The sequence below is a fragment of the Mycobacterium sp. IDUB_24 genome, from assembly GCF_055419385.1.
Genome location: NZ_JBVAXO010000002.1, coordinates 453,675 through 511,345, shown reverse-complemented (window position 1 = coordinate 511,345; position 57,671 = coordinate 453,675). Strand labels below are relative to the sequence as shown.

General features: G+C 65.8%; 53 protein-coding genes (2 of these 53 cut by a window edge). 21 read left to right on the top strand and 32 right to left on the bottom strand.

The features are described 5' to 3' along the window. Together ACZYZF_RS10060 and ACZYZF_RS10055 are read left to right on the top strand one after the other, a co-directional pair. Positions 1 to 335, top strand: the 3' portion of a protein-coding gene (locus tag ACZYZF_RS10060) for an RNA polymerase sigma factor (RefSeq protein WP_463835535.1). The gene continues 181 nt to the left of window position 1, outside the view; 335 of the gene's 516 nt are visible here — the last part of the coding sequence; its start codon lies off the left edge, out of view; its stop codon occupies positions 333 to 335. Continuing rightward, complete coding sequence (locus tag ACZYZF_RS10055; RefSeq protein ID WP_463835534.1) at positions 332 to 1,654, top strand: VOC family protein; 1,323 nt, start codon at positions 332 to 334, stop codon at positions 1,652 to 1,654. Before ACZYZF_RS10060 ends, ACZYZF_RS10055 begins: the two co-directional genes overlap by 4 nt. Positions 1,655 to 1,716: 62 nt before the next feature. On the opposite strand, the gene ACZYZF_RS10050 is transcribed toward ACZYZF_RS10055, so the two are convergent. Together ACZYZF_RS10050 and ACZYZF_RS10045 are read right to left on the bottom strand one after the other, a co-directional pair. After that, the gene (locus ACZYZF_RS10050; protein ID WP_463835532.1) at positions 1,717 to 2,904 is read right to left on the bottom strand and encodes an NAD(P)/FAD-dependent oxidoreductase; all 1,188 of its coding nucleotides are present in this window, start codon (positions 2,902 to 2,904) and stop codon (positions 1,717 to 1,719) included. Positions 2,905 to 2,974: 70 nt separating this feature from the next. Further along, complete coding sequence (locus tag ACZYZF_RS10045) at positions 2,975 to 3,421, bottom strand: Lrp/AsnC family transcriptional regulator (RefSeq protein ID WP_463835871.1); 447 nt, start codon at positions 3,419 to 3,421, stop codon at positions 2,975 to 2,977. Positions 3,422 to 3,648: 227 nt separating this feature from the next. Here ACZYZF_RS10045 and ddaH point away from each other — a divergent pair, with 227 nt between their 5' ends. Genes ddaH through ACZYZF_RS10025 form a run of 4 tightly spaced genes read left to right on the top strand, consistent with a single transcriptional unit; the run spans position 3,649 to position 8,083 of the window. Beyond that, positions 3,649 to 4,422, top strand: coding sequence for a dimethylargininase (gene ddaH / locus ACZYZF_RS10040; RefSeq protein ID WP_463835869.1), 774 nt, complete (start codon positions 3,649 to 3,651; stop codon positions 4,420 to 4,422). Beyond that, on the top strand, positions 4,419 to 5,669 hold the full coding sequence (gene rocD / locus ACZYZF_RS10035) for an ornithine--oxo-acid transaminase (protein ID WP_463835530.1): 1,251 nt from the start codon (positions 4,419 to 4,421) through the stop codon (positions 5,667 to 5,669). Before ddaH ends, rocD begins: the two co-directional genes overlap by 4 nt. A gap of 27 nt (positions 5,670 to 5,696) precedes the next feature. Next, a complete protein-coding gene (locus ACZYZF_RS10030) occupies positions 5,697 to 7,205 on the top strand; it encodes an amino acid permease (RefSeq protein WP_463835528.1) in 1,509 nt (502 codons plus the stop codon). Beyond that, on the top strand, positions 7,202 to 8,083 hold the full coding sequence (locus ACZYZF_RS10025; protein WP_463835527.1) for a universal stress protein: 882 nt from the start codon (positions 7,202 to 7,204) through the stop codon (positions 8,081 to 8,083). Before ACZYZF_RS10030 ends, ACZYZF_RS10025 begins: the two co-directional genes overlap by 4 nt. A gap of 15 nt (positions 8,084 to 8,098) precedes the next feature. Here the strand turns inward: ACZYZF_RS10025 and ACZYZF_RS10020 are convergent, their stop codons facing one another. From ACZYZF_RS10020 to ACZYZF_RS09975, 10 genes are all read right to left on the bottom strand, one after another. Further along, positions 8,099 to 8,953 (bottom strand): mycofactocin-coupled SDR family oxidoreductase, encoded by an 855-nt coding sequence (locus ACZYZF_RS10020; RefSeq protein WP_463745029.1) that lies wholly within the window; start codon positions 8,951 to 8,953, stop codon positions 8,099 to 8,101. 135 nt (positions 8,954 to 9,088) lie between these two features. Further along, positions 9,089 to 9,931, bottom strand: coding sequence for an SHOCT domain-containing protein (locus tag ACZYZF_RS10015; protein ID WP_463835525.1), 843 nt, complete (start codon positions 9,929 to 9,931; stop codon positions 9,089 to 9,091). A 56-nt stretch (positions 9,932 to 9,987) separates the two neighbouring features. Beyond that, positions 9,988 to 10,827 (bottom strand): cutinase family protein, encoded by an 840-nt coding sequence (locus ACZYZF_RS10010; RefSeq protein ID WP_463835523.1) that lies wholly within the window; start codon positions 10,825 to 10,827, stop codon positions 9,988 to 9,990. 151 nt (positions 10,828 to 10,978) lie between these two features. After that, on the bottom strand, positions 10,979 to 12,169 hold the full coding sequence (gene tuf / locus ACZYZF_RS10005) for an elongation factor Tu (RefSeq protein WP_463745032.1): 1,191 nt from the start codon (positions 12,167 to 12,169) through the stop codon (positions 10,979 to 10,981). A gap of 87 nt (positions 12,170 to 12,256) precedes the next feature. Next, positions 12,257 to 14,359, bottom strand: coding sequence for an elongation factor G (fusA, locus tag ACZYZF_RS10000; protein ID WP_463745033.1), 2,103 nt, complete (start codon positions 14,357 to 14,359; stop codon positions 12,257 to 12,259). An 86-nt stretch (positions 14,360 to 14,445) separates the two neighbouring features. Next, on the bottom strand, positions 14,446 to 14,916 hold the full coding sequence (rpsG, locus tag ACZYZF_RS09995) for a 30S ribosomal protein S7 (RefSeq protein ID WP_003881868.1): 471 nt from the start codon (positions 14,914 to 14,916) through the stop codon (positions 14,446 to 14,448). Continuing rightward, positions 14,916 to 15,290 (bottom strand): 30S ribosomal protein S12, encoded by a 375-nt coding sequence (gene rpsL, locus ACZYZF_RS09990; RefSeq protein ID WP_003881867.1) that lies wholly within the window; start codon positions 15,288 to 15,290, stop codon positions 14,916 to 14,918. The genes rpsG and rpsL overlap by 1 nt, the downstream gene beginning before the upstream one ends. A gap of 270 nt (positions 15,291 to 15,560) precedes the next feature. Then, positions 15,561 to 16,184, bottom strand: a complete 624-nt coding sequence (locus ACZYZF_RS09985; RefSeq protein ID WP_463745034.1) for a TetR/AcrR family transcriptional regulator — start codon at positions 16,182 to 16,184, stop codon at positions 15,561 to 15,563. 80 nt (positions 16,185 to 16,264) lie between these two features. Next, the gene (locus tag ACZYZF_RS09980; protein ID WP_463745035.1) at positions 16,265 to 16,795 is read right to left on the bottom strand and encodes a DUF3558 domain-containing protein; all 531 of its coding nucleotides are present in this window, start codon (positions 16,793 to 16,795) and stop codon (positions 16,265 to 16,267) included. 2 nt (positions 16,796 to 16,797) lie between these two features. Continuing rightward, positions 16,798 to 17,376 carry a DUF3558 domain-containing protein gene (locus ACZYZF_RS09975; RefSeq protein ID WP_463745036.1) on the bottom strand — a complete coding sequence of 193 codons (579 nt, stop codon included), beginning with the start codon at positions 17,374 to 17,376 and terminating at the stop codon, positions 16,798 to 16,800. Between the two features lie 176 nt (positions 17,377 to 17,552). On the opposite strand from ACZYZF_RS09975, the gene ACZYZF_RS09970 reads away from it, so the two are divergent. The 4 genes from ACZYZF_RS09970 to ACZYZF_RS09955 all read left to right on the top strand — a co-directional run bounded on the left by ACZYZF_RS09970 (position 17,553) and on the right by ACZYZF_RS09955 (position 20,797). Next, positions 17,553 to 17,885: a DUF3060 domain-containing protein gene (locus tag ACZYZF_RS09970; protein ID WP_463745304.1), complete on the top strand. Its 333-nt coding sequence runs from the start codon at positions 17,553 to 17,555 to the stop codon at positions 17,883 to 17,885. A gap of 32 nt (positions 17,886 to 17,917) precedes the next feature. Next, a complete protein-coding gene (locus ACZYZF_RS09965) occupies positions 17,918 to 18,334 on the top strand; it encodes a DUF3060 domain-containing protein (RefSeq protein ID WP_463745037.1) in 417 nt (138 codons plus the stop codon). Positions 18,335 to 18,464: 130 nt separating this feature from the next. Continuing rightward, positions 18,465 to 18,941, top strand: a complete 477-nt coding sequence (locus ACZYZF_RS09960; RefSeq protein ID WP_463745038.1) for a MarR family winged helix-turn-helix transcriptional regulator — start codon at positions 18,465 to 18,467, stop codon at positions 18,939 to 18,941. Positions 18,942 to 19,321: 380 nt separating this feature from the next. Beyond that, positions 19,322 to 20,797: a hypothetical protein gene (locus ACZYZF_RS09955; protein ID WP_463835521.1), complete on the top strand. Its 1,476-nt coding sequence runs from the start codon at positions 19,322 to 19,324 to the stop codon at positions 20,795 to 20,797. Positions 20,798 to 20,874: 77 nt separating this feature from the next. Here the strand turns inward: ACZYZF_RS09955 and ACZYZF_RS09950 are convergent, their stop codons facing one another. The 14 genes from ACZYZF_RS09950 to ACZYZF_RS09885 all read right to left on the bottom strand — a co-directional run bounded on the left by ACZYZF_RS09950 (position 20,875) and on the right by ACZYZF_RS09885 (position 40,259). After that, entirely contained in the window at positions 20,875 to 21,639 is a 765-nt protein-coding gene (locus tag ACZYZF_RS09950) for a crotonase/enoyl-CoA hydratase family protein (RefSeq protein WP_463745040.1), read from the bottom strand. Further along, the gene (locus ACZYZF_RS09945; protein ID WP_463835520.1) at positions 21,636 to 22,448 is read right to left on the bottom strand and encodes a PaaX family transcriptional regulator C-terminal domain-containing protein; all 813 of its coding nucleotides are present in this window, start codon (positions 22,446 to 22,448) and stop codon (positions 21,636 to 21,638) included. Before ACZYZF_RS09945 ends, ACZYZF_RS09950 begins: the two co-directional genes overlap by 4 nt. A 1-nt stretch (position 22,449) precedes the next feature. Further along, positions 22,450 to 23,364, bottom strand: a complete 915-nt coding sequence (locus ACZYZF_RS09940; protein WP_463835519.1) for a crotonase/enoyl-CoA hydratase family protein — start codon at positions 23,362 to 23,364, stop codon at positions 22,450 to 22,452. 85 nt (positions 23,365 to 23,449) lie between these two features. Further along, positions 23,450 to 25,078: an acyl-CoA dehydrogenase family protein gene (locus tag ACZYZF_RS09935; RefSeq protein ID WP_463835518.1), complete on the bottom strand. Its 1,629-nt coding sequence runs from the start codon at positions 25,076 to 25,078 to the stop codon at positions 23,450 to 23,452. Between the two features lie 65 nt (positions 25,079 to 25,143). Further along, the gene (locus ACZYZF_RS09930; RefSeq protein WP_463835517.1) at positions 25,144 to 26,268 is read right to left on the bottom strand and encodes a phosphatase PAP2 family protein; all 1,125 of its coding nucleotides are present in this window, start codon (positions 26,266 to 26,268) and stop codon (positions 25,144 to 25,146) included. Positions 26,269 to 26,333: 65 nt separating this feature from the next. Next, positions 26,334 to 27,086 (bottom strand): deoxyribonuclease IV, encoded by a 753-nt coding sequence (locus ACZYZF_RS09925; protein WP_463835515.1) that lies wholly within the window; start codon positions 27,084 to 27,086, stop codon positions 26,334 to 26,336. A gap of 94 nt (positions 27,087 to 27,180) precedes the next feature. After that, on the bottom strand, positions 27,181 to 28,005 hold the full coding sequence (locus ACZYZF_RS09920; RefSeq protein WP_463835868.1) for a hypothetical protein: 825 nt from the start codon (positions 28,003 to 28,005) through the stop codon (positions 27,181 to 27,183). Between the two features lie 199 nt (positions 28,006 to 28,204). Further along, positions 28,205 to 32,158, bottom strand: coding sequence for a DNA-directed RNA polymerase subunit beta' (locus ACZYZF_RS09915; protein WP_463835514.1), 3,954 nt, complete (start codon positions 32,156 to 32,158; stop codon positions 28,205 to 28,207). Between the two features lie 36 nt (positions 32,159 to 32,194). Further along, the gene (gene rpoB / locus ACZYZF_RS09910; RefSeq protein ID WP_463745046.1) at positions 32,195 to 35,713 is read right to left on the bottom strand and encodes a DNA-directed RNA polymerase subunit beta; all 3,519 of its coding nucleotides are present in this window, start codon (positions 35,711 to 35,713) and stop codon (positions 32,195 to 32,197) included. A gap of 369 nt (positions 35,714 to 36,082) precedes the next feature. Then, complete coding sequence (locus ACZYZF_RS09905; RefSeq protein ID WP_463835513.1) at positions 36,083 to 37,183, bottom strand: hypothetical protein; 1,101 nt, start codon at positions 37,181 to 37,183, stop codon at positions 36,083 to 36,085. A gap of 67 nt (positions 37,184 to 37,250) precedes the next feature. Further along, complete coding sequence (locus ACZYZF_RS09900) at positions 37,251 to 38,336, bottom strand: ABC transporter ATP-binding protein (protein WP_454788638.1); 1,086 nt, start codon at positions 38,334 to 38,336, stop codon at positions 37,251 to 37,253. A gap of 203 nt (positions 38,337 to 38,539) precedes the next feature. Continuing rightward, positions 38,540 to 38,926 (bottom strand): 50S ribosomal protein L7/L12, encoded by a 387-nt coding sequence (rplL, locus tag ACZYZF_RS09895; protein WP_463745048.1) that lies wholly within the window; start codon positions 38,924 to 38,926, stop codon positions 38,540 to 38,542. A 78-nt stretch (positions 38,927 to 39,004) separates the two neighbouring features. Continuing rightward, on the bottom strand, positions 39,005 to 39,532 hold the full coding sequence (gene rplJ, locus ACZYZF_RS09890; RefSeq protein ID WP_463745049.1) for a 50S ribosomal protein L10: 528 nt from the start codon (positions 39,530 to 39,532) through the stop codon (positions 39,005 to 39,007). Positions 39,533 to 39,806: 274 nt separating this feature from the next. Continuing rightward, complete coding sequence (locus ACZYZF_RS09885; protein WP_463835512.1) at positions 39,807 to 40,259, bottom strand: anthrone oxygenase family protein; 453 nt, start codon at positions 40,257 to 40,259, stop codon at positions 39,807 to 39,809. Between the two features lie 72 nt (positions 40,260 to 40,331). Between ACZYZF_RS09885 and ACZYZF_RS09880 the strand changes: the two genes are divergently transcribed. Next, the gene (locus ACZYZF_RS09880) at positions 40,332 to 40,766 is read left to right on the top strand and encodes a winged helix-turn-helix transcriptional regulator (RefSeq protein ID WP_463745051.1); all 435 of its coding nucleotides are present in this window, start codon (positions 40,332 to 40,334) and stop codon (positions 40,764 to 40,766) included. Here the strand turns inward: ACZYZF_RS09880 and ACZYZF_RS09875 are convergent. From ACZYZF_RS09875 to ACZYZF_RS09860, 4 genes are read right to left on the bottom strand one after another with little or no spacing between them, the layout of a single operon-like run. Next, entirely contained in the window at positions 40,667 to 41,557 is an 891-nt protein-coding gene (locus ACZYZF_RS09875; protein ID WP_463835867.1) for an ROK family protein, read from the bottom strand. The two genes, ACZYZF_RS09880 and ACZYZF_RS09875, sit on opposite strands and share 100 nt — an antisense overlap. 28 nt (positions 41,558 to 41,585) lie before the next feature. Further along, entirely contained in the window at positions 41,586 to 42,203 is a 618-nt protein-coding gene (locus ACZYZF_RS09870; RefSeq protein WP_463835511.1) for a DUF7158 domain-containing protein, read from the bottom strand. Next, on the bottom strand, positions 42,200 to 46,390 hold the full coding sequence (locus ACZYZF_RS09865; protein ID WP_463835509.1) for a glycoside hydrolase family 38 N-terminal domain-containing protein: 4,191 nt from the start codon (positions 46,388 to 46,390) through the stop codon (positions 42,200 to 42,202). The genes ACZYZF_RS09870 and ACZYZF_RS09865 overlap by 4 nt, the downstream gene beginning before the upstream one ends. Before the next feature lie 18 nt (positions 46,391 to 46,408). Then, on the bottom strand, positions 46,409 to 47,161 hold the full coding sequence (locus ACZYZF_RS09860) for an endonuclease/exonuclease/phosphatase family protein (RefSeq protein WP_463745054.1): 753 nt from the start codon (positions 47,159 to 47,161) through the stop codon (positions 46,409 to 46,411). 64 nt (positions 47,162 to 47,225) lie between these two features. On the opposite strand from ACZYZF_RS09860, the gene ACZYZF_RS09855 reads away from it, so the two are divergent. After that, positions 47,226 to 47,774, top strand: coding sequence for a nucleotidyltransferase family protein (locus tag ACZYZF_RS09855; RefSeq protein WP_463745055.1), 549 nt, complete (start codon positions 47,226 to 47,228; stop codon positions 47,772 to 47,774). Here ACZYZF_RS09855 and ACZYZF_RS09850 read toward each other — a convergent pair. Continuing rightward, positions 47,767 to 48,738, bottom strand: coding sequence for a helix-turn-helix transcriptional regulator (locus tag ACZYZF_RS09850; protein ID WP_463745056.1), 972 nt, complete (start codon positions 48,736 to 48,738; stop codon positions 47,767 to 47,769). The two genes, ACZYZF_RS09855 and ACZYZF_RS09850, sit on opposite strands and share 8 nt — an antisense overlap. Before the next feature lie 61 nt (positions 48,739 to 48,799). On the opposite strand from ACZYZF_RS09850, the gene ACZYZF_RS09845 reads away from it, so the two are divergent. Both ACZYZF_RS09845 and ACZYZF_RS09840 read left to right on the top strand, forming a co-directional pair. Further along, positions 48,800 to 49,324, top strand: a complete 525-nt coding sequence (locus ACZYZF_RS09845) for a DinB family protein (protein WP_463835507.1) — start codon at positions 48,800 to 48,802, stop codon at positions 49,322 to 49,324. 3 nt (positions 49,325 to 49,327) lie between these two features. Further along, positions 49,328 to 49,921 (top strand): DinB family protein, encoded by a 594-nt coding sequence (locus ACZYZF_RS09840; RefSeq protein WP_463745058.1) that lies wholly within the window; start codon positions 49,328 to 49,330, stop codon positions 49,919 to 49,921. 22 nt (positions 49,922 to 49,943) lie between these two features. Here ACZYZF_RS09840 and ACZYZF_RS09835 read toward each other — a convergent pair whose 3' ends face one another. Then, a complete protein-coding gene (locus ACZYZF_RS09835; RefSeq protein ID WP_463745059.1) occupies positions 49,944 to 50,555 on the bottom strand; it encodes a TetR/AcrR family transcriptional regulator in 612 nt (203 codons plus the stop codon). Positions 50,556 to 50,631: 76 nt separating this feature from the next. On the opposite strand from ACZYZF_RS09835, the gene ACZYZF_RS09830 reads away from it, so the two are divergent. The 7 genes from ACZYZF_RS09830 to ACZYZF_RS09800 all read left to right on the top strand — a co-directional run. Continuing rightward, positions 50,632 to 51,639, top strand: a complete 1,008-nt coding sequence (locus tag ACZYZF_RS09830) for an oxygenase MpaB family protein (protein ID WP_463745060.1) — start codon at positions 50,632 to 50,634, stop codon at positions 51,637 to 51,639. A 52-nt stretch (positions 51,640 to 51,691) separates the two neighbouring features. Then, entirely contained in the window at positions 51,692 to 53,065 is a 1,374-nt protein-coding gene (locus ACZYZF_RS09825) for an ABC1 kinase family protein (protein ID WP_463835505.1), read from the top strand. A 9-nt stretch (positions 53,066 to 53,074) separates the two neighbouring features. Next, positions 53,075 to 53,992: an alpha/beta fold hydrolase gene (locus ACZYZF_RS09820; protein ID WP_463835504.1), complete on the top strand. Its 918-nt coding sequence runs from the start codon at positions 53,075 to 53,077 to the stop codon at positions 53,990 to 53,992. A gap of 170 nt (positions 53,993 to 54,162) precedes the next feature. Beyond that, positions 54,163 to 55,041, top strand: coding sequence for a cyclopropane mycolic acid synthase family methyltransferase (locus ACZYZF_RS09815; protein ID WP_463835502.1), 879 nt, complete (start codon positions 54,163 to 54,165; stop codon positions 55,039 to 55,041). Between the two features lie 186 nt (positions 55,042 to 55,227). Further along, complete coding sequence (locus ACZYZF_RS09810; protein WP_463835500.1) at positions 55,228 to 56,088, top strand: cyclopropane mycolic acid synthase family methyltransferase; 861 nt, start codon at positions 55,228 to 55,230, stop codon at positions 56,086 to 56,088. Between the two features lie 105 nt (positions 56,089 to 56,193). Then, positions 56,194 to 56,889: a YciI family protein gene (locus ACZYZF_RS09805; RefSeq protein WP_463835498.1), complete on the top strand. Its 696-nt coding sequence runs from the start codon at positions 56,194 to 56,196 to the stop codon at positions 56,887 to 56,889. 6 nt (positions 56,890 to 56,895) lie between these two features. Next, positions 56,896 to 57,671, top strand: the 5' portion of a protein-coding gene (locus ACZYZF_RS09800) for an RNA polymerase sigma factor (protein WP_463835496.1). 448 nt of this gene lie beyond the right edge of the window; the window shows 776 of its 1,224 coding nt (coding positions 1–776); it begins with the start codon at positions 56,896 to 56,898; its stop codon lies beyond the right edge, outside the window.

Sequence of the window (57,671 nt, the reverse complement as noted above, 5' to 3'; positions counted from 1 at the left end):
TGCCCTGGTTGATCGGCGTGGCCAAGCACAAGCTGGCCGACCACTACCGGCGCCGGCACGACCGCTTCACCGTGCCGGTGGCCGAGTTGCCCGAACCGGTGGAGCCGACCGACGACTGGGACGCCGAGCTGGATCGCATTGTGGCCGAATCAGTTTTGTCCCGGCTACCCGAGCACCACCGCACCGTGCTCGTCCTGCGCTACGTCGATGACCGCACGGTCAGCGAATGCGCTGAGCTGATCGGCCGCACGGTGCACGCCACCGAGGCGCTGCTGGTGCGGGCCCGCCGCGCCTTCAGAGCCCAGTACCCGACACCGGAGGGAGGGACGTCGTGATCAACAACCACGATCCGCTGACGGTGCTGAGCGGCGACGACCAGCCGGTCTCCCCCGATCCGGCATTCGCGGCCAGGCTGCGCGCCCGGCTGGAATCGGCCCTCACCCTGCCCACCCACGCCCAAGGAGTTGACATGAGCGGAACCGACACTGCCATCGCCGAACTGAACCAGCCCGCGGCCACGCCGGCTCCCCCACGATCCGCTGTTGTGGCCTACCTGGCCGCGCCCGACGCCCGTGCCGCCATTGCCTGGTACCGCGACGCGCTCGGTGCCGTTCCGGCCGGCGAGCCGATCGTGATGGACGACGGCCGCATCGGGCATGCCGAGCTCGAGCTGGCCGGCGGCATCTTCTACCTGGCCGACGAGTTTCCCGAATTGGGCTTGAAAGCACCAGCGCCACAGTCCGTTTCAGTGAGCCTGATGCTGAATGTGCCCGACACCGACGCCGTCCTGGAGCGAGCCAGGACCCTGGGTGCGCAAGTGCAGCGCGAACCTTACGAGAACTACGGCACCCGCAACGCCGTGATCATCGACCCCTCGGGCCACCGGTGGATGCTCACGGGTCCGGTCGCGGTACCGGATTCGCGGCCCGCCGCGGTGTCAGATTCGCGGCCCGCCGCGGTCGTTCCCATCCAGCACGGCGACGTCGGCTACGTCTCGGTCTGGGCTCCCGACGCCCAACGTGCCGCCCGGTTCTACGGCCACGTACTGGGCTGGACCTATGACCCGAACACCCATGAGGTCACCAATACCCGACAACGCATCGGCATCTACAGTGTCGCCTCACCGCAGGGCATGCTGTGCTGCTACGCCGTTGCCGACCTCGCCGACGCCCGGCAGGCGATCATCGACGGCGGCGGGCACGTCGGCGAGACGCTGGAGTTCGAGTTCGGCACGGTGCTGGATGCCACCGATCCACTGGGCACGTCGATCGCAGTGTTCCAGCCCGCCCCGGGAACCCCTCGTCCGGAGCTCAACGGCGCTGGGCCGGGCGAACTTTCGTACATCACCTACGAAGTGCCGGACTCGACGGCGTTCCAGGGCTTCTACAGCCGAGTGCTGTCGTGGACCTTCGAGCCCGGCCGGATCGACGACGGCTGGGGGGTTCAGGGTAGCCAGCCGATGTCGGGCATGGCCGGGGGCGCCCCGCGGGCAGTGACGGTGCCTATGTGGACGGTCGCCGATATCGACGCCGCGGTCGCCCGAGTCGTCGAGGCCGGCGGAACCGTGCTGCAGCAGCCGTCACGACAGCCCTACGGATTGATGGCCGAGTGCACCGACGACCAGGGCAGCCGGTTCTACCTCGGCCAGTTCTAGAGCGATTTGGGTGCATCCGGTAACGCTGAGCGTTACCGGATGCACCCAAATCACCGGGAAAGTCAGCCGAGGACGTCGGAGATGGGGGCGCCGGCGGCGATCTTGCCGCGGGCCTTCATCACTTTGCCGGGCATGCCGCCGCCGACCACACCGACCACGACACCGTCACGCTCGTAGTAGGCCAGGAACTTGCGGCCGTCGTCCTCCACCACGTGCACGACATCGTCGGCCTCAGGCTCACCCAGGCACTGGATCTTGACGTCGTACTGATCGCTCCAGAAGTAGGGCACCGATACGACCGGAGAGGCCTCCTGGCCCAGGATCGCCGGCACCATGGCCCGCGCCTGGTCGGCAACGTTGCTCCAATGCTCAACGCGCGCTTGGTCACCCACGTGATCACGCCACGACGCGACATCACCGATGGCCCACACGCCCGCGGCGCTGGACCGGCCGACCTCGTCGCACACCACGCCGTTGTCGAGCTCGATACCGCTGCCCTCGAGCCACTCGACCGCCGGGTGCGAGCCGATACCGACCACCACCAGATCGGCGTCGAGTTCGGTGCCGTCACCGAGCACCACCTGCTCGACCTTGTCGGCGCCGCGCACCTCGCTGACCCCGACACCGCAACGCACGTCGACCCCTTCGGCCTGGTGCAGCCGGGTCACCAGGGCCCCGATCTTCTCGCCGAGAACCGAGGCCAGCGGCGTGGGCTGCGGCTCCACGAGTACCACCTCCACGCCCAGCTTGCGCAGGCTGGCGGCGACCTCGCAGCCGATGAAGCCGGCACCGACCACCACGGCGCGCTGCGCCTTTCCGGCGTGCTCGCGCAGGGCCATGCTCTCGTCGTAGGACCGCAGCACGTGAATACCCGCCAGATCGCCGAATGACCGGATCCGCCTCGGCACCAGCCCGGTGGCGATGACGAGCTCGTCATAGGCCACGTCGCTACCGTCGGCGAGCTTCAACGTCTTGGCGGCGGTGTCCACCGATTGCGCCGCGGAACCGAGCCGCAGCGTGATGTCGTTCTCGGCGTAGAACTCGGCCGGCTTGAGCGTGACGTCATCCGTCTCCGCACGCAGCACTTCCTTGGACAGCGGCGGCCGATCGTAGGGCAGATGGTCCTCGTCGCTGACGATCGTGATGGGCCCGGCGTACTCCGAACGGCGCAGCTGTTCGGCCGTCCGGGCCGCAGCCAAGCCGCCGCCGACGATGACAATGCCCGCCGCTGATCCCGTTGAAGTAGTCACGTGGGGTTTTTACACGATCGGGCTTGAGCGTTGTGCGCCACCCTACGTTCGCAGGTGTCGATGACCCGCGTCACGACCGGCCCCGGTCGATGATGTTCGACAACACCACGATGCTCTCACTGCGCTCGATGCGAGCCGTTGAGCGGATGCGCTCCAGGGCTTCCTCAAGGTGACGCATATCGCGGGCGAGCACATGCAGGATGGCGTCGGCGGTACCGGTGACCGTTGCCGCGCTGACCACTTCGGGGATGTCGATCCAGGCCGCGCGCAACTGATCTGGCGCGATGGTGCCCTGACAGAACACCTGCACGTACGCCTCGGTGCTCCAGCCCAGGACATTGCGGTCGATCACCGTGGTGAAGCCCCGGATCACCCCGTCGGCGACCATGCGGTCCACCCGCCGCTTCACCGCGGGCGCCGACAGATTCACCCGTTGCCCGATCTCGGCGAATGTCGCCCTGGCGTGCTCGGTGAGTTCGGCCAGAATCCGCTCGTCGGTGTCGTCCAGACGTTCCACATCCACCTCCACGCAACAAACCTTCGCACATCCGTGTTTCATGCAATATATCGCTGCATATCACGCAACAGGCGGTAATTGATTGCGCCGCGGAACCTCCTTATCGTCGATTCATGACGATTTTCGACGAAGTCGTGCCTGGCACGGTGCCCCAAGCAGTCGGCGCCGTGTCACCCGCGCGGAGCGCCGTGTCACCCGCGCGGAGCGCGACGAACCGCCGATACGCCATGACCGCCCCGGAACACTTCACCGTCGAATACGCCATCAACCCGTGGATGGACATCTCCACGCCCGTGGACACCGCGCTCGCGCTGGCCCAGTGGGACACGCTGCGACGGGTGTACGCCGATCTGGGCCACACCGTCGACCTGGTGACGCCGCGCCGCGGCCTGCCCGACATGGTCTACGCCGCCAACGGGGGCTTCCTGATCGGGGACATCGCGGTGGTGGCGCGCTTCGCCTACCCGCAACGCGCCGGTGAGGCCGGCGCCTACTCCGAGTGGATGGCCGCGGCCGGCTACCGGACGGTGTGCACCGACCATGTCAACGAGGGCCAGGGCGATCTGCTACTCGTGGGGTCAACCTTGTTGGCCGGATACGGTTTTCGCACCGATCGACGCGCCCACGACGAGATCGCGGCCGCTACCGGCCTCGACGTGATCAGCCTGGAACTCGTCGACCCGCGCTTCTACCACCTCGACACCGCGGTGGCAGTGCTCGACGACACGACGATCGCCTACTATCCCCCGGCCTTCAGTGACGACGCCCGCCGGCGGATTGCCGAGCTGTTCGGCGACGCCATCGAAGTGGGCTCGGCCGACGCCTACGTCCTCGGCCTCAACGTGGTGTCCGACGGCCGGCACGTGGTGATGCCCGCCGCTGCCACCGGATTCGCCGACCAACTGCGCCGGGCCGGGTTCGAGCCGATCGGCGTCGATTTGTCCGAACTCCTCAAAGGCGGGGGATCCGTCAAATGCTGCACCCTGGAGCGTCATCCATGACCATGCTGGACAGTGTGGACAACCAGGCCACCCCGGATCCGGCGACCGCCGCCGCGATCGCGCTCGACGATCGCTACGTAGCCCACAACTACTCACCGCTGCCGGTGGTCGCGGAAAGCGCCGAGGGGGCCTGGATCACGGACGTGACCGGCCGGCGCTACCTCGATTGCCTCGCCGCCTATTCGGCGGTCAACTTCGGCCACCGCAATCCCGAGATCATCGCCGCCGCACACACTCAACTGGACCGGCTGACCCTGGTGAGCCGAGCCTTTCACTCCGACCGGCTCGGCCCGTTCGCCGAGGCACTGGCCCAATTGTGCGGCAAGGACATGGTGCTTCCGATGAACAGCGGTGCCGAGGCCGTGGAGAGCGGCATCAAAGTGGCCCGCAAATGGGCCACCGATGTCAAGGGCGTACCTGCGGACAAGTCGAACATCATCGTGGCGCACAACAACTTCCACGGCCGCACCACCACGATCATCAGCTTTTCCGACGACGACACCGCACGCCGCGGCTTCGGTCCGTACACGCCCGGATTCCGGACGGCGCCCTTCGGCGACCATCGCGCGCTCGAGGCGGCGATCGACGAGAACACCGCCGCGGTGCTGATCGAGCCCATCCAGGGCGAGGCCGGCATCATCGTCCCGCCCCACGACTACCTGCCGCAGGTCCGCGACATCTGTACCCGCAACAACGTGCTGATGATCGCCGATGAGATCCAGTCCGGCCTGGCCCGCACCGGCCGGACCTTCGCGTGCGAACACTGGGATGTGGTTCCCGACGTATATCTGCTCGGCAAGGCGCTGGGTGGTGGCGTGGTGCCGCTGTCCGCGGTGGTGGCCGACCGCGACGTGCTCGGCGTGCTGCATCCTGGCGAACACGGCTCCACCTTCGGCGGCAACCCGCTGGCCGCGGCGATCGGCACGACCGTGGTCGGCATGCTGCGCCGGGGCGAATTCCAGCTCCGTTCAACCGAACTCGGACAACACCTGCACGACGGGCTGACCAGGTTGATGGGGCACGGCGTGACGGCCGTGCGAGGCATGGGCCTGTGGGCCGGCGTGGACATCGACCCTGACCTGGGCACCGGCAAGCAGCTCGGCCTCGCGTTGGCCGAACGTGGCGTGCTGGTGAAGGACACCCACGGATCGACCCTGCGGTTCGCGCCGCCGCTGGTGGTGACCGCCCACGAGCTCGACTGGGCCATCGACCGATTCGCCGACACCCTGGCCGAGGCGCGCCGATAATCGGTTGACCGGCAGCAAGGAGGCACCATGTCCGCCCCAGCCAACAACCTGACCAGCCAGATGTTGCGGCGCAGGCCCGTCTTCGGAGCACCGGTGGCTCACGGCGCGTCCGACCATCTCCGGCGAAGTATCGGCACGTTCCAGCTGACGCTGTTCGGTGTCGGCGCCACGGTCGGCACCGGCATCTTCATCGTGCTGCAGCAGGCAGTCCCCAAAGCCGGTCCCGCAGTGCTGGTGTCATTCATGGTGGCCGGTGTCGCCGCCGGCCTGTCTGCGATCTGCTACGCGGAAATGGCTGCGGCAGTGCCAGTTTCAGGATCAACGTACTCCTACGCCTACACCACCATGGGCGAGTTCATCGCGATGGGCGTCGCAGCCTGTCTACTGCTCGAATACGGTGTCTCCATGTCGGCCACCGCTGTCGGCTGGAGCGGCTATCTCAACCAACTGCTGGACAACCTGTTCGGCTGGCGGTTGCCACACGCATTGTCCGCCGCCCCGTGGGGCGATGACCCCGGCGTGATCAACCTGCCCGCCACAACCCTGATCGTCATGTGCGCTCTGCTGCTGATCCGCGGTGCCAGCGAGTCCGCCGCGGTCAACACCGTCATGGTGCTCCTGAAACTGTGCGTGCTCGGCATGTTCGTGGCCATCGCGTTCACCGCGTTCACCACCGATCACTTCGCCGGGTTCTGGGACAAGGGATTCACCGGCATCACCGCCGCGGCCGGCACCATCTTCTTCACGTTCATCGGCCTGGACGCGGTGTCCACCGCGGGCGACGAGGTGAAGAACCCGCAGAAGACCATGCCCCGGGCGATTCTCGGCGCACTGATCGTCGTCACGAGCATCTATATCTTGGTCGCGTTCGCCGGCCTGGGCACCCAATCCGCCGATGAGTTCGGTTCCGACGCACAATCCGAGGCCGGACTGTCGGTGATGCTCACCAACATCCTGCACGGCCAGACCTGGGCCAGCACCGTCCTGGCCATGGGCGCGGTCATCTCGATCTTCTCGGTCACCCTCGTGGTGATGTACGGCCAGACCCGCATTCTGTTCGCGATGGGACGCGATGGCCTGCTGCCCCCGATGTTCGCAAAGGTGAACCCGCGCACCATGACTCCGGTGAACAACACCATCGTCGTGGCCGCGGTGACCGGCACCCTCGCCGGGTTGGTGCCGCTCGACTATCTGTGGGATCTGGTGTCGATCGGAACCCTGGTGGCATTCATCGTGGTGTCCGTCGGCGTGATCATCCTGCGGGTGCGTGAGCCGGACCTCCCGCGAGCGTTCAAGGTTCCCGGTTACCCGGTGACACCGGTCCTTTCAGTGCTGGCCTGCCTGTTCGTCCTCTATGGCCTGCCGCCCATCACCTGGCTGTGGTTCAGCATCTGGGTTGCCCTCGTCCTGGCGTTCTATCTCCTGTGGAGCCGACATCACAGCGCCCTCAACGACGGTGGCGACGGCTACATACCGGGCGTGGCAGCGGGCGAGGACGACGTGATGATCACCCCCGGAGCCGAGGAAACCCGATGACCGTCGTCGTCGGATACCTGGCCGGCAAAGGCGGGGTGTCCGCGCTGCACCTCGGGGTCGGTGCAGCCCGGACCCTGAACACCTCGCTGTCGGTGGCCACCGTCGTGCCGCGTCCGTGGCTGAACCCGTCACCGGCCCGCGTCGATGCCGAATACGCCGAGTACGCCGCACAATTGGCGGCGTCCTCGGCCGAGCAGGCAAGGCAGCACGTGACCGCGCTCGACGACGGCCTCCACGTCAGCTTCCACAAGTTCGCGCACCGCTCCGTCTCGGGCGGCCTGCTCGAGGCCATCGGCGCTCTCGACGCCGAACTACTCGTCCTCGGCTCCGCATCGGAGGGCCAACTGGGCCAGGTGGTGGTGGGCTCGACCGCCGATCGGCTGCTGCACTGCTGTCCGGTTCCGCTGGCGATCAGCCCGCGCGGCTACCGACGGCCGAAATCCGGTGTACTGGCGCGTATCACATGCGCCTATCCCGGATCTCCCGAAGCGGTGGCGGTGGTTGAACAGGTCGCCGACCTGAGCCGACGTCTGGGCACGCCGATGCGGATGGTCACGTTCGCAGTGCGGGGACGCAACATGTACCCGCCGACTGTCGGACTGCACGCCGAGGACGCGATCCTGCAGGAGTGGGCGAAACAAGCGCAGCAGGCGCTGATCCGCTTGAAGGACGACAAAGTCATCGGCGACGACGTTGATCTGCAGGTCGCCACCGGCAACGACTGGAGCGACGCGATCGATGCCATCGACTGGCTCGAGGGCGAGATCCTGGCGATCGGGACCTCGCCCGGCGGCGCGGTCGCCCGGGTTTTCCTGGGCTCACACGGTTCAAAAATTCTGCGGCACAGCCCGGTTCCGGTTCTCGTCCTCCCGGGCTGATTCCCGCGAGAAAAGTCAGTACTTGAGCACGCCCCGGTCGACGGCAATCTGGCTGCCCGACAGCGTGGCCGAGTTGTCGCCGGCCAGCCAGGCGACCACATCGGCAACTTCCTCGGGCGCCATGAACGCCGCGAGTCCCTCGTTCTTGCCGTCGGTCACCTTGTGATACGGCATCGGGGCGAAACTGTGCAGGAAGCTCGGGAACTTGGAGAAGATCTCGGCCATTGCCTCCGGTTCGATCATCGGAGTGTCGATCGAGTACGGATGGATCGAGTTGACCCGGATGCCGTACTCGCCCACCTCGAGAGCCAGTGTGTTGGTCAGTGCCACCAGACCGTGTTTGGAGGCCGAGTAGTGACCGTTGCCCGGGGTGGCTTTCACACCGGCCGAGGAGCTGACGATGATGATCGACCCGCCATTGCCGGCCTCGATCATCGCGGGCACCGCGGCCCGGATGGTCCGCCAGGTGCCGTTGAGGTTGACGTCGACGACGGTGTCGAACTGCTCGGGGCTCAACTCCCACAACCGGCCCCAGCTGAGCACCCCGGCATTGGCGACCACGATGTCGAGCCGGCCGAACTGCTCGACGCCGTCGGCGACCACCTGCTGCTGGGCCGCCAGATCACGGATGTCGACCTCACGCGCGAGCACCTTGCGGCCCGCGGCCTCCACGGCGGCGACAGTTTCGGCCAGATCCTCCGGTGTCGCAGCCGGGTACGTGATCGTGTCGGCGACCGGACGGCACACGTCGACGGCGATGATGTCGGCGCCTTCGTTGGCCAACCGCACCGCGTGCGCGCGCCCTTGTCCGCGTGCAGCACCGGTGACAAACGCCACCCGGCCTTCCAGTGTTGCGTTACCTGCCGCCATCCCAGGGTCCTTTCACGTGAGCCTGGCCACAGGCTAACAGCAGAAGTAGAACGTGTTCCTGCCCGATACCGATCAATGGGATGCCCGATGATCGGGCAGGTCATGCGCCACCCGGCGGGTGCATCCAAGATCGGATCAGAGATCGGCGATGATCTGCTGTCGTTTGACCGTATACTCGCCTTCGCTGATGGCCCCCGTCGCGCGCAGTGTTTCCAGTTCCTGAAGACGTTGCGCGGTCGAGGGCGCCGGAGGCGCCAGGAAGGGGGCCGACGGTGCAGCTGCAGCAGCCGGCACCGGCCCAGCCGACGCCTCCTGTTGTGCGGTCGCGCGCCGCACCACGGCCTGGACCTGCTCACGCACCGCGGGATTGCCCCGCAGGTCGACCATGTTGTTGATGCCGATGCCGTTGGCCTTGAGGATCTGCAGGATCTCCATCAGCGGGCCGGACTGACCGGTCAGGTCGTAGGACTTGTTCTCCTCGGCGAGCGTGAACGTGGCCGGCATCAGACCGCTGACCAGACTGCTTCTCTCCCAATCGATCCGGTACTCGTTAGTCGTCGGGTCGACGAGTGCGACCAATTTCCGGTTGGTGATCATCGGCAGCCGAGACACCGAAGCGAGCACCCGGTCCTGACTGGCGAACGGCGCGATGCCGGGTCCCGAGATCTGCAGATCCAACTTCACCAGCGGCTGCTCGTTGATGCGGGTGCCGGTCTCGTGGATACCGGTGACCTGGGCCAGCGCCAGTACGCCCACCTGCTCGAGTTTCTCGTTCTGCGCCGCCGACTTCGACCCGGCGGCCGTGATCCCGAGCGCGATCAAGATGTCGATGGCTGTGATCATCAGGCCCATCCAGAACATCCACTTCATCATCGGATCGGCTCCGGAGACGAAGTAGATGACCAGGAAGATCGGGCCGACGATGCCGCACATCAACACGAACGCCTGAATGCGCAGGTACCGCCAGAATGTGGCCATCGCAGGCTCCTGTCGTCGGTTGGGCGCCATCAGATTAGCGCCCAGACCGGCCCAGGTCAGGAGTGGACGACACCATCCGGCGAGCCGCTCGGTGGCACGGTCTGCTGCTGCATCGGCGAGGGGCCCAGCATCCGGTACAACGGCCAGGTCCACCGATACCCACCACTGTTCGAGCGGGCGTAGCTGGTGTGCACGGCGATAGCGGTTGCGGTCACCTCATCGGCATCCGGGTCGGAGTCGCAGACCGCGTCCCCGCGATCACACACGCTGATCGTGCGACTGCCGACTGACGGCAACAGCGGCGCGGGGGCGTGAGCCAGGACCGGCCAGTCCTGCGCGACACCCTTCCTGGTGCTGCTGACCGCCGTGGCCGTACCCAGGTTGACGGTGGGATCGGCAGGCAGGCGGTCACCGTCGGCGACCAACAGTGCGGCAGCTAGATTCGGGCTGCCCGCCAAGGTGGCCAGATTGCGGTGGACCACCATCGCGCCCTGCGAATAGCCGGCCAGCACGACCTCGCTGGACGGGCACTGCTGGGTGAATGCCGCGTACTGACTCCCCAGCGCCGCCACCCCGGCGTCGACACTGCTCATGAAGCCACCCCAGCCCAGCAGATCACCGTCCTCGGGCACCGGTGCAGCCGGGTAGGCCACCGACTCAGCCGTCATCGTCCGACCGTCCTGCTGCACCCACACAGACAAGTCGCGCAAGGAGTTGTAGACCACCCGGCCCATGCCGGCATCTACGGTCGGATCGTCACGCTCACCCGAACCGGCAACGCCGATCCAGTGGATGTCCGGGCATCCCGGCGCCGCCTCTGCCGAGCCTGCCGAAAATCCGACCGCCGTGGCGGCCAGCACGGCCGCCGAAGCCAATGCCCATATCGGTCGCATCATGTTTGTCCCCAACCCGTGTAGCTCACCTATGCAATAAAGATCGGCTCAGCTATCACAGGCGTTACACCAGCAACCCACCAGAAGACGCAAAAGTCCCCCAAACCGAGTGGCTTGGGGGACCTTCGCGTCTGTTCGCGGGGAACTAGATCAATTACTTGTTGATCTTGGTAACCCGGCCGGCGCCGACCGTACGGCCGCCTTCGCGGATCGCGAAGCGCAGGCCCTCGTCCATGGCGACGGGCTGGATCAGCTTGACGGAGATGTCGGTGTTGTCACCGGGCATCACCATCTCGGTGCCCTCGGGCAGGGTCACCACGCCGGTCACGTCCGTGGTACGGAAGTAGAACTGCGGACGGTAGTTGTTGAAGAACGGCGTGTGGCGGCCGCCCTCGTCCTTGGACAGGATGTAGACGCTGCCCTCGAACTCGGTGTGCGGGGTGGTGGTGCCGGGCTTGACCACAACCTGGCCACGCTCGACGTCCTCGCGCTTGATGCCACGAACCAGCAGACCGACGTTGTCGCCCGCCTGACCCTGGTCGAGCAGCTTGCGGAACATCTCCACACCGGTGACGGTGGTCTTGGTCGTGGTCGGCTTGATGCCGACGATCTCGACCTCTTCGTTGACGTTGATCACGCCACGCTCGACGCGACCGGTCACCACGGTGCCACGACCGGTGATGGTGAAGACGTCCTCGACGGGCATCAGGAACGGCTTGTCGGTCTCACGAACCGGATCCGGGATCGACTCGTCGACCGCGTCCATCAGGTCCTCGACCGACTTGACCCACTTCGGGTCACCCTCGAGCGCCTTCAGGGCGGAGACCCGGATAACCGGGGCGTCCTCGTCGAACTCCTGGGCGGCCAGCAGTTCGCGGACCTCCATCTCGACGAGCTCGATGAGCTCCTCGTCGTCCACGGCGTCCGACTTGTTCAGCGCCACCAGGATGTAGGGCACACCCACCTGGCGGGCCAGCAGCACATGCTCGCGAGTCTGCGGCATCGGGCCGTCAGTCGCGGCGACCACCAGGATCGCGCCGTCCATCTGGGCGGCACCGGTGATCATGTTCTTGATGTAGTCGGCGTGACCGGGGGCGTCCACGTGGGCGTAGTGCCGCTTCTCGGTCTGGTACTCCACATGGGAGATGTTGATCGTGATGCCGCGCTGACGCTCTTCAGGCGCATTGTCGATCTGGTCGAATGCGCGCGACTCGTTCAACTCCGGGTACTTGTCGTGCAGAACCTTGGTGATTGCTGCAGTAAGCGTCGTCTTGCCGTGGTCAACGTGACCGATGGTCCCGATGTTGACGTGCGGCTTCGTCCGCTCGAACTTCGCCTTCGCCACTGTGGTGTCCTCCTGGACTTGTTGGTGCTTTTGTTAAAGCAATGATGATGTGTTCAGTTGTGTACCGCGGCAGTTGCCGCGACGAGATTACTGACCCGTCGCCTTCGCGATGATCTCCTTCGCCACGTTCGCCGGAACTTCGGCGTACGAGTCGAACACCATGGAGTAGTTCGCCCGGCCCTGAGTCTTCGACCGAAGGTCGCCGACGTAGCCGAACATCTCCGACAGCGGCACCTGCGCCTTGACGACGCGCGCACCGCTGCGCTCCTCCATGGCCTGGATCTGACCACGGCGGGAGTTCAGGTCGCCGATCACGTCACCCATGTAATCCTCGGGTGTCGTGACCTCGACGGCCATGATGGGCTCCAGGATGACCGGCTGAGCCGCCTGGGCGGCCTTCTTCAGCACCTGCGAACCCGCCACCTTGAACGCCATTTCCGAGGAGTCGACCTCGTGGTAGGCGCCATCGAGCAGCGTCACCTTGATGTTCACCAGCGGGTAGCCGGCCAACACGCCGTACTGCATGGCGTCCTGCGCACCGGCATCCACCGACGGGATGTACTCGCGCGGGATGCGGCCACCGGTGACCTTGTTCGCGAACTCGTAGGTGGCACCGTCCTCGCCGGTGAACGGCTCGAGGTCGATGAGCACCTTCGCGAACTGGCCGGAACCACCCGTCTGCTTCTTGTGGGTGAACTCGACCTTCTCCACCTTGCGGCGGATGGTCTCGCGGTAGGCCACCTGGGGCTTACCGACGTTGGCCTCAACCTTGAATTCGCGACGCATGCGGTCCACCAGGATGTCCAGGTGCAGCTCGCCCATACCGCCGATGACGGTCTGGCCGGTCTCCTGGTCCAGGTGCACCTTGAAGGTCGGGTCCTCTTCGGCGAGCTTCTGGATCGCGGTGCCCAGCTTCTCCTGGTCACTCTTGGTCTTGGGCTCGATGGCCACCTCGATCACCGGATCGGGGAAGGTCATTGACTCAAGCACGACCTGGTTCTGCGGATCGCAAAGGGTGTCACCGGTGGTGGTGTCCTTCAGACCGATCACGGCGTAGATGTGACCGGCGGAGGCCGACTCGACCGGGTTCTCCTTGTTGGCGTGCATCTGGAACAGCTTGCCCAGCCGCTCCTTCTTGCCCTTGGTGGCGTTGATGACCTGCGCACCGGACTCAACCTTGCCCGAGTACACCCGGACGTAGGTGAGCTTGCCGAAGAAGGGGTGCACGGCAATCTTGAACGCCAGCGCTGCGAACGGCTCGTCGGTCGACGGCTTGCGCAGGATCTCTTCGTCCTCCTTGCCGGGGACGTGGCCCTTGACGGACTCGACATCCAGCGGCGAGGGGAGGTAGTCGATCACGGCGTCCAGCATCGGCTGCACACCCTTGTTCTTGAACGCGCTGCCACACAGCACCGGGTACAGCTCGCTGTTGACGGTCAGCTTGCGGATCGCGCCCTTGATCTCCTCGATGGTGAGATCCTCGCCGCCGAAGTACTTCTCCAGAAGCGCCTCGTCGGTCTCGGCGACAGTGTCCATCAGCTCGCTGCGGTACTGCGCAGCCTTCTCGGCCAGATCGGCCGGAATCTCGACGGTCTCGTAGCTCTCACCGAGCTTGGTCTCGCCGCGCCACACCTTGGCGTTCATCTCGACCAGGTCGATGATGCCCTCGAAATCGTTCTCGGCACCGATCGGCAGCTGGATCACCAGCGGCTTGGCACCGAGGCGGTCCTTGATGGTCTGCACGGTGAAGTAGAAGTCCGCGCCGAGCTTGTCCATCTTGTTGACGAAGCAGATCCGGGGCACGTCGTACTTGTCGGCCTGACGCCACACCTGCTCGGACTGGGGCTCAACACCCTCCTTGCCGTCGAAGACGGCAACGGCGCCATCGAGCACACGCAGGCTGCGCTCCACCTCAACGGTGAAGTCGACGTGCCCGGGGGTGTCGATGATGTTGATCTGGTTGTTGTTCCAGAAGCAGGTGACGGCTGCGGAGGTGATGGTGATACCACGCTCCTGCTCCTGCTCCATCCAGTCGGTGGTGGAGGCACCGTCGTGCGTCTCACCGATCTTGTAGTTGACGCCGGTGTAATAGAGGATGCGCTCTGTCGTCGTCGTCTTGCCGGCGTCGATGTGCGCCATGATGCCGATGTTGCGGACCTTGTTCAGGTCAGTCAGCACGTCCTGTGCCACGGAAGTCTTCCCAACTTTTCGCTTGCTTGATTAGGTGTTCGATTGCGCGCGTACCGGCACCCGACGCTGGATGCCGGGCGCGGGTATCACCAGCGGTAGTGCGCGAAAGCCCGGTTCGCTTCGGCCATCTTGTGAGTGTCCTCGCGACGCTTCACAGCGGCGCCCAGGCCGTTGCTCGCATCCAGGATCTCGTTGGCGAGGCGCTCGATCATGGTCTTCTCACGACGGGCCTTGGAGAAGCTGACCAGCCAACGCAGGGCCAGGGTGGTGGAGCGATCGGGGCGAACCTCGACCGGAACCTGGTAGGTGGCACCACCGACGCGGCGGCTACGCACCTCGAGGGCGGGCTTGACGTTGTCGAGCGCGCGCTTGAGAGTGACGACCGGATCGGTGCCGGTCTTGTCGCGAGCCTGCTCCAGCGCACCGTAGACAATGCGCTCGGCCAGTGACTTCTTGCCGTCCAGCAGAACCTTGTTGACCAGCTGGGTGACCAGCTGCGAGCCGTAGACCGGATCGTTGACCAACGGACGCTTCGGCGCGGGACCCTTGCGCGGCATCAGCTCTTCTCCTTCTTGGCGCCGTAGCGGCTACGGGCCTGCTTGCGGTTCTTGACGCCCTGGGTGTCCAGCGACCCGCGGATGATCTTGTAACGAACACCCGGAAGGTCCTTCACACGACCGCCACGCACCAGCACCATCGAGTGCTCCTGCAGGTTGTGACCCTCACCGGGGATGTAGGCGGTGACCTCAACCCCACTGGTCAGCTTGACGCGCGCGACCTTGCGAAGCGCCGAGTTCGGCTTCTTCGGGGTGGTGGTGTACACGCGGGTGCACACACCACGGCGCTGCGGGCTGCCCTTGAGGGCCGCGGTCTTGACCTTCGCGACCTTGTCGCGGCGACCCTTGCGGACCAGCTGGTTGATGGTTGGCATGTACCGGCTTTCTCTGTGTTGCTCTTTGCTGTTCTAAGTCTCTGTACTGCAGTTATCCCCCGGCCGCTTACCCCGCGTCCGGGCGTGTCGCACGTGCTTGCACCGGTGGAATTCCGATGCGTGTTAGACATGCAGATTGGCCCGGCGTGCGGGCACGCTTGCGAAACACTCAGCCGCATGCGCCTTCCGGCCAGGCACGATCTACCACGATACCAGGGCTGGCCGCGCCGAACCAAACCCGCTCACGACGACCTATTCCCAGGTCAGACGCTACGCCCCCAGTTGCCCCATACCAGAGGCCAACCGCCGCAGCATATCCGTGAACACCGCATCGGTGTCGATGTCGTCCATCACACCGGTCATTTCCAGCAGTACAAAGCCGTGCAGGGCGGACCAGAACTGCAGGGCGGCGTAGAAGGCATCCTCGCCCTCCAGCCCATAGGAAGTCAGGACCTGGATGACCGGTCCGGCCGCGGCCCGGGTGGCAGCCGAGTACTCCGGATCGTCTCCGCCGAACGGCATCCGGGTGAACGCCGAGTAGCGACCGGGATGGTGGTGGGCGTAGCTGCGGTAGGCACTGGCCATCACCGACACCGCATCGTCACGGGTGCGGCCGGAACCGACGGTGTTGAGCATCTCGATGATGTCGTCGATCACGCGCATGCGGACCGTACGGCGCAGGTCGTCGAGGCTGTCCACGTGGTTGTAGAGCGACGGACCCTTCGTACCGAGCTGGTTGGCCAGCGCATTGATGGTCAACGCGTCCCAGCCCTCACGGTCCAGGAACGTCAATGCCGCGTTGACAATGGCGTCACGGCTGAGCTTGGTGGTGCGCGCCGGCCGAGACTGGGGACGTCGTGCGCCAGCCGCCTGTGGCTCCGGCCGAGCTGACATGTACGCACTGCCTTCGAGTCGATGTGATTGACGCCGCTGTTGGGGTCGCCGTGAAACTGTAGCCCCTCGGACAGTGCAGATCAGTTGACCCGGCCCTGACTGAGCCGGGCGAGTTTCTCGATGACCTGACACAGGTCAGGCAGCGTGGCCGGATTCATCGTCTGGATCGACCAGGTGATGACGTCCTCGCCCTTGGCCACATAGATGCTGCACACATTCGCGTCGGCCGCCCGGAAGCCCTTGTTCCCGTCGATCGACAGTTCGGTCAAGGCGCGCCCGGCCTGGGTCTCCAATGTCCGTTCGGTGTCCATATCACTGCCCCGGTACCACCAAGTGGAGATGCCCATGCCGGCACCGAACGTGCCCAGCACCGAGTTTTCCTGCCAGAAGCACCCATTGTCGCTGACCACGGCCTTGGTGAACATCGACGATCCGGCGGCATCGGCGATATCGGCATCGGTGATGCCGTTGCAGTCCGAGCCGTGGAAGCCGGCGCCAGGGGGGCCGGATTCGGGAGCCGGCGACGTATCCGACGGCCCGCACGCGGTCAGCAACGCCACTGCGGCTGCGAAGCCGGCCAGACACCTCGCGGCGAGGCAGCGGTACGTCACGGTCAGAGTTCCGATTGGAGAGTGGCCGAGAGCAGCTTCTTGGCGTCCTGGCACGGCTCACCTTTGCCCGCCGCGCCGGCACTGCCCGCACCGCGGAACTGCACCCACCAGCTGATGACGCCCGACCCGGCGGAAGCGGTTGCCGAGCAGGCTGCGCCGGTGACATCGCGGCGCGCGAGGAATGCCTGGTGCCGTTCGACTACCGTGTCGGTGATCTCGGCATCACGGCTGCGGGCCACCGCCCGCTCTCGCTGCAGCGACCCCTTCTCGAACCAGGAGAAGATCACGTCGAGCATCGCGAACGGGCCTGCATTGGGCGCCGCGCCGGCCTTACGCGACAACACGTACTGGCAGACCGCCCCGCTGTACGGGCGCACCACGTTGTCGGCGACCAGGATCTCCTGGACCGTGCTGTCGACGAGCAGGCCGCACCGGTCGTCGACGTAGCCGAAACTGCGATCGGGATCGGCGGTATCGGCCGACGCGCGCTGGGCAGCCCCGTCGATGGTGTGCGAACACCCCGCGACGGTCACCACGGCTGTGACTGCCACGGCAGCAGCCCGAACAACACACCGACGCATTGCTGAACACGGTACCCAGCAGCGACACCGCACGCGACCTATCGGCAACCGCCCGTCAAAGTGGCCAACCCGTGCCGTCACCGCGAGGGCGCCACGTACTCTTCTCCCAGCGGATCGGAAGGGGATTCACCGTGAATTGGACAGCTGTGGGCCGGACAGTCACTGCCGGACTGCTCATGTTGCCGCCGGCGCTGACCGTCGGCGCGCCCGGCGCGGCAGCCAAGAACGGTGACACCACCATCACCGGCCAGGGCCTCGAACAAACTTTGGATTGCAACAGCGGCACGCTGATCGTCAACGGAAGTGACAACCGGATCAACGCGATGGGTACCTGTTGGGCGGTGACCGTGCAGGGGTCGTCCAATGTGATCATCGCCGACAACGTCATCAACGACGTCACGGTGTACGGCAACAACCAGACCGTGTTCTTCAAGAACGGTGATCCGATACTCGTCGATCGCGGCCGTGAACTGGGGATGACCAACCAGATCAGTCGCGTCCCCGCCTGACGAAGTCTGAGGAAGAAAGCAGAGGCAGACCCGTGCTCACCCGTTTCCCCCACACCCGCCTGATCCTCGGGATCGGTGCCGCCGCGGCTGCCTTGACCCTGGCGGCCTGTGGATCCGAAAGCTCGGACACCAGCACCCCCAGCGCCACCGCGGGACAGTCCGGGGTCAACGTCGAGGTCGGCAACACCATCAACTACATGTCGGTCGGCACCACGACCGACATCGACTGCGCCGACGGCAAATCCCTCACGGTGGGCGGCACCAACAACACGCTGACCGTCAAGGGCACCTGCGCCAACGTCAACATCGGCGGGTCCGACAACAAGATCACCTTCGAGCGGATCGACAAGGGGCTCACCATCATCGGGCTCAACAACACGGTCAGCTACGCGGCGGGTGACCCGAAGGTCACCAACACCGGCAGCAACAACAAGGTCAGCAAGGGTTAGACGCTCCGGCCTCACAGCCGTTGCCTAGTGCCGACATCTTGAATACGTTCTGCCTGAAGGCATTCTGACGGAAACCGACCTTCTCCAGCACTGCGGATTGTTAGCATCATCCGCTGTGGGGCAGACGGGCGTGAGCCGACCAGCCGGCGCTTTTCCCGACCTCGAGGACATCGAGCAGGAGTGCTGGCAGCGCTTCCTCGATTCGTCGACGCAGCTGTGCCACAACGTGGACCAAACGCTGATGGACGAACACGATCTCGCACTGGTCGATGTCCTGCTGCTCGAATTGCTGACAAAATCAGAAAGCGGATCCGCTCGAATGGGTGACCTCGCCCGGTCCCTGGCGCTGATTCCGAGCCGCGCCACCGCGCGGATCCGTCGCTTGGAATCACGCAGCCTGGTCACCCGCGCGCCCGATCAGCACGACCGGCGGTCGGTGCACGCCACCATCACCCGTGCTGGGCGCACCCGCCTGCAGAACGCGATGCGCAGCTATGCGCGAGCCGTCCGCACGCTGTACCTGGACCAGCTGTCGCGTAATCAGATGACGTCGGTGGGTGATTGTTGCCGACGCATCAACGCGGCCCTTCCGCCGATCCACGGCTGACACGGCTGAATTCATTTTTTACCTGTCGGACACCCCGGAGGGCCGACGGCGCGACTGCGACGAGTCACGAACATCTCATCGCCCGCACCACGAAGTTCAGCGCATCAGGCCAGAGTTGCTACGGACCACAGCCTCCGGGCGCGAACTCCGGCGACTGTCATTCCTGGATCGATAGCCGGCCCAAGCGCCCGGCGATTCCCCTGAACGCCGCTGTACCACCTCCTTACCCTCATTTCCCCCTATTGCCCCGGGTTTGATGAACAAGTTTCAGTTTTCTGCCAACTACTTGCGAATCGAAATGTTTTGACGAGCACAATAGTTTGCTATCAGATCCCACAGGAGTCCGCGAACACGCCGTTTGCCTGAACCTCGAATTGCCGATGTGCGGCGGTCAGCCACGACCACTGGTCAGTTTTGTTCCAATCGACAACTACCCGGGATACCTCGGGTACTTTCACATGCATTCAAAAACACGTAGGAGAAATGGGATCTCAATGCACTTAGCCATGCGATCGACACTGACTGCAGGGATCGCGCTGGCCGGGGCCGGCGCCATCGCGGTAAGTCCGATCAGCCCGGTCACTTCAGCGCTGCCCGACGCCATGGTTGCGACACCTCATGTCTCATCGACGTCGGTCGCACTCACCGCACTCGCCGACGAACTCGAGAACCCATTCGCCGTCGACCCGATCACGGCATGGCTGAACGTCTTCGAGCCTGCCTTCGAGAACGTGGCGCAAATCGGCGGAGAAATGGCCGCCAACCCATTTCCGATACTGCAGCAGGTCATCGCCAATCAAATGGCCAACGGACAGATACTCGCGACCTCGCTCGACGCAGCTGCCATGAGCTACATCCAGTTCTTCACATCGGCTGAGGATTACAGGCTGAAGTACTTCGTCAACCAGGCCGTCGACTATCTCGCGGCGGCCAATGTCGCCGGCGCGGCAAGCGTTCTCAGCAATGTGGTGTTCCGCCTCTTTGCTTTTGCCAACCCCCTGATCAACATCATGCAGATCCCCTTGGGGATGGGCCGGAACCTCCTGAACGCCCTGTCTACGGTGCCAGATCTGCTGATGCCCCTGGGCCTCGGCGTGCTGAATCCGGTGGAGGGCGTGATCAATGTGTTGGGCGACAGTGCCCAAAACGTTCTCGACGCCGCCGAGGCCGGCGATCCGGCCGCGGCCCTCAATGCGCTCGTCAACACTCCCGCCGTACTCACCGGCGCTGTGCTGAACGGGTACTACAACGGTATCGCGGCAGGCACATCCGGCCTGCTCAGCGCGGCAGATGCGGTGTTCAACCGCGGCCTGGTCGAGAGCCTCCTGGTGACCTTGCCGCAGACGATCGCGACCGCCATCGGCTGGCAAAAGCCGAGCCTTCCTGAGGTTCCAGCGACCGCCGAGGTGGACGAGCCGACCACACCAACCGATGTGACGGCCGACGTAGCCGCGGACACACCGACGGTCAACAGGAAGGCTTTGGCCGCAACTCGAGCGCTGGGCGATCCTGCTGCCGACTTCACCCGCGCCGTCGACCGCATCGCGGACTCCACCGCCGCAGCAGTCAAGACGGTCACACTGTCCGTCACACCGCAGCGAACGGCCGTGGACACCGAAACGGTAGGCACCCCAACCGGTGCCGAGGCCGAAGCCGAGCCGGCCGAAACGTCGGCCGCAACGGACACCTCAGACGCGAAGAACACTCGGACAGAACGGAATACCAGCAGATCGGCCAAGCGGGTGGTCGGGACGGTAAAGAACGTGGCGAAGGCGCAACGCGACACGGCCAAGCACGGAGCCAAGGCACGCAGCGGCGGCGCCAAGCACCGCGCCGGTGGGGACCACAGCGGGTAACCTCTGGCCCGCGCAGCAGCGCGAACGGCGCTCGGTTGGGACATCCCACCGAGCGCCGTGCCTGCGGCCGGCGCGGCTTACGCGCCCGCGCCGTGCCGGCCGGCTCCCCCGGCGAACCGTCCCGCTCCGTGGGCGGCTTCTTCTTTGACGCGCTCGATGCTGGTGAATTCGAATTCCATTGCCGTCTGCTCGGATTCGCCCCACTGGTGCAGTGCCGAGAGGCGGTCGGCCCGCAGACATTGCTGAGGCAGCCGCGAAAGCTCGGCAGCCAGTTGCTCGGCATGTTCGCGAGCTTGCCCGTTGGGCACCACCCGGTTGGCCAGGCCGATCGCGTGGGCTTCGGCGGCGTCGACGGCGCGCCCGGTCAGGATGAGGTCCATGGCGCGGCTCTGCCCGATCAGCCGGGGCAACCGGACGGTGCCCCCGTCGACCAGGGGCACTCCCCACCGGCGGCAGAACACGCCCAGCACGGCGTCCTCCTCGACCACCCGCAGGTCACACCACAGCGCCAGTTCCAAACCGCCGGCCACCGCGTGGCCACTGATCGCGGCGATCACCGGCTTGGACAACACCATTCGGCTCGGACCCATCGGCCCGGGCCCGGCGTGGTCCAGCCGGTTCATCTCGGGCGTACCGAACGCCTTGAGATCGGCACCGGCGCAGAAGGTGCCACCGGCACCGGTCAGCACCGCGACCGCCGCGTCATCGTCCGCGTCGAATGCCTCGAACGCGGCGAACAGGGCCGCGGCGGTGGGCCCGTCCACCGCATTACGGGCGTGCGGGCGGTCGATGATGACCGTGGTCACCGCACCGTTGCGTTCAACCCGGACAGCTTCGGTCACGTTGCCTCCATAAGTTTGTCACCGTCGCGGGACGCGACGTAGTCAGCACCGTCGCGGGACGCGACGTGATCAGTACCGTCGCGGGACGCGACGTAGTCAGCACCGTCGCGCCGGTCGACGAGTTCGGCGGCGAAGTCGTTGTAGGCCTTACGCAAATCAGCACCCGGCCAACTGCGCGGCTGCAGCTCGTCGGGCAGCACCGGGTCCGAGAGAAGATGACGCACGATGCCCGCGGCCGCGACGAACCGCCCCGGGATGTCGGCCGCGTCGGCCATCTCGTCCAACAACTGTTCGCCGGTGCGCTGCCAGCCGGGCAGGTCCCACAGCGTGGTGGACAGACCGGCCGGATCCTCGTCCCTGGCGCGCAGAACCCGCACCCGGTCGGTGATCTCCGGCGGCAACGTTTGGTCGAGATTGTCCGGGCGCATCCACACGCCCTCACGCAGTTCACCGAACCGGTACTGCTGCAGGGCATTCCGGAGCGAGGCCCGGGTGCGGGCGTCAGTACCGACGCTGGTGATGACCAGCGTCAGCCATTGACCGTCATACTCACGCAACTGCGGATCGATCGCGCGGTCCTGTCGGCGCTGACGGGTCAACAACCGGTCCGACAACCGGTAGCCGTCCTCCGAACGAACCAAGTCACCGGCACTGACCATGCGAGTCAGCGCCACCCGCAACGTCGGTTCCTTGATGTCGAAATCGGCTGTCAGCCTGATCAGCTCGGCAGCGCTCGCCCAAGCCGGATGGGCGCCGAGCAGCACGCTCAACACCACCGAGCGGGCCGCCATCCGTTTGAGCACGACCATCTCAGACGCCGGAAGACCTGCGCCCGGAGTCACCCATCGGCTCGTCGCGGTGGCGCACCGCTTCGCGGAAGCCGTGTTCAACCGCGTCGGCGACGAAGGCGTGGCCCTCGGGGGTGTGCCGGGCGATACCGTCGAACACGGTGCTGACCATCCGACTGGTCGCCACACCCTGCTGCAGCAACGCGGAATTGCAGGCCAGCTTGGCCATGATGAGCTGGTTGACGGGCATGGCGGCGATGCGCGCGACGAGGCGTTCGGTGCGATCGTCCAAATCCTCGGGTTCGGGCGCCTCGACGGCCAGACCCCATTCGGCGGCCTGCGCGCCGGTGATGCAATCCCCGGTGAACAGAAGACGTTTGGCACGTTGGTCGCCCAGCCGGTGCGCCCACAGGCCGGCCGCCGGAACGCCCCACACCCGCATCGGCGGGTAGCCGATCTTGGCGTCGGCGGCAGCGATCACCTGGTCGGCGTGCAGCGCGATATCGGTGCCGCCGGCCACACAGTAACCGTGGATCTTGACCACGGTCGGCTTGTCGGCATGCATCAGGCTGGAAAAGCCGCGCACGAACCGGCTCATCATTTGGTAGTCCACCATCGGATCCCACGGTTGGTCCGGGAGATGGTTCACCGCTTGGGTTTTCCCGGACAGCACCGTCCCGTCGTAGCGGCCTCCCCCGGCCTCGCCCGTGCCGTCGGCGTAGGCGGACAGGTCGAATCCCGCACAGAACCCCTGCCCGCGGCCGGACACCAGGATCACGTGAACTCCTGCGTCCAGGTCCGCACGCTCGACCAGAGCCTGCAGCTCCAATGGGGTGTCGGCGACTATCGAGTTGCCTTTTTCGGGACGGTTGAACGTGATTCGCGCTATCCGGTCGGTGACCTCGTAGGTCATCGTCTTGAGCGTTTCAACGCTCATGCGCTCACCTCCCACCGCGAGCAGACACAAACTCGCACAAAATGACCCTGAATTGTGCGAGTTTGTGTCTGCTCGGCGAAAGAAATCATCCCTTGACCAGCGCCCGCTCGAGGATCGGAGCCAGGTCCAGCCCCGTCGGCAGCGTGCCGAAGGCCTGGCCCCACTGCCCGCCGAGCCGGCTGGCCAGGAACGCCTCGGCGACCGCCGGGTGGCCATGACGCACCAGCAGTGCGCCCTGCAGGGCCAGCGAGATGTCCTCGGCGACCTTGCGACCGCGGTACTGGATGGTCTCCATGTCCTGAAGGTCGGTCTGCAGCGTGGCGACGTGGCGGTCCAGTCGGGGATCCTGCCCCGCGGTCTTGGACAGCTCGTCGAAGAGCACCTCGACGCTCTCGGGCCGGGTTGCCATGGCGCGCAAGGTATCCAGCGCGCTGACGTTGCCCGAGCCTTCCCAGATGCCCATCAGCGGGGCCTCGCGGTACAGCCGGGGCATACCGGATTCCTCGACGTAGCCGTTGCCGCCCAGGCATTCCATGGCCTCGGCGGCGTGCGGGGTGGCCCGCTTGCACACCCAGTACTTGCCGGCGGCCAGACCGATGCGGCGCAGCAGCGACTCGCGCTCGTCGCCGCGCACGGCCTTGTCGGTGGCGCCGGCCATCCGCATCGCCAGCATGGTCGCCGCCTCGGCCTCCACGGCAAGGTCAGCGAGCACGTTGCGCATCAACGGCTGATCGATCAGGTAGGCGCCGAACGCCTTTCGGTGCTGAGCATGGTGCACGGCGCGGCTCAGACCGCTTCGCATGCTGGTCGCACTGCCCAGCGTGCAGTCCAGCCGGGTGAGGTTGACCATCTCGATGATGGTCGGGACTCCGCGGCCCTCCTCGCCGACCAGCCAGGCCGTGGCGCCGTCGTACTCGACCTCGCTGGAGGCGTTGGCGTGGTTGCCGAGCTTATCCTTGAGCCGCTGCAGAAACATCCGGTTGCGGCTGCCGTCGGGCAGGATGCGCGGCAGGAAGAAACAGCTCAACCCGCCGGGCGCCTGGGCGAGCACCAGGAAGATGTCACCCATCGGGGCCGAGGTGAACCACTTGTGGCCGCGCAGCGAGTAGGTGCCGTCGCCGTTGGGGGTGGCCTCGGTGGTGCCGGCGCGCACGTCGGAGCCACCCTGTTTCTCGGTCATCGACATTCCCGCCGTGATACCGGCTTTCGTCGTAGCGAGCGTGAGTTCCGGGTCATACACCCGGCTGGTCAGTAGCGGCTCGTAGATCGCGGCCAGCTCCGGGTTGAACCGCAACGCAGGCACCACGGCGTAGGTCATCGAGATCGGGCAGACATGCCCGGGTTCAACGGTCCACACCGAGGTCTTGGCGGCACGCACCACATGCGAGCCCGCCCGGTCGTCGGCCCATGGGGCAGCGTGCAGGCCGTGGGTGACGGCCACATTCATCAGCTCGTGGTAGGCCGGGTCATATTCGACCTCGTCGATCCGGTTCCCGTAGCGGTCGTGGGTGTGCAGCACCGGCTGGTTGCGGTCGGCCAGCTCGCCCCAGCGCTGAGCCTTGGCGCTGCCGTTGATCGCGCCGAGTTCGTGGACCTCGTCGATACCCCACTCCCCGCCTTCGCGGATCAGTGCCTCGGCGAGCACCGGGGACGTGGCGGGGTTGTAGTCCTCCAACGCTGGGACCTGATTGGTGACGACATGCGTATCAGCCATGCGCCCAGTGTTACAAATTTTCGACAGCCGCACAATAGTTGTAATGCGATCCCCGCGAGGTCGGCTCAGGCCGGGTCCAGTTCGGCCACCGGAGTCGACAGGTCGTCGCAGTCGCGGGGCCGTTCGTCGGTCTCAGCGGACCGTGCCGACCGCCGCGCGTCAAAGCGATGCAGCACGAGCAGCACCACGGCCGCCAATGCCCAGCCGAGCAGGATGTCGACCACATAGTGCTCAGCGGTGTACACCAGCGTGAAGGCCATGATCAGCGGATAGGCCACCAACAGCGGTCGCCAGCCACCGTTCACGCGGTTCCACAAGAAGACGGCGACGGCAGCGGTCAGACCGGCGTGCAGGGACGGGATGGCCGCGACCAGGTTCACGCTGGCCTGTCCCTGGTCGATCAATGCCGTCGCGGTGTGCAGATTGAGCTTGCCCCAGCCGCGGGTGACGATCCGTTCGATCCACTCGTGCGCGCCATCACGACTGCCCTGCATGGTGCCGAGCAGTCCCCCGTCGACGGCTTCACGCGCCGAACGGAACATGCACCCGGGCCCGGACGGGCCGCCGTCGACGTCATCGGCATCGCAGCGCGCCGCCGCCCACGGCGGCGCGGCCGGCAGCAGCGCGTAGATGGCCAGGGCCGCGAACGAGAGTCCGACGAACAGGCGCACGAACCGCTTCCACTCCTCGCGGTCACGCAGCCACAGCACCCCGGCAACGACGTAGGGGAGGATGAAAAACGACATGTAGACCGTGCTGATCACGACTTCCCACCACGGCGGGTGCACCAGCTTCAACTGTTCCTGCAGCCACACCGTGGGCACCGTGCCGAAGAACATCCACCGATCCGCGTCGACCTGCCAGTGCCATAACGTCGGCCGGCCGACCAGGGTGGCCGCCCCGCGGCTCAGGTCGTAAGCGGCCAGCACCAGGGCGAACGGCAACCAATCGCGGATGACGTAGAGCATCCGTCGCCCCTGCCCGATGCTGGCGGCGAGCAGCCCGGTCGCGATGTAGAGCAGCAACAATTCCCGGTTGAACGCGAAGCCGTCCGTGGCGGTGCGGTAGATGACCACCGCAGCCCACACCGCGATCACGCTGTACCGCAGAAGGCGCAGCCGACGAGCACGAGTGGTAGCACCCCATTGCGCGGGAGCTTCTTCGGTTACCGAGTCATCAACCGCGGTCACAGAGGTGACGTTAGTTCACCGTTACGTCATGGCGTCGTTGAAAGCGGTTCATATCGCCGAACGTGTCAGCCGGCGTGCTCGCGAAGGAACGCGATGTCGTCCTTGCGCCCCGCTTCGGACGTCTCACAGATCACTGGCGCATCGGCCGCCTTGACCACCGCGGCCAGCAACTGCGGATCGATCTGCCCGGCACCGAAATTGGCGTGGCGATCGGCGCCCGAGCCGGCGGCGTCGCGCGAATCGTTGCAGTGCACCAGGTCGATCCGCCCAGTGATGGCCTTGATGCGCTCGACCGCGTCGATCAACCCCTCCCCCGCCGCCCACGCATGGCAGGTGTCGAGGCAGAAACCAATTCCCTTGTCGCCAATGTGATCCCACAGCCGGGCAATCGTGTCGAAATGCCGCGCCATGGCGTGATCGCCGCCCGCGGTGTTCTCCAGGTACACCGGCACATCGGTCTTCAGATAGTCGAGCGCCTTCACCCAGCGCTCGAACCCGGCGTCCATGTCGTTGTCGTCGGCATGGCCGCCGTGAACGATCACCGCGGTGGCGCCGATCTCGGCGGCGGCGTCGCACGTGTCCTGCAAGATCTTGCGGGACGGGATCCGCACCCGGTTGTTGGCCGAGGCCACGTTGATCAGATACGGCGCGTGCACGTACAGCGGCACCGTCGACGCCTTGAGCACGTCGGCATCCTCACGCGGTTTGGGCTTCTTCCAACTCTGCGGGTTCCCGAGGAAGAACTGCACCACATCGGCGCCGTCGGCAGCCGCCGCGGCCAAGGGGTCGGTGTTGTCTACATGTGAACCGATCAGCACGCCGCCAAGTCTAGTGAGGCGCGGTGACACTCTCTCCGCCGAGCAGACGCAAATGTCCCAAATCACGCGGCGTTTCGGGGACATTTGTGTCTGCTCAGCTGGCTAACGAGCGCCGCTCCAAGTGGCGATACATCCGCGCAACGAGTTCCGTCGGGTAGCGGCGAACATCGTCGACGACTAGCGGAATCGACATCCAACCGCACTCCTGCAGCCTTGCCGTCTTGGTGCGATCGTGCCTGAGCGCCTCAGGACTCGCGTGCCAATCCATACTTTCGTATTCGGCGACCACATTCGCGTCTGGCCAGGCAAAGTCCACCCGCCAGCGCTTGCCTTGGAGATCGACAATCTCGTACTGCAGTTCCGGCGTTGGTAATCCGCCATCGATGAAAACCAGCCGCGCTTCGCTCTCCATCGGCGACTCTGCCCGCGCGTCCGCATACTCGATCAACTCACGAACCTTGACGATGCCACGTCGACCCTTCTGTTCTCTGATCGCGACGTCCAGCTCGGCAGCGGTGCACGCCTGGCAATGCAACGCGGCATCCAACGTCGCGAGCGCTCGCGGGCGCCGGAGTGTGCGAGCGATCTCGACGGCAGTCCACGCGGGTGCCGTCGCCAGCCGACCGCGAACCCGGCGCAACGGTGCCCCGACCCGTTGATGCACCATCAGGCCGCAGGCAGGGCGCATCCGCACGCCCGGGTCGAGAACGTGGATCCGGCGATCACCCTCGGTGTCGAACCCAAACAGCGCAGCGGCAGTGTTCATGCAGGCCACCAGCGGCATGCCGGCATGGAGGTCGAGCGCAGCGAGTTGGACGGCTGTGTCGGGCGGACTCAATGCATAGACACCGTGCCGAACACGAATGATCGCTCCTGCCCGCATGTGTGACGCGAGCGCCTTTCGGGACATCACCGCCATCAGCTGTTGATGTGTTGCCACACCACCGTTGACGGCGAACACCTCGTCGATGAACACCCGTTCATGGTGGCAATGGTCCCGCCACCAGGGAAGTTACCGCCGCCGGTGCCTGTGGATAACTTGCCCACCAGACGCAAATGTCCCCGACACGCCGGGCGTGCGGGGACATTTGCGTCTGCTCGCGCAGAGAGGTGACTACCTAGCGGTAATCGCTGTATCCGTAATCGTCCAGCGGCACCGCAGCACCGGTGGCCGCACCGAAGTCCGGGCTGTAGTACTGATCCTCGTAGGACGGGATCGTGTACGCCGCAGCGCGGGCCTCTTCGGTCGGCTGCACCTGGATGTCGCGGTAACGGGCGATGCCGGTACCGGCCGGGATCAGCTTGCCGATGATCACGTTCTCCTTCAGACCCTGCAGCTTGTCGCTGCGGCAGTTGATCGCCGCATCGGTCAGCACGCGAGTGGTCTCCTGGAACGACGCCGCCGACAGCCACGAATCGGTGGCCAGCGACGCCTTGGTGATACCCATCAGCACCGGACGTCCGGCCGCGGGCTCGCCGCCCTCGGCCACGACGCGACGGTTCGCGGTCTCGAACTCGGCACGCTCGGTGAGCGAACCGGGCAGGAACTCCGTTGCACCCGAATCGATGATCGTGACGCGACGCAGCATCTGCCGGACGATGACCTCGATGTGCTTGTCGTGGATCGACACGCCCTGGGCCCGGTAGACCTCCTGGACCTCCTTGACGAGGTGGATCTGCACCTCGCGGGGGCCCTGGACACGCAGCACCTCGTGCGGATCGGCGGAGCCTTCCATCAGCTGGTCGCCGACCTCGACGTGGTCACCGTCGGACAGCAGGCCCTCGGAGCCGTCCTCGTGGGTGAGCACGCGCAGCCGCTGACGCTTGGAGAGCTTCTCGTAGACAACTTCCTCGCCACCGTCGTCAGGAACGATGGTGATCTTGAAGAACTTGTCGCTCTCCTCCAGCCGGACCCGACCCGCGACGTCGGCGATGGGCGCCTTGTTCCGCGGAATACGGGCCTCGAACAGCTCCTGCACGCGAGGCAGACCACCGACGATGTCGGCGCCACCGGTAACACCACCCTGGTGGAAGGTACGCATGGTCAGCTGGGTACCGGGCTCACCGATGGACTGGGCGGCGACGATGCCGACGGCCTCGCCGATGTCGACCAGCTTGCCGGTGGCCATCGAGCGGCCGTAGCACTTGGCACACACACCGGAGGCCGAGGCACAGGTCAGCACGGAGCGGACCTTCACCTGGGCGACACCGGCAGCCAGCAGCGCGTCGATGGCCGGGTCTCCCAGGTCATGGCCGCGCTCGATGACGACATTGCCCTTCTCGTCCACCGCGTCGGTGGCCAAGGTGCGGGCGAACGCCGAGGTCTCGACGTGCGCATCGCGGATCAGCGAACCGTCCGGTCCGCGCTCGGCCAGCGTGACGACGATGCCGCGCTCGGTCTCACAGTCGGTCTCGCGCACGATGACGTCCTGCGAAACGTCCACCAGACGACGGGTCAGGTAACCCGAGTCGGCGGTACGCAGAGCGGTGTCGGCCAGACCCTTACGAGCACCGTGGGTGTTGATGAAGTACTCCAACACCGTCAGGCCCTCACGGAACGAGGACTTGATCGGGCGCGGGATGAACTCACCCTTCGGGTTGGTCACCAGGCCCTTCATGCCGGCCAGGGTGCGGGTCTGGGTGAGGTTACCCGTGGCGCCGGACTTCACGATCGTGATGATCGGGTTGTCGGCCGGGTAGTACTCCTCCATCGCCTTACCCACCTCTTCGGTGGCGTCCTGCCAGATCTTGACCAACGACTCGTTGCGCTCGTTGTGGTTCAGCGCGCCGCGCTGGTACTTGCGCTCGATCGCCTCGGCCTCGGCCTCGTGCCGCTCCAGGATCTCCTGCTTCTGCGGCGGCACCAGAACGTCGGCCATCGAGACCGTGACACCCGAACGGGTGGCCCAGTGGAAGCCGGCGTCCTTGAGCTTGTCGACGGTCTGCGCCACCACGATCATCGGGAAGCGCTCGGCCAGATCGTTGATGATCCGGGCCTGGACCTTCTTGTGCATCTGCTCGTTGATGAACGGATAGCTCTTGGGCAGCAGCTCGTTGAACAGCACGCGACCCAGGGTGGTCTCGGCGGTCCAGGCGTCGCCCGGCTTCCATCCGTTCTCGAACAGCTCGGCCTCGACGGCAACCGGCGGACGCTGCTGCGTCAACCGCACCTTGATCTTGGCGCGCACCGACAGGGCACCCCGGTCGAGCGCCATGATGGCCTCGGCCGGTGAGCTGTACACACCGTGCTCCGGGGAGTCCTTGGCGGCCGGCACGTACTCGCCGGTGTCGCCCGGGACCTCGGTGGTCAGGAAGTACAGGCCGGTCACCATGTCCAGACGCGGCATGGCCAGCGGCTTACCCGACGCCGGGGACAGGATGTTGTTGCTCGACAGCATCAGGATGCGAGCCTCGGCCTGCGCCTCCGCGGACAGCGGGAGGTGCACGGCCATCTGGTCACCGTCGAAGTCGGCGTTGAACGCCTCACAGACGAGCGGGTGCAGCTGAATTGCCTTGCCTTCCACCAGCTGCGGCTCGAAGGCCTGGATACCCAGGCGGTGCAGCGTAGGTGCACGGTTCAGCAAAACAGGATGCTCTGCAATTACTTCCTCAAGGACGTCCCAAACCTGGGGACGCTGACGCTCCACCATGCGCTTGGCGCTCTTGATGTTCTGCGCGTGGTTCAGGTCGACCAGACGCTTCATCACGAACGGCTTGAACAGCTCGAGAGCCATCAGCTTGGGCAGACCGCACTGGTGCAGCTTGAGCTGCGGGCCGACCACGATGACCGAACGGCCCGAGTAGTCGACGCGCTTACCCAACAGGTTCTGACGGAAGCGGCCCTGCTTGCCCTTGAGCAGATCGGACAGCGACTTGAGCGGACGGTTGCCCGGCCCGGTGACGGGCCGGCCACGACGGCCGTTGTCGAACAGTGCGTCCACCGACTCCTGAAGCATGCGCTTCTCGTTGTTGACGATGATCTCGGGCGCACCGAGGTCGATCAGTCGCTTGAGCCGGTTGTTGCGGTTGATCACGCGGCGGTACAGGTCGTTCAGGTCGGAGGTGGCGAAACGGCCACCGTCGAGCTGAACCATCGGACGCAGCTCCGGCGGGATCACCGGGACGGCATCCAGCACCATGCCCAGCGGGGAGTTACCCGACTGCTGGAAGGCCGCGACGACCTTCAGACGCTTGAGGGCGCGCAGCTTCTTCTGGCCCTTGCCGTTCTTGATGGTGTCGCGCAGCGACTCGGCCTCGGCCTCGATGTCGAAGGTCTCGATGAGCTTCTTGATCGACTCCGCGCCCATGGCACCGTTGAAGTACTCGCCGTAGCGGTCCTGCAGCTCGCGGTAGAGGACCTCGTCGACGATGAGCTGCTTGGGGGCCAGCTTGGTGAAGGTGGTCCAGATCTCGTCGAGCCGGTCCAGCTCACGCTGGGTCCGGTCACGGAGCTGACGCATCTCACGCTCGCCGCCGTCGCGCACCTTGCGGCGCACGTCGGACTTGGCACCCTCGGCCTCCAGCTCGGCCAGGTCGGCTTCGAGCTTCTGGGCCCGGGCCTCCAGGTCGGAGTCGCGCTGATCCTCGACAGCCTTGCGCTCGACGGCCATCTCGGCCTCGAGCGTGGACAGCTCGTTGTGGCGCATCTCGTCGTCGACCGCGGTGATCACGTAGGCCGCGAAGTAGATGATCTTTTCCAGATCCTTCGGGGCCAGATCGAGCAGGTAGCCCAACCGGGACGGAACACCCTTGAAGTACCAGATGTGCGTGACGGGCGCGGCCAGCTCGATGTGGCCCATCCGCTCACGGCGCACCTTGGCGCGAGTTACCTCGACGCCGCAGCGCTCACAGATGATGCCCTTGAAGCGGACGCGCTTGTACTTGCCGCAGTAGCACTCCCAGTCGCGAGTCGGTCCGAAGATCTTCTCGCAGAACAGGCCGTCCTTCTCAGGCTTGAGCGTGCGGTAGTTGATGGTCTCCGGCTTCTTGACCTCACCGAACGACCAGTTGCGGATGTCGTCCGCGGTCGCGAGACCGATGCGGAGTTCATCGAAGAAGTTGACGTCTAGCACGTAACTCCCTTTCCCCTTTCGGGACTAGAAAACAACTCAGGCGAGATCTTCGACAGAGGCGGACTCGTTGCGTGACAGGTTGATACCGAGGTTTGCAGCAGCACGCTCCAAGTCCTCGTCATCGCCGTCACGCATCTCGATCGCCGCGCCGTCACTGGAGAGCACCTCAACGTTGAGGCACAGCGACTGCAGCTCCTTGAGAAGCACCTTGAACGACTCCGGAATACCGGGTTCGGGGATGTTCTCGCCCTTCACGATTGCCTCGTACACCTTGACCCGGCCGACGGTGTCGTCGGACTTGATGGTCAGCAGCTCCTGCAGGGTGTAGGCGGCACCGTAGGCCTGCATGGCCCAACATTCCATTTCACCGAACCGCTGGCCACCGAACTGCGCCTTACCGCCCAGCGGCTGCTGGGTGATCATCGAGTACGGGCCGGTGGAACGCGCGTGAATCTTGTCGTCCACCAAGTGGTGCAGCTTCAGGATGTACATGTAGCCGACCGTCACCGGGTACGGGAACGGCTCGCCACTGCGGCCATCGAACAACTGCGACTTGCCGTCGGCGTTGACCATGACGTCGCCGTCGCGGTTGGGCAGCGTCGAGCCGAGCAGACCCGAGAGCTCCCCTTCCTGCGCACCGTCGAACACCGGGGTGGACACGATGCTGTCCGCCGGGGCGGAGAGCAGGCCCTCCGGCAAGTTCGACGCCCAGGCAGGAACTTCACCGGCACCGTCGGCACCGTCGATGTTCCAGCCGGCCTTGGCGACCCACCCGAGGTGAGTTTCCAGGATCTGGCCGATGTTCATACGACGCGGCACACCGTGGGTGTTCAGGATGATGTCCACCGGGGTGCCATCAGGCATGAACGGCATGTCCTCGACCGGCAGGATCTTGCCGATGACGCCCTTGTTGCCGTGGCGTCCGGCGAGCTTGTCGCCGTCGGAGATCTTGCGCTTCTGGGCCACGTAGACGCGGACCAGCTCGTTGACACCGGCGGGCAGCTCGTCGTCATCCTCACGTGAGAACACGCGGATGCCGATCACCTTGCCGGACTCACCGTGGGGCACCTTGAGCGACGTGTCGCGGACCTCGCGGGCCTTCTCACCGAAGATGGCACGCAGCAGGCGCTCCTCCGGGGTCAGCTCGGTTTCACCCTTCGGGGTGACCTTGCCGACCAGGATGTCGCCGTCGCGGACCTCGGCGCCGATGCGGACGATGCCGCGCTCGTCGAGATCGGCCAGCACCTCATCGGAGACGTTCGGGATGTCCCGGGTGATCTCCTCGGCGCCCAGCTTGGTGTCGCGGGCATCGATCTCGTGCTCTTCGATGTGAATCGAGGTGAGCACGTCCTCCTCAACCAGACGGTTGGAGAGGATGATCGCGTCCTCGTAGTTGTGACCCTCCCACGGCATGATCGCCACGAGCAGGTTCTTGCCCAGGGCCATCTCACCGTTCTCGGTGCACGGTCCGTCGGCGACGACCTGGCCGGCCTCGACACGCTGCCCGGCGTCCACGATCGGACGCTGGTTGGCGCAGGTGCCGTGGTTGGACCGGGCGAACTTGCGCATCCGGTAGGTGTGCCGGGTGCCGTCATCGGCCATCACGGTGATGTAGTCGGCCGAGACCTCCTCGACGACGCCCGCCTTCTCCGAGACGATGACATCGCCTGCGTCGATCGCGGCGCGCAGCTCCATACCGGTACCGACCAGCGGGGCCTCGCTGCGCACCAGCGGAACCGCCTGGCGCTGCATGTTGGCACCCATCAGGGCACGGTTGGCGTCGTCGTGCTCGAGGAACGGGATCATCGCGGTCGCGACAGACACCATCTGGCGCGGCGAGACGTCCATGTAGTCGACGTCGGACGGGGCCACGTTCTCGACCTCGCCACCCTTACGGCGGACCATCACGCGGTCCTCGGTGAAGCTGCCGTCCGCGGCGATCGGCGAGTTGGCCTGCGCCACGACGTGGCGGTCCTCCTCGTCGGCGGTCAGGTAGTCGACCTGGTCGGTGACGACGCCATCGGTGACCTTGCGGTACGGGGTCTCGATGAAGCCGAACGGGTTGACCCGGGCATACACCGACAGCGAGCCGATCAGACCGATGTTGGGACCCTCAGGGGTCTCGATCGGACACATGCGGCCGTAGTGCGACGAGTGGACGTCGCGGACCTCAAGGCCGGCACGCTCACGGGACAGACCGCCGGGGCCCAGCGCCGACAGACGACGCTTGTGGGTCAGACCCGACAGCGGGTTGTTCTGGTCCATGAACTGCGACAGCTGGCTGGTACCGAAGAACTCCTTGATTGCCGCCACGACGGGACGGATGTTGATCAGGGTCTGCGGCGTGATCGCCTCGACGTCCTGGGTGGTCATGCGCTCACGCACGACACGCTCCATGCGCGACAGGCCGACCCGGATCTGGTTCTGGATCAGCTCGCCCACGGTACGCAGACGACGGTTGCCGAAGTGGTCGATGTCATCGACCTCGACCGGAACCTCGACGCCGCCGGGAACCGTCATCGAGGTCTGGCCCTCGTGCAGACGCACCAGGTACTCGATGGTGGCGACGACGTCTTCCTCGGTGAGGGTCGACGACGTGATCGGCTTGCCGGCGTTCAGCCCGAGCTTCTTGTTGACCTTGTAGCGGCCGACGCGGGCCAGGTCGTAGCGCTTCTCCTTGAAGAACAGGTTCTCCAGCAGGGTCTGCGCGGACTCCTTGGTCGGCGGCTCGCCCGGACGCAGCTTGCGGTAGATGTCCAGCAGCGCCTCGTCGGGACCAGCGGTGCTGTCCTTCTCGAGGGTGCCCATCATGATCTCGGAGAAGCCGAAGCGCTCCACGATCTGCTCATTCGTCCAGCCCAGGGCCTTCAGGAGCACGGTGACCGGCTGACGACGCTTGCGGTCGATGCGGACACCGACGGTGTCGCGCTTGTCGACGTCGAACTCGAGCCACGCACCGCGGCCGGGGATCACCTTGACACTGTGCAGCGTCTTCTCGGTGGACTTGTCGATGCTGTCGTCGAAGTACACACCGGGCGAACGGACCAGCTGGGACACCACGACACGCTCGGTGCCGTTGATGATGAAGGTGCCCTTCTCGGTCATCATCGGGAAATCACCCATGAAGACCGTCTGGCTCTTGATCTCACCGGTGTTGTTGTTGATGAACTCGGCCGTGACGAACAGCGGAGCCGCGTACGTCATGTCCTTGTCTTTGCACTCGTCGACCGGTGCCTTGACTTCGTCGAAGCGCGGGTCCGAGAAGCTCAGCGACATCGAGCCGGAGAAATCCTCGATCGGCGAGAGCTCTTCGAGCACCTCTTCGAGACCGCCCTTGGGGTTGGTCTCGCCGCGATCGACGGCCTTCTGGCGCCATCCATCCCCTCCGACGAGCCAGTCGAAGGAATCGGTCTGCACGTCGAGTAGCCCCGGAACCTCAAGTGGTTCACGGAGCTTTGCAAATGAAACTCGGTTCGGTGCTCCTGGGACGGAGTTATTGGTGTTAGCGTTCGCTGTGCTCTGGCTAGAGACTGCCAAGATGCATCCTTCCAGCACCTCATGCGACTTTTGAAAGGGCCAGCAAGAGCCGTCCTTCTGGGCCGCGATTCTGCGTCGGTTCGGCTGGCTTTGACCTGTCCGGAACCTCATACGCACGGCACAGGACTAGATGCTGAGCAACGCTCAGGCTAGAACATTGTGTGCAGGTCAGGTGAGGGTGGGCAGGGTGCAGCCAGCGCAACGTCCAACGATAGCGCACGTCCGCCAATTATTCAACGAGCAGTCCTCAACCACCACACATCCACCGCGTGAAGCGGGTTCACCCGGCGCTGGCTGGCGTCCACTAAACCCTTCACACATGCTGCCCAACAGATTGGCCTGTCCATGGCCGTCCGTCAAGAGGTGACGCGCGGTTTGGTGCGCGGATCATGCCGCGCCGAAATGCGCGAACAGCCCTGATGCGACATCCGCCGGAACCAACCGTTCCGGGATCACCAGTCCCGTTCCCAAACCCCGCGCCGAGACGTGAAACACGTGGTCAGCGTGCCAGGTGCGCTCGATACCGCCCAGCTTCAAGATCTGCAGATGGCCTCCGAGGCGTACCCCGATCTGCTGCGAACCGAACTCGGCCGCGATCGGCGCTCCGGGCGGAACCAACTGACGGAATTTCGCCGGCGTCGCGAAGCACACCACGTACGTGAGCGCACCGACGGTCGCGACCAACACCCCAGCGGCGCGGAGCACCGAAGACGCGGTCAGCTCCCCGTCCTCGACATACGAATAGCCGAGCACCACCAGTGGTACGAGGATCGCGAGCGCGAGCGCCAATCGAGTCACCACACTGCGCTTGACCGCGGCGCCCAGTTCGTCGGCCAAACCGGCGTCGGCGATGTCCATGACGCGGGTCACCCCATCGGGGCCCGTCCGCTGCCTTGCACCGGGCGTCGCCGCCTCCGGATACGACGGAACCACCCGGCGACGCTCTTTGAAGGTGGACAGCAATTTGGCCGCGATGTCTGGCGGTACCAGCTCGTCGGGGATCAGCAGTTGAATGTCACCGACGCCCTGCACCAGAAGGACCGAGTCAACACGCCGGACCTGAAGCACCTGGTCGAGGTAGAGCGCATTGAAGTGCTCCAACCAGCCGATACCGATGGCCTCCGGCCTGAACTCGGCCCACATGGCAGTGCCGGCAGGCAGCTTGAGCGCCCAACTCCGGGGTGCTGCGAGGACGAGCAGTCCGAACCCGAACACAGTGAAGATCCCGACACTCATGACGACGGTGAACGCCAGCGCGTACAGGAGATAAGGGAGATTCTCGCCCGAGAACGGCATGTCGGCGGAAAGAACGACGACGATGGGGACGACCACGGTGACCAGGGCAAAAACGATCCACAGTCGGCGTTTGGGGAGGTATTCGGCGCGCGCCAACTGTCTGGTCATCCGTGCATCGGCGATACCGTTCGCCCGGGTGACGCCACCGCCCAATTCCTCGAATCGGGTGGGCTGACCCCGCTGCGGGTGCATGTCGGCTCCTGCGTGTCCGCGAGACAAATCAGGCCGGACCCTGGGGCCCGGCCTGATGTGATGAAACTCAGCTCTGGTGAGGAACCTCGATGGCTCCGGTCGGGGCGTCGTCCTCGACCGGGCGGTGGTGGCGCGCGGTGGGCTCGTCGCCGAACTCGTGCGCCGCGTACTTGTGCGTGCCCTCCAGGTCATCCAGGATCGCGGCCTGGGCGGCCGGCGGCAGGGTGTGCAGGATCTCCCGCACGCGCGCCTGACGACGGCCCACAGCCTTGCGCTCCGGCATACCGGGGGTCGCCATCAGCTGCGGCGGCACACCCTCGATCTCCTCGACACCACCGTCGTGCTGGCCGGCCTCCATCATGGCCTGCTCAGCGGCCGCCGTGGCCTCGTCCTTCTCCTCGGACATACCGATCGGCCCGATACGGCGACCGTTGAGGAACTGCTTGACGACGGGCTCCTCGCTGGTCAGCAGCACCTCGCGGGGACCGAACATGACCAACTGCTTGCGGAACAGCATGCCGATGTTGTCGGGCACGGTCCGGGCGATGTTGATGTTGTGCGTCACGATCAGCACCGTGGCGTCGATCTGCGCGTTGATGTCGATCAGCAGCTGCGACAGGTATGCGGTACGGACCGGGTCCAGACCGGAGTCCGGCTCGTCACACAGGATGATCTTCGGGTCGAGCACCAGGGCGCGGGCCAGGCCGGCGCGCTTGCGCATACCGCCGGAGATCTCACCGGGGAACTTGTGCCCGTCGTTGGGCATACCCACCAGGTCGAGCTTCTCCATGACGATGTTGCGGATCTCGCTCTCGCTCTTCTTCGTGTGCTCGCGCAACGGGAAGGCGGTGTTGTCATAGATGTTCATCGAGCCGAACAGCGCGCCGTCCTGGAACAGCACACCGAACAGGGTGCGGATCTCGTAGAGCTCTTTCGCCGAGCACTCAAGGATGTTGGTGCCGTCGATGACGATCGAGCCGCGCTCCGGGCGCAGCAGGCCGATCAGGGACTTCAAGAACACCGATTTACCGGTACCCGACGGGCCCAGCAACACGCTGACCTCACCCTCGGGAACCGTCAACGTGACGTCTTCCCAAATCTTTGACGATCCAAAAGATTTGCTCAGCCCCGTCACATCGATTTGGACGCCCATCAAAGATCCTTCCGCCTACGGCTCACCCCACCACCTGCTGCGGCCTGTGGCTTGAGTCACCATAGCGCACGCGCGAGCGCACACACATGCATGTCTCCCAATATTCGGGAGTACCCCGACGCTGCCCGGACCAATCCTGCACACACGAGCAAAGGACCCCCGAATCCATACGGATTCGGGGGTCCTTGCGGTCCAGATATGGACTACTTGACGGTGACGCTGGCGCCGGCAGCCTCGAGCTTGCTCTTGGCGTCCTCGGCGGCCTCCTTGGTGACCTTCTCCAGCAGCGGCTTGGGAGCGCCGTCGACCAGATCCTTGGCTTCCTTCAGGCCCAGGCCGGAGACGATCTCGCGGACGACCTTGATGACGCCGATCTTCTTCTCGCCGGCACCCTCGAGGATGACGTCGAACTCCGACTGCTCCTCGGCGGCCTCGGCGGCGGCCGGGGCGGCGCCGGCGGCGGCAACGGCGACCGGAGCGGCGGCGGTGACCTCGAAGACCTCTTCGAACTGCTTCACGAACTCAGAGAGCTCCAGCAGGGTCATTTCCTTGAACGCGTCGAGCAGTTCGTCGGTGGACAGCTTGGCCATGTTTATGGTCCTTCCTGATTTTTCTTACAGATGTTGGGTGGTTTGTGCGGTTGCGCAGACGTTGCGATCGAGCAGCTGCTAGGCAGCTTCGCTGGCGGCTTTCTTCTCCTGCAGCGCCGCCGCGAGGCGGGCCACCTGAGAAGCAGGCGCGTTGAACAGGCCTGCAGCCTTGGACAGGTTGCCCTTCATGGCACCTGCCAGCTTGGCGAGCAGAACCTCGCGCGACTCGAGGTCGGCGATCTTCTCGACCTCGGACACGGACAGCGCCTTGCCGTCCATGTAGCCGCCCTTGATGACGAGCGCCTTGTTGTCCTTGGCGAACTTCTTGATCGCCTTGGCAGCGTCAACGGGCTCACCATTGACGAACGCGATCGCCGTGGGACCGGCGAACAGCTCGTCGAGACCTTCAATGCCTGCTTCGGACGCGGCGCGCTTCACCAGAGTGTTCTTGGCGACGGTGTACGTGGCGGAGTCGCCGAGAGAACGACGCAGCTCAGCCAGGTTCGCCACAGTCAGCCCGCGGTACTCGGTGACGACGGTGGCCGTCGACGCCTTGAACTGCTCAGCAATGTCGGCAACCGCCGTGGCCTTTTCAGCCTTGGCCATGCATGCCTCCTTGTGGTGGGTATCGGGCGTCCCGCCTCGAACCGCCATCCGGTCGACAAGAAGGTCCGGAAATGACGAACGCCCCGACGCAGACAGGTCGGGGCGCAGATATACCCAGCACGAAAACTGGTCCAGCCTCGTCCTCCTGCGTGGGCCGCCCGGGATATCCCGGGACCTTCAACCGATTACTCGGTGACCGACGGTCTTCGGTGGAACTCGACCAGAGTAGCCGAACACCCACCGATCAGCCAAAACGCGCGGCCTCCCGGCACCGTCAGCGGACGCCCGCGATCACCAGTAGCACGAACGCCGCGGCAAGCAACGCCACCCGCAGCCAGTGCAGACGGTCCCAGCGTCGGGCCAGCTCATGGAACTGATCAGGGTCCTCGTCACCGTCCCCAGCACCGCCCATTCCCGCCGCGACACGGTTGTTGATCGGCACCAGTGTGGTGACCGACAGCAGCATGACCAGCCCCATCAGCACAACGGCCGTGATGAGCACCGGCCCGGGATCCCACACCGTGGCGGCGATCAGCAACGCCACCGAACCCATGTACCAGAACGGCATCGCCGTCCCGAGGATCCGGCTGCCGGTGCCGCGGGCCTGCCGGTAGGCGGCGTCGGGCAGTCGCTGCAAGATCGGGTTGGTGAACGCGGCGACGCCGAACTCGACGCCGACCAGGGGCCCCATCACGACCAGGGCGAGAATCTGCACCATTTCTTCCATGCCATCCAGGCTGGTCAGTATGCTGACAAAAAACAAGGTACTGACAAATTAGTCAGCTTGAAGGGGTCGGATGTGGCGGTTTCCAAGAAAGAGGTCGGCGAGTGCCCGATCGACGCGACGCTGTCGGTCATCGACGGCCGCTGGAAGGGCACCATCCTGTGGCGGTTGTCCGACGGTCCGATGCGCACCGCCGAACTGCGCCGCAGCATCCCCGACATCACCGAGCGGATGCTCATCCGGCATCTGCACGAGCTGGTCGACGCCGGGATCATCGATCGCCATGACGCGGGCACGGTGCCGCCGTGCGTGCACTATTCGATCTCGGAGTACGGCATGACGCTGGCGCCCGTGCTGGGCGCGTTGTGCGAATGGGGTCGCACCCACATGGAGCTCCAGAAGCGGAGCCGTCAGCCGCGCGCCAGGGCCGCCGCACCCACCAGGCCGGCGTCCCCACCGAGTTCCGCCGGGACCACCCGCAGCCCCCGCAGGAACTCGAGCCCGGCGTAGTCGGCGAGGGCCGCGCGCAGGGGGTCGAACAACAATGCCCCGGACTTGGCCACTCCCCCGCCGATCACCACCAGGTCCAGGTCGCAGACCGCGCCCACCGAGGCGATCATCGCCGCCACCGCCCGCGCCCCTCGATGAAATGCCTTGACGGCCAATTCATCTCCTTGACCGGCCGCGTCGCCCAGCGCCTTGGCGTCCATGCCGTCCCACCCCTGCCGCCGGGCCCACCGCACCATGCTGGGCCCGGACGCGATGGTCTCGACGCAGCCGTGCCCACCGCAGGTACACACCTCACCGCCGTCGGGGGCGACGACGACATGGCCGACATGGCCGGCGTTTCCGGTGCGGCCGTCATACGGTGCGCCGTCGAGCACCAGACCACCGCCGATCCCGGTCGACACCACCATGCCGAGCAGGAACTGCGCACCCCGGCCCGCACCGCACCACTGCTCGCCGAGTGCCATGCACAGCCCGTCGCCACCGAGCCGGACCGGCAACCGGGTGGCGTCGGCAACCCGTTGCACGATCGGAAAGTGTTGCCACTCAGTGATATTGATCGGGCTGACGGTTCCGTTGGGCAGGTCGATCGGCCCGGCCGAGGCCACGCCCACAGCGGTCGCTGCCCCGTCCGCGGTCCGCATGGTCTCGCCGAGCAGTTTCTCGACGACGGCCCATACCGTCTCGGCATCACCGTCCGGGGTGGGCAGCTGGGCCCGATGGACGAGCTGTCCCTCGGGATCGACGAGGCCGACGGCAATCTTGGTGCCGCCGATATCGACCGCCAGGGTCATTGGCAGGGTCAGGGCCACGGAGGCACTCCTAGTGCTTGTGCGTGTTGTCCGGTTGACGGGGATCCCCGGGATGCTCGTACCCGGGGGCAAGTTCCACCAGGGCCGCGCATCGCGCGTCGAGCCACAGCCGGAACGCCTGCCTGCGTGCGGCCGCCCGCAGGTGCGCGGCTATCCGGTAGTGCACCTGATCCAACGACGGGGCGTACGGCCGGCCATGCCAGCCGTGCGAGTCCGCCTGAATCGGCGCGAACCGCAGCGGATTTCGCGCGTGGTAGGCAGCCACCTCCGCATCCGAAACATCGACCGCGGCGGTCACATCCGCGAACAGCGCACGGGCCATCGGGGTAGCCAGCGTGGCGGCGGCGACGCTGCCGATCTCCAGCCTGGCGGCGACGTCGGGCAGCACCTCGTCCTGACCGGGTGCGCCGAGGCCGGACAGGCCCCGCGCGGCGGCCTCCCCGTCGACCACCCGTTCGGCGACCACCAACTGGGTGAGCCAGCGGCGCAACTGACGCCCTTCGCTGGTCCCGGGACGTGGCAGCGCCGAGGCCCGGTTGCCGGCCCGCAATGCGGCTTCGCGCTCGTCGATCTCCTTGATCCACACCGGTTTTCCGGCCACTCGTGCCGCATATGTCACCGGGTTCATCGGACCGTCACCTTCACCGCCGGCGAATAGACCAGCCGCCCGGCACAACCCACCCGGATCAACGCCCACCACTCCCCCGGTTCGACCCACGATGGCGGCGCGACGTCGAACCCGATCTCGGCGGTACCCCCCGCGGGCACCTCGACACCGACCGCGGCCGGTCCCATCCACTCCCAGGTTCCCCACGGGCTGATCAGGTGTGCCTCGGCGCTCAGTCCGGCGCGTGCATCGGTGCCGACAGTCACCGACAGCAGGGCGGTCTCACCGGCCTTGACATCGACGGCCTGCGGCTCGGACACCAGCTTGAGCACGTGGGCCCCGGTGGCACCTCCGGGGTCACCGATCGTGACGATGCAGACGTCCTCGACCACCTGCCGCCACGACGGCGGCAGCGCATCCGATCCCGTCACTGCGAGCTCGGCGCGCAACGGGTACAGCCCGGGAGAGGCTCCGGCCGGGACGCTCAACACCACCTCCGTTTCCAGGTGCTCACCCGGTGGAAGGACATAAGGCAACTCTGCGGGCCGCACGTCCCACCCTGGCGGACCATGCAGTCTGACCCGGCCGTGCAGTACGGCATCGGTGCAGTCGCTGGCTGCAGTCAGCCGCACGACCACCTCGTCACCAGGTTGTCCGGCAATGCTTTCCGGATGGAGGTACGCGACAGCAGGTAAGCCGCCCAGCGGCGCCGGACCGCGGTTGTGCAGCCAGTACCGGGCGTAGAGCGGCTGTGCTGCCTCAGCTTCGGGCGCCAACCGCTGGTGCTCGCCACGCAACACCTTCGGCACGTTGAGCTGAGTGGATACGGTGGCGATCTGGTAGCCGTGCAGGCTCAGATGGGAGGGCTGCTCCGGCGCCGGCTCCTCCAGCAGGTTCAGGTTCGCGGCGGCGGAGACCGCGCGCAGCCCGGAGCGGATGGTGACGTCGGCGGCGCTGCCGGTGATCTCGACCAGACGCACGGTGACCCCGTCGGCCGGATCGGCGTTGCGGGCACTGCCCGATGCGAGCGGATTCCCGGTGGCCTTGAGCGCACCCAGTTGTACGGTGCCCGCCGGCTCGATCTCCAGTAGCGATCCCCACGCCGGCAGACCGCCGCCGACTGCCGAATCGACCACCACCGGTTGCAGCGGCCGGTTGAACTCCGCCGCGCTGGGTGCGACCCCTGCGGCACGCCAATCGCCTGCGCCGGTGACCAGTGCGTAGTCGAATGTGTGTGTCCAGTGCTGCAATTGGAAGTTGGATCCGTCCGGTGCGGTACGGCGGGGCGGGTCGATCCAGGTGCCCGACGGCCAGCCGGTGCAGGACCGCATCAGCGACGTGTGCAAGGTGCCGTCGGGCTCGATGGCGAAGCTGGGCACACCACGGTTCAGCAGCGCGACGGTGCGGGCATCGAACGGTTCAGCCACACCGGGAACGTGTTGGGTGACGACGATCTCGGCGTCACCGAGGTCATCGACGACCGCGTCGAGGTCCCCGGCCAGAATCAGGACCGGCAAGGTGCGCACCCCGCGCAGATCGGCACCCGGCACCCAATGTTCGATCAACGGCGCGTCGGCGGGCACCCAGACGCGGGCCGATCCGCTTGCGTCGATCTGACGTTTGAACTCGTCGGTGTAGGCGATGTCTGCCTCGGCGAGAACGGCTGCGGTGAACTGGTTTTCATCGGGGCCACCGAGCGCGAACCGGGTGTCGGGCAGGTTGGAGTCCACGGTGAGATCACCGTAGCGGGGTTTGTCGGCAGCGCTGCAGGTGGCCGTCACCCCGGCGCGTACCAGGGCCACCATCAGATCGCGCGGGTCGGTGCCGTCGTCGGGAGCGACCACCTCGGCCACCGAAACGGCTCGCACCGCATCGGCTCCGATCCGTACGCGCACGGCCGAGGACAGCCCGAACCAGCCGTAGGCGGGGTTGTCCAGCGTCCACGGATGTTGCGCGGCATCAACGGCGTGATGATCCGCACCGTGGTGCAGCAGCCCGAATCCGCGGCCGATCACGGCATCTCCGACCTCACTCACCGGAAGCGCCCCCGGTACCGGACAGGGCCACCGCAGCCGCACCAGGCGGTCGGCCCCGACGAACTCCTCGATGACGGTGCGGCAATCGACCCGGTCCACCCCGGACCACAGTGTGATGATCTGGGTGTAGCACAACAGGTCTGCGATGCGTCCCCGTACGATCACCCGCTGCCCCAGCGCGCTCTCATAGCACTGCACGTCGTCGGCCGGCCCGGCCGACGAGCACACCACCGGCCCCGTGGGGAGCAGGTGCCAGGGCCCTTCCCCGGCCTCGGGGTGGGCCGAATACTCCTCGTAGACAGCCAGTTCGTTGCCGACGCCGCCGTCAGCGATGAGCTCGCGCCCGTCGTCCAGCAGCGAGCACACCCCACCGCCACGCGCCGCATCGACGCGCAGCCGGTACCGGTCGTTGGCGATCTCGGCACCCGCCAGCGGTTCCCAGCCCCGCGCCGCGCCGGGGACGAAACGGTAGGACTGCCAGCCCAGTGACGGCACGTCACGGGCCGGCCAGCTCACCGTCGCTCCACCGTGCTCGACCAGAACCGGTAGCTCGTTGCCGTCACTGTCGAGCACCGCACCGGGGAACGGCGCGTCCAGGTGCACGGTGACAATGTCGGTCCGGTTGTGCGCCAGTGCGTTCCATACGACAACGGCATTGGTCCCCGGGTCGCTGCTCTCGGGGTCGCCGGACCCGCCGACGGCCTGCGACAACAGACGCAGAGCATTGTCGCGGGCAGTGACGCCCAGCTCCCAGGCGTCGCGCCAACTCGTCAGCAGGTCGAGGTAGACCTGATCGGATTCCGAGCCGGTGATGGCGTCGTGATGTGCCCCGTAGGCCAGCTGCACCCAGGCTTTGGCCATGGCGGCCTGCGGGTAGTCCGCACCGCCGAGCAGTCCGGCGAACACCGCGAACCGTTCGGCGTCGAGCACCGCGTCCTCGGCGGCCCGGTTGGCCTGTTTGGTGTCGATGTAGGAGACGTCTTTGCCGGTGTAGATCGGATTCATATCGCGGGTCTGCGGGGACGGCGTGATCCCGCGCTCGTCGACTTCGGCCCGCACCGCGGTGAAGAATTCGGATGGCAGCGCGCACACGAACTTCGGCCAGACGTACCGCGAGTTCCAATCGCGGTGGATCTGGGTGACCCATTTGTTGGGCGGCGTGTAATCGGTGCCGACGGGCAGGAGCACGTTGCGGGTCAACGCAACTCGCTTGAGTTTGGTGAACAGCGTGTAGGTGGATTCCTCCGCCTCGGCCAGTGAGGCGGACGAGTCCATCCACCATCCGGCCGAATAGTGCGCAGGCATGTAATGGGTGAGAAGCCCTCTGCCCGACGGCGCGATCCACTCGAACTCGCTGGCGAACTGCATGCGCTCGGGGTCGCCAGCCACACCAGCCACGTTCTGCATCGGCCCCCATTGGTGGTGGGGTCCGCGCGCCCACGAGCTGGAGGTCAGCCCGACATCGGCCGCCATTCCGGGAAACTGCGGGTCGTGGCCGAACACGTCGAGCTGCCACGCGGTGGCCGGATCGGCACCCAGCACATCGCGTTGAAACCCCATGCCCGACACAAAGTTCCGGATCGCGGTCTCCGGGCTGGTGAGGTTGGTGTTGGGTTCGTTGTAGGTGCCGCCCATGATCTCGACGCGGCCCTGCGCGATGAACCGGCGTAGATCGGCCCGATCTTCCGGGCGCGCATCCCAATAGGGCTTGAGATAGTCGACCTCGGCCAGGACGAACTTGTATTCCGGTTCGCGCCGCGCCATTTCCAGGTGTGCGTGGACCAGGTCGAATCCGTTGGTCTGGCGGCACTGGCCGGGTGGATCCTCGGTCCACACGCTGGTGTAGGCGGCCTGGGTGTTCCACCAGACCGGGTCGTAGTGGAAGTGGCTGATCATGTACATGGTCCAGCCCGGCTCGGCCACGATGAAGTCGAAGGCCGTTTCCCCCACCCGGGCGCGCCGGACCTCGCCGGGTACGCCTCGCTCGACGTCCACCGGAACCTCGACGGTGCCGTCCCCGGATGCGGCGATCGCCTCTCCGGAGAGCCCATCCCCGTCCACCCGGACCGGCGTCGGCGAGCCGCAGGCCTCGTATCTCACCCGAACCAGCTGCCGGGGGGCATTCTGCGGCCCGGCAAACAGCTCCGTCGTCTCCACTGACGTGACGTGCATCTGGAAAACCCTACGACTTCACGGCACCGAAATGTCGATGACCAACGCCCGATGATCCGAAATCGGTAGGTGCGGTGCCACGCATTCGGTGGCGGACAGCCTGGGGTCGTCGGTGAGGATGTGGTCGAGTTGCGTCGTCGGCGTGTCGGCAGGAAACGTCGGGGCGGCCCCGAGCGGCCGCCAGTGCTCCGGCGCGCCCGAGTTGAGGTCTCCCATGAGAATCCGCGGTCCGGGAAAGCCGCTCAGATCCCGTATCAGATGCCGCAGTTGCAGCCGGTTCCAGCCCGGCACGAACGACAGGTGGGTATTGGCCACCGAGATCGCGCCCAGCGGGGTGTCGACGCGGGCCACCATCGCGGCCCGGGGCTCCTCGTGCACGATGCGGAACCGGCGGATCCCCGAGACGTACATCGGAAACCGGACCGGTATCCGCGGGAGTCGCAACACCTGCCAGTTCTCGACCGGGTACCGGGTGAGCAGGGCGATGCCGTACGCGGCGGTGCCGGGCTGTTCGCGCCCGGTCGCGGCCATCCAGGTGGCGCCGGGGGTTCCGGAGATGGCTGCGACGAACCGGTGGTGCACGGCGTTCATCGCCCGGGCGGCGACGGCGGTCAGATCCGCTTTGCCCGAGCGCGGCTGATCCAGGTCGACTTCTTGCAGCGCGAGGATGTCGGCGTCGAGTTCGGCCACCGCGGCGGCAAGTCTGCCCAGGTCGACATCGCCATCGTGAACACTGCGTCCGTGCAGGATGTTGAAAGTGGCCAGCCGCATGGGTACTCAGTACCCACAACGGCGCCGGCTCGATCATCGACGCCCCAGAGAGCTTGGAGCGCAGATGCTCGACCGCAACGACGCACTCCGTGACGCGCTGAAGCGTGCCGCGTCGGCGTTCAAGGCGCACGGGCCGCAGTTCGCGCTGGCCGGCAGCTACGCGTTGTGGGCCCACGGTGCGCCCGAACCCGTGCACGACGTCGACTTCGTCGTCGCCGAGACCGACGCCGAGGCAGCCGAGGTGGCGTTGCGCAAAGCCGGGTTTCAGATCGTGCATGCCCCCGAGGACTGGTTGTTCAAGGCCTATCCCGACGACGACGTCCTGGTCGACGTGCTCTACCAGCTCAACGGGGCGTCAGTGGATGCCGCGGTGCTGGGATCCGCCGAGGTGCTCGATGTGCTGGCGATCCGGATGCCGGTCCTGCCGCCGACGCTCGTGGTGTCGGAGAAGCTGCGGTCGCTCAACGAACACCATTGCGACTTCGCGGCGCTGCTGCCCGCCGCCCGTGCGGTCCGCGAGCAGGTCGACTGGGATGTCGTGCGCGCTACGACCGCCGACAACGACTTCGCCGCCGCGTTCCTGATGCTCGTCGACCGACTCGGGATCACCTAGTTCCGCGAGAGGCGGTGTGCAGGCGGGCCGCGACGGCTGCGACAGCGGCAGCTACCTCGGGCGGCTCGATCACCTCGAAGTCGTGGCCGACGGTGGCGAAATAGAGCACCATGCGCTCGGGGTCGTCGGCGCCGGTGGTGACGATGCAGGCGTCGGGCCCGTCCGCCTCGACGGTGGCCGATGCCGGCGGAAACTTCTGTGCCACAACCTCTTGCGAGGCGTGATAGCGCACGCGGGCGACGTAGCGGTAGGGCGAGGAGCTGATCGAGCGGCGCACGTAGTCGGCCGCGTCCGGCGCCTTGCGCGGCGCGAAGGTGGTGCCGCGGGCCGCCACCGCGGACATCCGGTCCAGGCGCAGACTGCGCCAGTCGTCGCGGTCACGGTCGTAGGCCATCAGATACCAGCGACGGCCGGTGGTCACCAGTTGATAGGGCTCCAGCCGCCGCTGGGTGTGGTTGCCCCGGATGTCGGTGTAGTCGGAGTTGACGTGCTCGCGGTCGCGGCAGGCGCGGGCCAGGATCATCAGCACCTCGGGGTCCACCGGGGAGTCCGAGGAGTTGGGGGCCAGAGTGACGGTGGCGTCGTGCACCGCCGAGACCTGTGAACGCAGCCGCGCGGGCATGACCTGGTCGAGCTTGGACAGCGCCCGCAGAGCGGATTCGCCGACGCCGGCGACGCTTCCGCCGGCAGCCAGCCGCAGGCAGACGGCCATCGCGACGGCTTCGTCTGGATCGAGGAGCAGTGGGGGCAGCGCCGCACCTGCGCCGAGTTGGTAGCCCCCACCCTGCCCCTTGCTGGCGTGGACGGGGTACCCGAGCTCACGCAGCCGCTCGATGTCGCGACGGACGCTGCGGGTGGTGACACCGAGCCGTTCGGACAGCTCTTCACCCGTCCAGCCTCGGCGCGACTGCAACAGTCCGAGGAGTTGCAGCACGCGGCCGGTGGTTTCACTGCTCACGACCATGCAAGAAGTCTGCCGCATGTTTAGGACCGAATCTGTCCTATATGGGTGAGAACGTATTCCCATGTGGACAAACCTTCTGGCCGACCAACTGGACTTCCACTGGACAAATCAGCTGAGGCCGCGATTGGACGGCCTGACCGACGACGAGTATTTCTGGCAACCCGTCCCCGACTGCTGGACCATCCGCCCCGACGGTGCCATCGACTTCAGTTATCCACCGCCACAACCGGAACCGTTCACCACCATCGCGTGGCGACTGGCGCACGTCATCGTCGGCGTGTTCGCGATGCGCAGCCGCTCGCACTTCGGCGGACCACCGGCCGACTACGAGTCCTGGCCGTATGCCACCGATGCGGCCACCGCCCTGAGCCAACTCGACGACGCGTACCGAAATTGGATCGACGGGGTTCGGGGCCTCGACGAGAATGACCTGGCGAAGCCGGTCGGTCCGGCCGAAGGCCCGTGGGCCGAGCACCCGATGGCCGAGTTGGTGCTGCACATCAACCGGGAGGTAATCCACCACGGCGCCGAAATTGCCTGCATTCGTGACCTTTACGCACATTCAACCCACAGCAAGGAGAACTGAACGATGCCCGGAATGCCGCCTCCCAAGACCGACGAACGCCAGAGCCTGGTCGAGTTCCTCGCCTTTCAGCAGAACGCCTACTTCGCCGTGGCGCACGGCCTGACCGACGAGCAGGCACGGTCCACGCCGTCAGTGAGCGCGCTGTCGGTCGGCGGACTGATCAAACACGTCACCGCGGTGCAGAAGAGCTGGGCCGCCCGCGCCGAGCATGGACCGCAGTTCCCGCCGGCCGATCCCCGCCCGTTCGAAGAACAGGCCGCCGAGTACGCCGACATGCACGTGATGCGCGAGGACGAAACCCTGGCCGGTCTCCTCGACGCCTTCAAGGCCCAGAACGCCGAGACGCTGCGGGTATTCGCCGAGCAGGACCTCGAAACCTCGGTTCCGGTGCCCCACGATGTGCCGTGGTTCCCGCAGGACGTCGACAACTGGTCGGTGCGGTGGGTGGCCATGCACCTGATCGAGGAACTCGGCCGGCACGCCGGGCATGCCGACATCATCCGCGAATCCATCGATCGCGCAACGATGTACGAGTTACTGGCAGCCGAGGAACAGTGGCCCGAGACCGAGTGGATCAAGCGCTGGCGCCCGGCCTAACTGGCGGCACCGCCGCCCCGGCCTAACTGGCGGCACCGCCGCCGAGCACCAGCCGGAGCGCATAATCCACCACCACGTCCAGGTCGTCGCCCAGGTTGCCGCTCAACCACTGCTGGGCGAGCTCGGCCATCGCACCGGTGTACATGGCCGCGCCCACCTGGGCGGCCACCGGATCCGAACGCGGGTGCAGCCGGCCGCCCTCGGACAGCACGGCCTCGCGCAACAGGTCCTGGGTCGCCGTGCGTCGGGCGGCCAGTACCGGGTTGGCCCTGGCGTCGGTGAACAGCACCCGTCCCCGCCGAGGGTCGGCTGAGCTGAAGCCCAGTACCGCGGCGATGCCGGCGCGGGTCCTGGCCCGTAGGGAGTCTGCGGCCCCGGCCGTCGCGGCGTCGACGTCGACGGCCAGGGCCGCGCTGACCTCGTCGTACACGGCTCCGAGCAGGTCGTCGGTGTCGGCGAAGCTCTCGTAGAAGTAGCGGGTGTTCAGGCCGCATTCGCGGCACACCGAACGCACCGAGACCGCCGCCTCACCGCCGTCTCCGAACAGCCGGAACGCCGCGTCCACCAGCAGGGCGCGGCGTTCGGCGCGGCGGTCGTTCAGCGGCACACCGGCCCAGCGGGTGGGGCTCGACATTGCTACAGCTTAAGTCTGGTCACACCCGTACCCAAAATGTATTCTGGCTACAGACGTAACCAGAAGGGGGTCCGCGGTGGACATGCCACACCAGGTGCTCGAGCAGATGCTTCAGCGGAAGTTCGACAAAGACATCCGCCAGCACTACTTCCGTGGCATGGAGTTCGCCGGCCCGGCCGGCGATCCAGGCTGGTTCGGCCCGGGCAGCGCCGTCTGGCACGTCCACTCCCACACCGAAGCGTTGATCTTCGGGCTGCAGTGCGCGGCCTACATCGAACGGCTGGATCCCTCCATCTACTGGATGGGCATGCACCATTCGCGGCTGGTCAAGCGAGATCCCGAGACGGGGGTCGCCGTACCGCAGATCGATCCCCAGGGCGCGGCGGTGAGACTGGGGCACTCCATCGCGTTCTTCATCGGCACGGCCTACGGCAACACCGAGACCGCCGAACGGGTGGCCAAGACCGTCCGCGCCATGCACCACACCATCAAGGGGACCCGCCCCGACGGTGCGGTCTATGACGCCGACGATCCGGACTGGCTGCGCTGGAACTACGCGACAGTGGTGTGGGGGCTGGCCACCGCGCACGAGATCTACCATCCGAACCCGTTGCGCGGTAAGAAACTTGACCGCTACTACGGCGAATTCATCCGGGTCGGCCATGCCCTCGGCGGCACCGACCTGCCCGAGACCAAGGCCGAAACCCTGGAGTGTCTGCACTCTTACCTGCCCAAGCTGGCGCTCACCCACGGTGCGGCCATGGCCACCGGCCCCAACCTGCCGATGCCGCAGAGTGCGGTGGACTGGGCGATCCGCGACACCATGCCGAAGTGGGCCAAGCAACTGATCGGGCACTCTGATCCCAATCCGATCGAGCGGGCGGCCCGGCGCGCGATGGTGTGGTCGATCATCAACGGGCTGCATACCGCTGCCGGCACCACGCGCGAGTTCCGGGCGGCACAGAAGCGAGTGGACGCCGGCATCGATCCCCTGCTGGGTCCGCACACCGAGCCCACTTACGTACCCGGAAGCGACCCCGTTCTGAGCCGCGAAGAGGTCGAAGAAAGCTTCGCGTCGGTGTGACTCACGGCACAGATGTTTTTGGCCCGACCGTGGCCTTTGAGACACTGCAGCTATGAGCACTACGCCGCCGAAAACCAAGCACCGCGAGGTCGCCAGGTTGAGCCGGGTGCCGCTGCCCGTGGAAGCCGCCCGTATCGGGGCCACCGGGTGGCAGATCACCCGGACCGGAGCCCGTGTCGCCGCCAGCATGTTCGGTGCCGGATCTCTGCAGCAGAAGATCATCAGACAGGTGCCGCAGACCTTCTCCGACCTGGGGCCCACCTACGTCAAGTTCGGCCAGATCATCGCGTCGAGCCCCGGTGCCTTCGGTGAGCCGCTGAGCCGCGAGTTCCGCAGCCTGCTCGACCGGGTGCCTCCGGCGAATGCGGAAGCCATCCACCAGCTGTTCAAAGAGGAGCTCGGCGACGAGCCCACGAAACTGTTCAAGAGTTTCGACGAGAAGCCGTTCGCCTCGGCCTCGATCGCCCAGGTGCACTACGCCACGCTGCACAGCGGCGAGGAGGTGGTGGTCAAGATCCAGCGCCCGGGGATCCGCCGCCGCGTCGCCGCCGACCTGCAGATCCTCAAGCGCGGCGCGCAGCTGGTGGAGCTGGCCAAGCTGGGCCGGCGGCTGTCGGCCCAGGACGTGGTCGCCGACTTCGCCGAGAACCTGGCCGAAGAGCTCGACTTCCGGCTGGAGGCCCAGTCGATGGACGCCTGGGTGTCGCACATGCACGCCTCCCCGCTCGGCGAGAACATCCGGGTGCCTCAGGTCTACTGGGACCTGACCAGCCAGCGGGTCCTGACGATGGAACGAATCACCGGGGTACGCATCGACGACGTGGCGGCCATCCGCAAGAAGGGCTTCGACGGCACCGCGCTCGTCAAGGCCCTGCTGTTCAGCGTGTTCGAGGGCGGCCTCAAGCACGGCCTGTTCCATGGCGACCTGCACGCGGGCAACCTCTACGTCGATGACGACGGCAAGATCGTGTTCTTCGACTTCGGCATCATGGGCCGCATCGACCCACGCACCCGGTGGTTGTTGCGCGAGCTCGTGTACGCCCTGCTGGTCAAGAAGGACCATGCGGCCGCGGGCAAGATCGTCGTACTGATGGGCGCGGTCGGCACCATGAAGCCCGAGGCACAGGCCGCCAAGGACCTGGAGAAGTTCGCTACCCCCCTCACCATGAAGTCGCTCGGCGATATGTCCTACGCCGAAATCGGCAAGCAACTCTCCGCGCTGGCCGATGCCTACGACGTCAAGCTGCCCCGCGAATTGGTGTTGATCGGCAAGCAGTTCCTCTACGTGGAGCGGTACATGAAGCTGCTCGCGCCGAACTGGCAGATGATGAACGATCCACAGCTCACCGGATACTTCGCCAACTTCATGGTGGACATCAGCCGGGAGCACAAGCAGAGCGAAGACGGCGACGGGATCGAGGGCTGAGTGGCCGGGATGAACGTGCGAACCGGATTCGCCAAGTCGTCCGCCGAGCCCGGCGATGTCGACCTGTATTACGAGGACATGGGCGACCCGAATGATCCTGCCGTGCTGCTGATCATGGGCCTGGGCGCGCAGATGCTGTTGTGGCGCACCGGTTTCTGCGAAAAGCTGGTGAGCCTGGGATTGCGCGTGATCCGGTACGACAACCGCGACGTGGGCCTGTCCACCAAGTTGTCCGGCAGGCGGGTCGATTCCCCGCTGCCGCTGCGGCTGGCCCGGTCGTTTCTGGGCCTGCGCAGTCCGTCGGTCTACACGCTCGAAGATGTCGCCGATGACGCTGCTGCACTGCTGGATCACCTCAGGATCGACACCGCCCACATCGTCGGCGGTTCGATGGGCGGGATGATCGCCCAGGTGTTCGCGTCCCGGTACACACAGCGCACCAAGTCGCTGGCGGTGATCTTCTCCAGCAACAACCAGCCGTTGTTGCCGCCGCCGGGCATCAAGCAGCTGCTGTCGGTGATCACCGGCCCACCCGCCAATTCATCGCGAGACACCGTCATCGACAACGCAGTTCGGATCAGCCGGATCAACGGCAGCCCCGGCTACCCCACTCCCGAGGCGGAGATCAGAGCCCAGGCCGCCGAACTGTACGACCGCGCCTACTACCCGGCCGGGATCGCCCGACATTTCGATGCGATTCTGGGCAGCGGCAGCCTGCGCCATCACGACAAGCGGATCAACGTCCCCACCGTGGTGATCCATGGCCTCTCCGACCGGTTGATGCGTCCGTTCGGCGGTCGGGCGGTGGCCCGTTCCATCGAGGGCGCCCGCCTGGTGCTGATCGACGGCATGGGTCACGAGCTACCCGAACCGGTGTGGGACGAGGTCGTCGGCGAGCTCAAGACAAACTTCGCCAGTTCCAGCTGATTTCTGCATCTGCAACGTTAATTACCGCAACCAGCGTTTGCCAGGGTTTGAACACTCGGTAGCTGGGAAAACAGGCCTTACAGTTTTCTGCAGCAGTCTGGGGGGACAGCTCGGTCAAGAAGTGGCCCAGCGTGCTCTCGCCCAGTAGGTCCCCTCTCGGTAGGTGACACGTGGCCAGAAAGCCTGAGCAACTCAAACCCCATTTCGACGACGTACAAGCCCACTACGACCAGTCCGACGATTTCTTCGCCCTGTTCCTGGATCCGACCCGGACCTACAGTTGCGCGTTTTTCGAACGCGATGACATGACGCTCGAAGAAGCCCAGCTCGCCAAGATCGACCTGGCATTGGGCAAGCTGGGTCTGCAACCCGGGATGACCTTGCTCGATGTCGGATGCGGCTGGGGCGCAACGCTTATGCGCGCAATCGAGCGTCACGGCGTCAATGTCGTCGGCCTCACGCTCAGCCGCAACCAGCGGGCGTACGTGCAGAACGTGTTCGACGAATCCGACAGTCCATGCACCAAAAGAGTGCTGCTGGCCGGCTGGGAGCAGTTCGACGAGCCGGTGGACCGCATCGTCTCTATCGGTGCGTTCGAGCACTTCGGCCACGACCGCTACGACGACTTCTTCGCGTTCGCCCACGATGCGCTGCCCGACGACGGGGTGATGCTGTTGCACACGATCACCGGTCTGTTACCGCAGCAGATGATCGACCGGGGGATGCCGTTGTCGTTCGCGTTCGCGCGGTTCATCAAGTTCATGACCACCGAGATCTTCCCGGGTGGGCGGCTGCCGTCCATTGAGATGGTCACCGAACATGCAGAGCGCGCGTCCTTCCGGCTGACCCGCAGGCAGTCTCTGCAGCCGCACTATGCGCGCACGCTCGACCTGTGGGCGGCCGCGCTGCAGGCATGCCACGACGATGCGGTGCGGATCCAGTCCCAGGAGATGTACGACCGCTACATGCATTACCTGACAGGCTGCGCCGGCGCGTTCCGCGTGGGGTACATCGACGTCAACCAGTTCACCCTGCATGTCGCGAGTTAATTTTCTTCGCTGAAGTGGTACCGCCTGAGCAGTTTCCGCAGGAAATCAGTACACAATTGGTTTCCTAAGCGAATAACTTTGTTTGCCAACGAAATTCGTTGACAGTGGCGACGACAGGTCCGCCGGGGGTGCCTGCGGTACCCTGAGATCGCGCCGAAGAACTCTACAGCTTGGAGCATAGCTAATATGTCCAAATTGACACCGAAATATGAAGAACTGCAGTCGATCTACGACATTTCAAATGAATTCTATGAACTGTTTCTAGGCCCCACGATGGGTTATACCTGCGGCTATTTCGAACGCGAGGACATGACCGGCGACGAAGCTCAGATCGCCAAATTCGATCTGGCGCTGGGCAAGCTGGGGCTGGAACCGGGGATGACGCTGCTCGACATCGGCTGCGGTTGGGGCGCCGGCATGGCACGCGCGATCGAGAAATACGACGTCAATGTCATCGGGCTGACTCTCAGTGGCGAGCAGCGTGAATACGCCATCGAAAAGCTCGCCAAGATTCCCACCGACCGCAACGTCGAGGTTCGGCTCCAGGGCTGGGAAGAATTCGACGACAAGGTCGACCGCATCGTGTCGATCGGTGCCTTCGAGCATTTCGGATTCGAGCGGTATCCGGCATTTTTCGAGACGACCTACAACGCGCTGCCCGACGGCGGCACCATGTTGCTGCACAACATCACCGGATTCGACCTTCGTCAAGGTCAGAAGCTCGGCCTGCACATGACGTTCGAAGACGCCCGGTTCGCCCACTTCATCATGACCGAGATCTTTCCCGGTGGTCGGCTGCCGTCGGTGGAGATGGAGCAGGAGAAAGCCACCGAGGCCGGGTTCAAGCTCGTCCAGCTGCAGGAGATCGGTCCGCACTACGTCCGGACGCTCAAGAACTGGGCCGAGGCGCTCGAGGCCAACAAGGACAAGGCCATCGCAATCCAGGGCCAAGAGGTCTACGACCGCTACGACAAGTACCTCAACGGCTGCCAGAAGTACTTCGCCTCGGGCCACATCAGCGTGCATCAGTTCACGTTGCAGAAGTAGCCGCCGAAAACATCTCCCGAAGAGTGTCGGATCCCGGCAGCCTCGTTCGTCGGATGGGTAGAGAGTGGAACAGAGGGTTTCGCTCGCTGACACCGGGAGATGACGATGCACTACTTCGCTTTACTGATCAGCCAGGATGTCGAACTCACACCCGAGCAGCGGGCCGAGGGCATGGCTGCCTTCCAGGCTTTCCACACCAAGGCCAAGTCAGCGATCCGGGCGGGCGACGCACTGGACCGGGCCGCCACCGCGACCCGCATCACCGGCGGGCCGGACCACCCGACGGTCACCGACGGCCCGTACGCCGAGGGCGCCGAGGTGGCCTGCGGCTACTACGTGTTCGAGGCCGACAATCTCGACGAGGCACTGACGCTGGCCCGCGACATCCCGGTCGCCCAGTTCGGTGCGGTCGAAGTGTGGCCGATGGTCCACTGGCAGGCTCCCGAGCAGCCACTGGGCAACGATTGGCTGGCACTGCTGCTGGAGCGGCCGGAGGACGTTCACACCCCGGGCACCGACGAGTGGAACCAGCAGGCCGGCCTGCACGTCGAACTCGCCAAGACCATCGGCGACAAGACGCTTTCCGGCGCTCCGCTGCATCCGCCGTCCACCGCGACCACCGTCCGCGTGCGTGACGGCAAGGTCATGCTCACCGACGGCCCGTATGCCGAGGGCGCTGAGGTGGCCAACGGCTTCTACGTTCTGCGTGCGTCCGATCGGGAGGAGGCGGTCAAGCTGGCGTCGATGATTCCGGCGTCGGCCATCGAGGTCCGCCAGTTGTCGGACGTCGCGGGCCTGTAGTCCTCGGTGACCCAGCTGGACGGCGTCTTTCGGCGCGAGTGGGGCCCGGCGGTGGCCACCATCGCCCGCTGGTCGGGTGATCTCACCGTGGCCGAGGACGCCGTCCAGGAGGCCTGCGCCCAGGCGTTGCAGGTATGGCCGGCCGACGGAGTGCCCGCCAGTCCCGGTGCGTGGCTGACAACGGTGGCACGTAATCGGGCCCTGGACCGCCTGCGGCGTGAATCTGCCCGTCCCGGAAAGGAACTCGCAGCCGTGTACGAACGGGTGAGCGCGTCCGGTGACGGGGAGCTGCAGCCGGTGCGCGACGACGAGCTGCGGATGATGTTCACCTGCGCTCACCCCGCGCTGGACCGCAGCTCGCAACTGGCGTTGACGCTGCGGTTGATCTCCGGTCTCACCGTCACCGAGATCGCCCGGGCGCTGCTGCAGTCGGAGGCCGCGGTGGGTCAACGAATCACCAGGGCCAAGAACAAGATCCGACAGGCCAACATCCCGTTGCGGGTCCCGCCACCGGAGCTTCTGGCTGAGCGCACACCACACGTACTCGGCTGCATCTATTCGGTGTTCACCGAGGGCTACTGGTCGACGGGCGGCCCCTCGGCCATCCGTGACGAACTGTGTGACGAAGGGGTCCGGCTCGCGGGTGAGCTGTGCTCGTTGATGCCAGGCGATCGTGACGCCCATGCCCTCACGGCGCTTGTGCTGCTACATGATTCACGCCGAAGGACCCGCGTGGACGAGAGCGGTGCGTTGATACCGCTGGACGAGCAGGACCGTAGCCA

Bases quoted from the DNA above. Each gene is read 5' to 3' on its own strand.
- ddaH (WP_463835869.1), top strand. From the start codon at position 3,649: ATGACCGCCCCGGAACACTTCACCGTCGAATACGCCATCAACCCGTGG.
- rocD (WP_463835530.1), top strand. From the start codon at position 4,419: ATGACCATGCTGGACAGTGTGGACAACCAGGCCACCCCGGATCCGGCG.
- ACZYZF_RS10030 (WP_463835528.1), top strand. From the start codon at position 5,697: ATGTCCGCCCCAGCCAACAACCTGACCAGCCAGATGTTGCGGCGCAGG.
- ACZYZF_RS10025 (WP_463835527.1), top strand. From the start codon at position 7,202: ATGACCGTCGTCGTCGGATACCTGGCCGGCAAAGGCGGGGTGTCCGCG.
- ACZYZF_RS10020 (WP_463745029.1), bottom strand. From the start codon at position 8,953: ATGGCGGCAGGTAACGCAACACTGGAAGGCCGGGTGGCGTTTGTCACC.
- ACZYZF_RS10015 (WP_463835525.1), bottom strand. From the start codon at position 9,931: ATGGCCACATTCTGGCGGTACCTGCGCATTCAGGCGTTCGTGTTGATG.
- ACZYZF_RS10010 (WP_463835523.1), bottom strand. From the start codon at position 10,827: ATGATGCGACCGATATGGGCATTGGCTTCGGCGGCCGTGCTGGCCGCC.
- rpsG (WP_003881868.1), bottom strand. From the start codon at position 14,916: ATGCCGCGCAAGGGTCCCGCGCCGAAGCGTCCGTTGGTCAACGATCCG.
- rpsL (WP_003881867.1), bottom strand. From the start codon at position 15,290: ATGCCAACCATCAACCAGCTGGTCCGCAAGGGTCGCCGCGACAAGGTC.
- ACZYZF_RS09985 (WP_463745034.1), bottom strand. From the start codon at position 16,184: ATGTCAGCTCGGCCGGAGCCACAGGCGGCTGGCGCACGACGTCCCCAG.
- ACZYZF_RS09975 (WP_463745036.1), bottom strand. From the start codon at position 17,376: ATGCGTCGGTGTGTTGTTCGGGCTGCTGCCGTGGCAGTCACAGCCGTG.
- ACZYZF_RS09970 (WP_463745304.1), top strand. From the start codon at position 17,553: ATGTTGCCGCCGGCGCTGACCGTCGGCGCGCCCGGCGCGGCAGCCAAG.
- ACZYZF_RS09955 (WP_463835521.1), top strand. From the start codon at position 19,322: ATGTGCGGCGGTCAGCCACGACCACTGGTCAGTTTTGTTCCAATCGAC.
- ACZYZF_RS09945 (WP_463835520.1), bottom strand. From the start codon at position 22,448: ATGGTCGTGCTCAAACGGATGGCGGCCCGCTCGGTGGTGTTGAGCGTG.
- ACZYZF_RS09940 (WP_463835519.1), bottom strand. From the start codon at position 23,364: ATGAGCGTTGAAACGCTCAAGACGATGACCTACGAGGTCACCGACCGG.
- ACZYZF_RS09935 (WP_463835518.1), bottom strand. From the start codon at position 25,078: ATGGCTGATACGCATGTCGTCACCAATCAGGTCCCAGCGTTGGAGGAC.
- ACZYZF_RS09920 (WP_463835868.1), bottom strand. From the start codon at position 28,005: ATGGCGGTGATGTCCCGAAAGGCGCTCGCGTCACACATGCGGGCAGGA.
- ACZYZF_RS09905 (WP_463835513.1), bottom strand. From the start codon at position 37,183: ATGCACCCGCAGCGGGGTCAGCCCACCCGATTCGAGGAATTGGGCGGT.
- ACZYZF_RS09900 (WP_454788638.1), bottom strand. From the start codon at position 38,336: ATGGGCGTCCAAATCGATGTGACGGGGCTGAGCAAATCTTTTGGATCG.
- rplL (WP_463745048.1), bottom strand. From the start codon at position 38,926: ATGGCCAAGCTGTCCACCGACGAACTGCTCGACGCGTTCAAGGAAATG.
- rplJ (WP_463745049.1), bottom strand. From the start codon at position 39,532: ATGGCCAAGGCTGAAAAGGCCACGGCGGTTGCCGACATTGCTGAGCAG.
- ACZYZF_RS09885 (WP_463835512.1), bottom strand. From the start codon at position 40,259: ATGGAAGAAATGGTGCAGATTCTCGCCCTGGTCGTGATGGGGCCCCTG.
- ACZYZF_RS09875 (WP_463835867.1), bottom strand. From the start codon at position 41,557: ATGACCCTGGCGGTCGATATCGGCGGCACCAAGATTGCCGTCGGCCTC.
- ACZYZF_RS09870 (WP_463835511.1), bottom strand. From the start codon at position 42,203: ATGAACCCGGTGACATATGCGGCACGAGTGGCCGGAAAACCGGTGTGG.
- ACZYZF_RS09865 (WP_463835509.1), bottom strand. From the start codon at position 46,390: ATGCACGTCACGTCAGTGGAGACGACGGAGCTGTTTGCCGGGCCGCAG.
- ACZYZF_RS09860 (WP_463745054.1), bottom strand. From the start codon at position 47,161: ATGCGGCTGGCCACTTTCAACATCCTGCACGGACGCAGTGTTCACGAT.
- ACZYZF_RS09855 (WP_463745055.1), top strand. From the start codon at position 47,226: ATGCTCGACCGCAACGACGCACTCCGTGACGCGCTGAAGCGTGCCGCG.
- ACZYZF_RS09850 (WP_463745056.1), bottom strand. From the start codon at position 48,738: ATGGTCGTGAGCAGTGAAACCACCGGCCGCGTGCTGCAACTCCTCGGA.
- ACZYZF_RS09845 (WP_463835507.1), top strand. From the start codon at position 48,800: ATGTGGACAAACCTTCTGGCCGACCAACTGGACTTCCACTGGACAAAT.
- ACZYZF_RS09840 (WP_463745058.1), top strand. From the start codon at position 49,328: ATGCCCGGAATGCCGCCTCCCAAGACCGACGAACGCCAGAGCCTGGTC.
- ACZYZF_RS09835 (WP_463745059.1), bottom strand. From the start codon at position 50,555: ATGTCGAGCCCCACCCGCTGGGCCGGTGTGCCGCTGAACGACCGCCGC.
- ACZYZF_RS09825 (WP_463835505.1), top strand. From the start codon at position 51,692: ATGAGCACTACGCCGCCGAAAACCAAGCACCGCGAGGTCGCCAGGTTG.
- ACZYZF_RS09820 (WP_463835504.1), top strand. From the start codon at position 53,075: ATGAACGTGCGAACCGGATTCGCCAAGTCGTCCGCCGAGCCCGGCGAT.
- ACZYZF_RS09810 (WP_463835500.1), top strand. From the start codon at position 55,228: ATGTCCAAATTGACACCGAAATATGAAGAACTGCAGTCGATCTACGAC.
- ACZYZF_RS09805 (WP_463835498.1), top strand. From the start codon at position 56,194: ATGCACTACTTCGCTTTACTGATCAGCCAGGATGTCGAACTCACACCC.